Consider the following 50,552-nt stretch of genomic DNA (forward strand, 5'->3'; position numbering starts at 1 on the left):
AAACTTTACTATAGAATAATGATTCTCCATGATATTCAATTAGAGTCAAATGAAAAAAGACTTCTAGCTGAGAAGGTTGAAAACAGAGATATATTTGAATGGGCGAATGGCATATTCATATTCCTCCACAGCCCATTCTATTGATACTAGTCATAGAACTGAAAATACGCTTTATTTGATGCCGATATCGCTTCGATATTGTTTATTCTCAAATTCTATTTCAGCTACCGCTCCATAGGCAGTTTTTCTAGCCTCTTCCATAGATTCCCCAAATGCTGTCACACCAAGTACACGACCGCCATTTGTAACAACTCGGTCACCCTCTTTTTTTGTTCCGGCATGAAAGACGACAACATCGTCTTTCTTTTTTTGTTCTTCTAAACCGGTAATGGTGTAACCCTTCTCATAGGCTATAGGGTAGCCTCCAGACGCCATAACAACACATACAGTAGCTCTACTATCCCACTTTAGCTCAATCTCATCTAATCGGCCATCAATGGCCGCTTGGAAAACATCAAATAAATCCGTTTTTAGCTTTGGTAATACAACCTGTGCTTCCGGATCTCCAAATCTTGCGTTGTATTCCAATACCTTAATACCCTGTGGTGTTAACATCAAGCCAAAGAATATAATACCCATAAAAGGCCTTCCTTCTGCCTTCATAGCTCTTAAACTGGGCTCAAATATGGTTTTTACCGCTATTTCATGCATTTCCTTTGTGTAATACTGACTAGGAGAAAATGTACCCATACCACCTGTGTTTGGTCCTTGATCCTTGTCAAAAGCACGCTTGTGATCTTGTGCACTCACCATCGGTAGAACATGTTCCCCATCACAAAATGATAACACAGAAACCTCCGGTCCGGTCATGAACTCTTCTACCACCATAACTTTTCCGGCATCACCAAACTTTTGGGCCACCATAATCTCATCCACACCAGCTAAAGCTTCCTCTTGGGTCTCACATATCAAAACACCTTTACCAAGGGCCAGTCCATCTGCTTTTAGAACTGTTGGGTATGCACATGTTTTCAGATAGGCTTTTGCCTGATTTGGGTCATCAAAAACTTCATAACCGGCTGTTGGAATATTGTATTTTTTCATTAAGTCTTTAGCAAAAACTTTACTGCCTTCAAGTATGGCAGCATTTTTTCTTGGACCAAAAATACGTAAGCCATTAGACTCAAAGCGATCTACAACACCCAGCATCAATGGGTCATCCATCCCCACGACAGTCAAATCGATGGCTTCTTTAAGTGCAAAGTCAAGAAGCCCTTCTACATCTGTCGCTGCTATATTCACACAGTCTGCCATTTCCATGATGCCTGCATTGCCTGGGGCACAATAGATTTTAGTCACTTTCTTACTCTGTGCAAGTTTCCATATAATGGCATGTTCACGGCCGCCACCACCGATAACAAGTACTTTCATCTTAACTCCAATCCTTCATACAATATTAGATACCTTTACTAAACACTTTTCTTTTGAAACACTTTACCATGAATAACTTCCAACTGGCCCCTAGCGATTTGGTTAATGACTTCCGGTAACAACTGCCACTCCGCTTCTTCCATAATTCGCTTTTGTAGTGTTTCCGGTGTATCTGTTTCTAAGACCTCAACTGTTTTTTGAGCAACAATGGGACCAGTATCTGTACCCTCATCCACGAAGTGTATGGTAGCACCTGATACTTTAACCCCTCTGTCAAGAGCCGCTTCGTGGACCCTGAGACCATAGAAGCCGTCGCCAGAGAACGCCGGTAAAAGTGATGGATGCACATTAATGATTCTGTTCCTATAGGCGTTAATGAACCGACTGCCAAGTACAACTAAATAGCCTGCCAGTACCACCAAATCCACTTCTAATGCTTGAAAATGATTGATTAATGCTTGATCAAAATCTTCTCTCGTTTCATATGTTATTGGGCTTATCCAAGAGGTTGATAGACCATGCTTCTTAGCTCTTTCTAGAGCATAGGCTTTTTTCCTATTACTTACGACGGTTACAATTTTCGCGTTTTTTATTTCTTGATTCTCGATACGATCAATAATGGCTTGTAGATTGGTGCCGCCACCTGATACTAATATGCCGACTTTTAGCATAATTCCACTCCTGATTGACCTTGTTTGACTTCTCCTATTACATATGCTTTTTCACCTATAGACTCAAGGGCCTTAGTCGCCTGATCCACCTCACTTGGTGCTAGAGCCACAATCATACCAATCCCCATATTAAAGGTGTTGTACATGGCTTCCTGTTTGATATCTCCTAAGGCTTGCATAACATTAAAGATTGGATGCACCGGCCAAGTACCCAGTTGAATCTTTGCATAACAATCCTTGGGTAACATTCTTGGTATGTTTTCAATGAATCCACCACCGGTTATATGGCTGATGGCTTTTATTTTAACCGCTTCTTTTAGCGCTTTAATCATCTTGACATATATTTTTGTTGGTACAAGAAGGGCTTCTCCAAGATTGGTATCAAGACCGGCTACTTCAAGAGCCAGCTTTTCCCTCGTCGGATTAAAAAGTTTTCTGACCAAGGAATACCCATTACTATGAATACCCGATGAAGGTAGACCGAGTAATACATCCCCTTCTTTTATATCCTTACCATCAATCACATCTTTTTTATCCACGATACCAACAGAAAATCCGGCCAAATCGTATTCATTTTCCGGATAAAATCCCGGCATTTCCGCTGTCTCTCCTCCTATTAAAGCTGCACCTGATTGTCGACAACCCTCAGCAATCCCGCCCACGATGGTCGCTATTTTTTCAGGTATATTTTTGCCACAGGCAATATAATCTAAAAAGAATAAGGGTTCTGCTCCGGCACATATTATATCATTAACGCACATGGCGACAGCGTCGATACCGATGGTGTCATGTCGATCCAATTCAAAAGCGATCTTCAACTTTGTTCCGACACCGTCCGTACCAGAAACCAATATTGGCTCTTCCATCTTATGCTTGGCTAAGGAAAAAAGTCCGCCAAATCCACCTAAATCCGTTACCACTTCTTCACGCATGGTGGTTTTAACATGTGCTTTCATTAATTCAACTGCCTTGTAGCCTGCTTCCACATCTACACCTGCCGACTTATAATCTATTGACATCTTTTTGCCTCCTCATCTACAATCTCTACAGGATAATCGCCAGTAAAACAACCGGTACAGAATTCACATCCGGCACCCTCAAATGTTGATAATAAACCTTCTCTACTGATATAACCTACACTATCTGCACAAATAAGGTCTCTGATTTCATCCAAACTGTGGGTGCTAGCAATCAAATTCTCTCTTTCCGGTGTATCAATGCCAAAATAACAAGAATATTTTACCGGCGGAGAACTGACTCTAACATGAACCTCTTTTGCACCAGCTTCACGCAGTAAATTCACAATTCTTCTGCTGGTTGTACCCCTAACAATAGAATCATCAATCATAATGACCCTTTTCCCTTCGATCTGACTTCTTATGGGATTTAGTTTCAAATGTACGGCCAATTCCCTAAGCCCTTGACTTGGAGCGATAAAAGTTCTTCCCACATAGCGATTTTTCATAAAACCATCTACAAGAGGTATCCCGGATGCTGCCGCAAAGCCATGGGCTGCACCTAGTCCGGAGTCCGGTACCCCAACAACGACATCCGCTTCAACAGGATACTCTTCAAAGAGGACTTTCCCCGCTCTAAATCGTGCTTCATAGACCTCCAATGACTCAATCACCGAATCCGGTCTTGCAAAATAGATATATTCAAAACTACACATAGCCGATTGCTTTTTCTTATTGGTTTGAATGGACTCCAGTCCCTTTTCTTTACTGATGACAATAATCTCTCCTGGGTCCACATCTCTTACTAAGTCAACACCTAATGCGTCAAAAGCACAGGATTCAGAAGAGAATATAAAAGAGTCTTCTTTTTTCCCAAACACCAAAGGACGCATACCAAAAGGATCTCTTGCTGCAATGAGTTTATGAGGGGTCATAATGACAAGAGCATAGGCACCTTTGATGATGGACATGACTTCAACCAGTGCTTCTTCTATTGAGTTGTATTTAATTCTTGCTCTGGATAACAAGGCCGCTATGACTTCCGAGTCTGTTGTTGTTTGAAATATAGTACCTTTCACTTCCAGTTCCTTACGTAAAGTATCTGCATTCGTCAAGTTGCCGTTATGTGCTAAAGCCATATGACCTTTGGTATATTTGATGACGAGGGGTTGGGCGTTTTCCACCAAACTTGATCCGGTGGTAGAGTACCTGACATGGCCAATACCCGAATGACCATTTAGATAATCAAGTACATTGTCATCAAATATGTCCGCTACCATACCCATTTCTTTTCTATATACAATGGTGCCATTGTTATTAATGGCTATGCCTGCACTTTCTTGTCCTCTATGCTGTAACGCAAATAAGCCATAATAGACCATTCTTGAAGTGTCGAATTCATTGTTATTGTACACCCCAAATACACCACATTCTTCTTTTAATTTATCCTGCCACATAATTTCCTCCGAGTTGTCCTTTGATCAGTTGTCTAGTTGTCTTGAGCCAGTAAACGGTTCATGACTTCTTGATAAGCATCTTCTACATCCCCAAGGTTTCTTCTAAATCTATCTTTGTCTAGTTTTTTGTTGGTGGTGGCATCCCAGAAACGGCAAGTGTCCGGCGATATTTCGTCAGCCAGTATAATTTGACCTTTAGAGGTTTTTCCAAACTCAATCTTAAAATCAATGAGCTCAATATTTACATCTTTTAAATGGGCTGTTAGGGCTTCGTTGATTCTAAAAGCATAGGCCTCAATCAAATCTAATTCTTCTTTCGTTGCGATATCCAGTGCAAAAATATGGTAATTATTAATCATTGGGTCCCCAAGTTCATCGTTTTTATAGGAGTATTCCAGCACTGTCTTGTTCAACCTCATACCTTCTTCAAGGCCTAATCTTTTACTTAATGAACCGGCCGCAAAATTTCTTACAATCACCTCTAATGGGATGATGGTCACTTTTTTTACAACTGTTTCTCTGTCACTTAACTCTTCTATAAAGTGGGTAGGAATTCCTTTTGTCTCTAACATTTTCATAAAGAAATTGGACAAACGGTTATTGACAATCCCCTTCGCTTCGATGACACCTTTTTTGGCACCATTAAAGGCTGTTGCATCATCTTTATAGGATACAATTAACTTGTTTGCTTCATCGGTTATATAGACTTTTTTCGCCTTACCTTCGTATAAAAGTGCTTTTTTTTCCATTGATTTCCTCCGTGTTGTCAAAAGATGATTGTGGTCATGTTTCAATTTGGATCCTACATCTTTTCAAGATAGGCTTCGTATCCTATTGCTTCTATTTGACTTGCTTTTTCCTCTACCATTGTTTCTAGAGACTTCTTATAGGCCTCGACGCTTGTGTGAATTCCTTCATCAAAGCTACCTAATATTTGACCTGCTAAAAGTCCGGCATTTTTTGCACCATTAATGGCCACGGTTGCAACGGGTATGCCTGGTGGCATCTGGACAATTGAGTATAGAGAATCAATTCCACTTAGACTGCTGGTCTTAACCGGAACCCCAATAACCGGTACCGTGGTTAAGGCTGCTACCATGCCCGGTAGATGGGCTGCCCCACCTGCACCTGCAATAATAACTTTCAGACCTTTATTTTTTGCCTCTTTTCCATAGGTATACATGCGTTCCGGCGTCCTATGGGCTGAAACGATGGTAAGTTCATAAGGTATCTTCAAGGCATCTAGTACTTTTGCCGCTTCTGACATAACAGGAAGGTCTGAATCACTTCCCATAATAATTCCAATTAAAGCTTGCATACATATCTCCTATTCTTCCTTTATAATTTTGATTTTTGAAAAGGCCAATTCTGCTGCTGCTCTTGCTTCTTCAACCGTTGAACCAATTGCTGTTATATGTCCCATTTTTCGATGTAGCTTTACCTCTTTTTTGCCATAGAGATGCACTTTTGATTTTGATACCTGACAGGCTTTGCTTAAACCAAGGACTTTACTAGTCCCTGTGGCTTCTCCTAACAGGTTTTTCATGACCACCGGTGTTCTAAGTGTTACATCACCCAGAGGCAACCCTGCTATGGCTCTAATATGGTTTTCAAATTGAGAGGTTAAGCAGGCTTCTATAGTGTAGTGCCCTGAATTATGAGGTCTTGGTGCCACTTCATTCACATAGAGTTTTTCATCTTTGGTTACAAATAATTCAACGCAAAACATACCCACACCATGAAATATATTCATGACCTCGGTAGCCATTGCCATTGCTTTCTTTGTGGCCTTATCTGATAAGTTGGCCGGTACTGCCGTTTCATCTAAAATGCTGTTTATGTGTTTGTTTTCACCAACAGGATATACGGCCAGATCCCCGTCTATGCCCCTACAAGCCAATACAGAGATTTCTTTATCAAAATTAACGAATCTTTCAATCATAAGAGGGCGTTTTCCACTTCCCAGTTGTTCATAAGCTGTTTGAACTTCTTCTGCATTTTTTATTAAAAAATTACCTTTGCCATCATAGCCGCCTGTACAGCTTTTTAGCATCATAGGATAACCAAAGCTTTTACCAATGCGGTGTATATCGGATATCTCTTTAACCTGATGAAAATCCGGTACAGGCACCCCATTTTCAAGTAAAGTTTTTTTCTGGCTAAATTTATTTTGAATAATGGCCAAACTTTCAGGCGTAGGGTAAATGGCATGCCCTTCTTTTTCTAATTCTTTTAGAATCTCTACATGAATATGTTCAAATTCATAGGTGATGACATCCACCTTGTTTGCCAATTCACGAATGGCATCCACATCATCAAACGCCGCAATAATATGCTCATCTGATATGGCATGGGATGGACAATCCTTTGTTGGGTCTAAGGTCACGATATAATATCCGTATCTCTTCCCATCCAGAATCATCATCTTGCCAAGTTGTCCGCCGCCTATTATACCTATTCTCTTAAGCTCACTCATGTTATAACCTCTTTTTCTGTCATACCGTCATAAGGCTTTCAAACACATAAAGTTCAGATAAAATGACATTCAGCCCACTTCACACGTCCTTTTAATGCTATTCTACAGAGAAAACCATCATTCGTCAACTGTTTTACCGAACATTTATATACTAATCCTCTTAAATATTCGGATTTGTTTTGTGTAAAATTACGTCATGACATACATGTATGTATTATTTATTGTTCCAAACCGGTTAAAGCTCTTTTTTTACTACAAAAAAGTCGGTTATGATGATAGGACATCACAGCCGACTTTCATATAGTTTTGACACTTTAACCATGGTTAAAGCCTCTAAACTAAGTTTCTTTAATTTACATACAGTATTTTTCCATTGTCTTTAGAACAGCACCAGGTCCTTCAATAAGCTCATTAAACATTTTTTGTATCTTATCAGCCAACCCTGCTTCATAAAGATCTACACCAAAAATGTTTTTATTACTAAGAATACCTGTTATGACTATATCTTTACTTCCAAGAGCAACTTCTTTTAATTCATTTTTCAACATCTCCAAAAGAGGATCCGAACTGATTTCAAAGGGCATACCTTGGTCATCCACGCCCAATAGGTATCGACACCATAGTGCAAGTGCCAATGGAATTGCTACTAAATCCTTGGCATTTAAAGTTTCATTTTTCATGTAAGATTTGATGGTTTCTCCGAATCGAATACCCACTTTTTGAGATGTATCTGTTGCGATACGTTGTGGTGAATCCGGAATATAGGGATTCATGAAACGTTCATATACCACTTCATCTAAAAATTCTTTTGGATTGATAATACCCGGATCTACAACGACTTTCAGTCCTTCGTCATAGCCGATTTTTTCCACAAAACGTTTTAGTACCGGATTATTCATTTCATCCGCTATTAAGGTATAGCCTAAGAGACAACCGGACACAGCAAGTCCCGTGTGCAAAGGATTTAGACACGTTGTAACCTTCATCGTCTCAATTCGATTAACGGTCTCTCTGTCAGTAAAAATGACACCAGCACCTTCAAGTTCCGGTCTGCCATTTGTAAAAATATCCTCAATAACCAGATATTCACTGATTTCTGCGTTAACAAAAGGTGCCATATAGGAATTTTTCGAAGTTACAATCGGTTCCAAATTTTCTATACCAAATTCTTCCAGCTTCTCTTGAACAACTTTTGATGGCCTTGGCGTGATCTTATCAATCATTGTAAATGGATAGGCTACTTTATTTTGATCTTCTAAATAAGTGACAAACCCTTCTTCAACAAATCCTCTTTTATGCCATTCTTTGCCCATGGTGATGACAGCCTCTTTTAGGATATCGCCATTATGGGAGCAATTGTCCATACTCACAAGGGTTATAGGATAGGCACCTTCTTTATATCTTGTATACATCAAAGCTGCAATAATACTCATGGTATGATAGACTTCTTGTGGGCCTTTCTCAAAGTCCTGTAATACAATGTCAAGAAACCTACCTTGAGGATTTTTTAGAGCATAGCCCTTTTCTGTTATGGTGAAGCTGACCATTTGTAAGCTTTTTGCCTTAATAATTTCTCGTAAACGTTCCTGATCTGCTTTTCTTACTTGATCTGTTGTTAGGCTTTCTACTATACTACCAACAACGGTTTTCTCAAAGCTTCCATCCGCCTTCATCAATACTAAAAGGGAGAGATTATCATAGGGCGTATATACTTTATCCACGACCTCATAATCAAAAGATTCGACTGCAATTATACCTGTATCCGCCTTATTATTGTTTAGAACTTTCTGATAGGCATTGGCGATAAAACCCCTGAAAATATTTCCTGCGCCAAAATGTATCCATGTTGGATTTTTTTGCGTATTTTGAGTAATTTTGTCTCTGTCATATAAAGGCAGTTCGATATCTTTTTCTTTCCAAGCTTCTTTATTCATTAAACCTTCATTGCTTAATTGTAACATTTAGTTACCACCTTTTCTTTTGTCAAGACTGTCTATGATACCTAACATATACATCACGCCTAGTGCACGATCGTATAGGCCGTATCCGGGTCGACAGGTCTTTTCCTCTCCCCATAAATGACGACCATGATCCGGACGAATATAGCCTTCAAACCCATGATCATGATAGGCTTTAAGTACCTCATATATATCTACGTTACCATCTTTACCACGATGGGATACTTCTATAAAGTCTCCATTCTCAAATACTTTTACGTTACGAATATGGGCAAAGTGAATTCGATTACTAAATTCACGAATGATATCAGGAATCTTATTTAATAAGTTCGGTCCTAAAGATCCTGTACATAGTGTCAACCCATTATAAGGACTATCTACTAATTCTAAAAATGTTTTAATGTGGTCTCGATCTCTGATGATTCTAGGAAGACCAAAAATAGGCCATGGCGGATCATCCGGGTGAATGGCCATTTTTACATCATGGGCCTCACAAACAGGTATGATTTTTTCTAGAAAGTATTTTAGATTATCAAAGAGTTGTTCTTCTTTCATACCTTCATAAGCCTTAAACAGTTCATCCAGCTTCGCCATTCTTTCAGGTTCCCAACCTGGCATCGTAAAATTCCCTGTATTTCCAAGGATTCTATTCACCATGTCTTTGGGATCATCTGTAATGGCATTTTTCTCATAAAACAATGCATTTGATCCATCTGGCAAAGCCCTATATAGATCTGTTCGTGTCCAATCAAATACAGGCATGAAGTTATAACATATCACTTTAACACCTGCTTTTGCCAGCTTCTTAATTGTATCAATATAGATCTCAATATAGCGATCGCGACTTGGAAGCCCAAGCTTAATATCATCATGAACATTAACGCTTTCAACGATATCCGCATTAAAGCCTTTTGATTTGATGTAATCTGTTGTTTCTTGTATTTCTGCCATTTCCCATGTTTCACCGGCAGCTTTTTGGTGGAGGGACCACACGATACCTTCAACACCCGGTATCTGCTTTATTTGATCTAAGGTAATGGAGTCGTTGCCTTTTCCATACCAACGCCATGTCATTTGCATTTTCATTCTCCTAACTTTTTCGAATTACATTTCACTCAAAACTGACAACAACTTTTCTAATACTTGTATCACCACTATCTATTAAATCAAAGGCTTTCTGAATATCTGCAAATTTATATACATGTGAAACAGCGCCTGTTAAATCAAGTTGATCCGCTTCAATACGATCCAGTACTTCTTGAAATCTTTTGTTCTGTAATCTAGATCCTCTTACGTCCAATTCTTTAGCTGTGATTCTTAATTGAGTGACTTCTGTTTTCTCTTCAGAAAAACCCATGGTAATAACCCGTCCTGCATTACCGGTTACATTCAGCAAAAATGGAAGTGTATCTTTGGTACAAGCTGCATCCACTGAGACTGTTACACCATAACCATCTGTAATTTCTCGAATCCTTTTCTCGGCTTCATCATTCCCTACATTGACAACATAATCTGCGCCTGATGCCAGAGCCTCTTCCAATTTATCATCAAAAATGTCTGCTACGATAATCTTAGCGCCTGATAAACGTGCAACTTTCAAGATACTGCTTCCTAGTGCTCCGGCACCCATTATTAATAGGGTATCTTCTTTTGCTAGCTCTGCACGGTGCAGACATTGTACCGCTATCGTTGCAGGCTCAATCATGACGGCATCCGTATACGCTATTTTCTCAGGCAAAATATAGCAACTGCTTTGATCCACATTGATATATTCTCTGTACCCACCATGAACGTGTACACCTCGCACCTTTAATGTATGACATACATTGCCTCTACCCATTTTACAGGCATAACATTCACCACAATTCATGACTTGGTCAATTATAACTCGGTCACCTATTTTTAACTGATCCACTTGACTTCCAACTTCATCAACGACGCCTACAATTTCATGTCCTAGGACCCTAGGGTAGGTCGCTACCGGACTTGTTCCGTGATAGATATGAACATCAGACCCACATATGCCTGCAGCCATAATTTTTACTATTACTTCTGTATTTGACTCCAAAGTAGGTTGGTCCATTTCTACTATTTCCATGTTCAGTGGTTCATTAACCATCGCTGCTTTCATATTGATTCCTTTCTATTTCTTTCTATTGCCTTATAGTCATTTTCTCAAATAACCGGATTATGTTCTACTTAACTACTTCTTTGACTATCGATTGTTCATGTTTATTTTCTTTAAAATATTCAGGATAAAGCTCTCTCATCATCTGCTTATCAATTTCAAATCTATTCAAGTGCTTACAAATAGATGCTTTGGCCGCTTCTTCATTATGTTCAATAATAGCCTCTAGAATCGCTTTATGGTCACTGACAATTTTTAAGTCTTTTATTGTTACCAGACTTAGATTTCTAAATCTATCATAATGAATCATAAATCCTTTAATCATTGAATAAGAACGTTCTTTTTTACATATTGTAAACAACTTCTTATGAAAAGCATCATCTAACTCTAATAACCTATCAGGGTCCGGATGTTCCAAATAAAACTCTTGAAGCCTTACATTCTCCTTCAAATCAAAAATATCTTTTTCGGTGGCTAGATTACAAGCCAGCCTTACGATTTCCGGTTCAATAATCAGTCTTAAAAAACGTGCTTCTTCAACCAGTTCTGTATCAATTAATGAAATTACACTTCCTTTTTGCGGATATATCTCAACAATTTGTGCTTTACTAAGTTCAATTAAAGCTTCTCTCACCGGCGTTCTACTTAGACCCATGTTCAAAGCTATTTCATTTTCGCTAACAATGCTTCCAGGCTTCAATTTCATCGATATAATATTGCTTCTTAATATTCTCAATGCATATTCTCGGGCTGATTCTCCTTGATACCTTTCAACAACTTCCATAGATTCATCTCCTCAAAATATTTTTATTATCGCCTTTTAGATTATCATTTTTTTATTGATTAATCTATAGATATGCTAAATTATAATAGGCAGTATTTCATACCATTACTTTCTTGCAACATTTATACTACTTAATGAAACTCGGAAGCCATAATGTAATCGGTTCATAAAAAGCTACAAGAAAGAGTACTATAAGATTTGCAAATAGAAAAGGTAAAATAGCTTTTGATATCCTTATCAAAGAAATATCCCCGATTTTTGCAGCTACAAATAAACATACACCCACAGGTGGCGTAACAAGTCCAATAATCAAGTTTAATACGGCCATCACTGCAAATTGAATATCAGGCATACCGATTGATCTTGATACAACCAATAGTACTGGAAACAAAATAACAATTGCAGATATCGTTTCCATAAACATACCAACGAAAATCAACAGAAGATTTATCAACAAAATTACAAGAATTTTATTTGTAGTCAATGATAGCATGCCATCTGCAATCATTTGAGGTATCTTTTCACTAGCTAGAATCCAAGCGAATACATTTGCAAATCCAACAAGTACCAATATACTTGCAGATGATCTTGCAGATTCTGCTAGAAGTTTTGGAATCATGCTGATTTTTAATTCTTTATACACAAATATACCAACACAGAGTGCGTAGAGTACAGCAATGATTGCTGCTTCTGTAGGTGTAAAAATACCACCTAAAATACCGAACAAAATAATTACAGTCATCAATAGCGCCCAAAATGCGGATCTAAATGATTTGAACATTTCGCCAAGTGAAGCTATATTACCTTTAGGATAATTACGTTTTTTAGCCATATACCCATTAATTACCATTTGAAATACTCCAATCAATATCCCCGGAATCATACCTGCAATAAACAACTTACCTACAGAAATTCCTGTAAGTGTTCCTGCAATAATCATTGGTATACTCGGTGGAATAATTGGTCCAATGGTAGAGCTTGCTGCTGTTATAGCGCAAGCATAGTCTGAATCATATCCTGATTTTTTCATTGCAGGAATCATAACGCCTCCAATAGAAGCAGTGTCAGCAACCGCTGTTCCTGATATTCCAGCAAAAATCATGGATGAGCCGATGTTAGCAAATCCCATTCCACCACGAATATGTCCAAATAGTTTATCTCCAAAATCTACAATTTTCTGTGTAATACCGCCTACATTCATAAGATTGCCTGCTAATACAAATCCCGGTATAGCCAATAATACAAAAGAATCCATGCCACCATAGATTTTTTGTGGTAATGCAAATAAATCTATTCCCGCCAGTAACAAGTAAATAAAAGAAGATAAACCTAATGAATAAGCAACTGGTATGCCTACCATTAGAGAAAAGATAAAAGAAACAAATAATACAATAACCAATACATTCATTAAGCAACATCCTCCTTGTATTTTTTAAATGCACTTATTTTCCTGATTGCTATATATACATTAGCAATACCCATACCAACGATACAAATAAAAACAAATGAGTGTATGTACATCATATTGACTCTCAACCCGGCTGATAATTGTCTACCTCCAAGTTGCGTAAATTTATTAGCAGCTGGTATTAAATAGAGAAGAAATCCACCTACTACAAAATGAACAGATGCTTCATATATAAGTTTTCTTCTTCCTTTAAACAATGATGGAACAACATCTACTGCAACAAATTCATTATGAAGCACAGCAGTAATTGATGAAATAGAAATCAGGAAGATAAAAATCATTCTCGTTAACTCTTCAGTCCAATGGTAAGGCTTATTCATCAGTGGTGTTCTTCCAATTATTTGTAGTGTGACTACTACTATAAGTGCAATAAATGCAACGATAGATATAATCTCCAAAATATGGTGGATTTTATTTAGTATGCTATTTCTTTTCATAGCTATTCCTCACATTCCTTAGAGTTTAGTATTAATATCCAAGAAGACTTGGATATTAATACTAAATAAACTACTTGGTATTCTTGATTAATGTATAGAGTTCAAACAGATCTGGTGATAAATTCTCTTCATAGTATTCTTCAGCAACACGTACCATTTCTGTAGTATCTGTTTCTATAAACTCTAAGCCTTTTTCTTCTAGGAGTATGTTTAAAGTCGCTTCTTCACCTTCCGTGAACAACTGGTACTCATAATCATGTGCAACCTGAGCCGCATCCATCATAACTGCTTGTAGATCCTCTGGTAGTTCGTTCCATTGATCTACACCAATCAACATATAAATCCAACCACGAACATGTTCTGTTTTATTGATATATTTCTGAACTTCATAGAATCCACCACTGTACATTAGTGCTAATGGGTTATCTTGTGCTTCAATAACATTTTGTTGTAAGGAAGTAAAAACTTCTGAGAATGCCATTGGTACAGGTCTTGCTCCCCATGCATTCCAAACTTCAATAAAAAGTGGTACATTCGGTAATCTTAAATTCAAGCCTTGTAAGTCGTTAATGTCATTTATAGGCTTATTTGATGTAAGCATTCTCGGGCCTCTTTCAAAATAAGTTAGTACTTTTAATCCAGCCTGATTTAAAATTGCCTCTTCTAGTATTTTTCCCGGCTCTCCATTTATTACAGCATTCATATGCTCTGAATCTTTAATAAGATATGGTGTTGACATAACCCCTACAAGATTTGCCCAGTTTTGAAGTGACTCACCAGACAATACCATATCTGCTGTGCCCGCTTGAATAGCCGTAACGTTATCAATTTCATTACCTAATTGTTCGTTAGCATATACTTCAATTTTTATTCTTCCGTTAGATTGCGCTTCAACTTCTTCAGCAAATTTCATAGCGCCTTTATGCCAAGTATTATTCTCGTCAGCCGCATGTCCAAATTTGAAGCTGTAAACTGTGTCATCCATAGCCTCATCGGTTTCAACTTCTGTCTCTGTACTTACTGATTCAGATGGTTCCGTAGTCGCCTTATCAGATGAACACCCAACAAACAATGATACTAATAATGATACCACAACTAGCATAACAATAAAATTTTTCATTTTCATTCCACTTCCTCCTAATGCCATTTTAAAAATCCTCCTTTTACATTGCATGTATAATCCGCATCATGTTACATACTAATTTATTAGTATACTAGTATACTATCACCATAGTTATACATTGTCAACAACTTTATTTCCAATTAATTCTTCTTGTTGTACAATAACCACTACACATTCAACGACAATAGCTATTTTTCTTATATTCATAGTCTTACATGTCAGTAAATATAATCTAAGCTATAACTATCTATGCATTTTCTACATGAGTACACTCCATATGAAAAAAAACAGCAACCTCAGATCTTCATCTTCAGTCACTGCTTTTATTAATTCATTACTCTTCTATTAAATAGTTTAATACTCTAATAATATCTTCTTTATGACTGCTTAGGGCATATACACCAACATAATACGTTTCATCTTCTTCTTGTATTAAAGGACGTAACCTGGGGAAATAATCCAATGACACTATGAATTTTCCATCTATACCCTTAGCACCTAATACCTCTAAACGCTCAACTAGGTCAGCACCCTCTGACACATCTCTCATCTCTTCTAAAGATATAAAAAACTTGTTTTCCACAAGATACTCTTTATTCTCTTCATCGACTACAAGAATGTCTAAAGCTTTGACCGATGATTTTCCCATGAATCTTGCTTCACTGGTCATGGTTGTCGTTGGATTAATCTCAGGGTTAATCTCTAGGAACTCTATCATTAAGGCTTCATTCTCTGCTGTGTTCATAATCTGATGGTTCAAAGTGTCTTCTAGCTGTCTGGCATAAACCACATCATGACTTTTTGTCCTTATGGTGATGTCCATGACGATGTCCGGTGCCGGATTTAACCAGTAGTTGTTCACAAGTGAACCTAGTATTAGAATCACCGCTATGCTCAATAAAATATGCACTTTATAATATGCCCAAACATGGTCAATTTTCTCCGATTTGCTCATTGTTTTCCAAGTCATAGTTCCTCCTACAAAAACCGCTCTTCTTGATGCATTCTTTCTTACACATGATCTTTATCATCGAAGGGTTGATTTAGGGCTTCTGTGCCTTTTAGCACAAAACGACCACCTTGGATGATGGGATAAGCGATACCGTCATTCGTATATCCAATGATGGTATCCAACTCATCATAGGGTATGGTAATATCCGTATGGCGATAAGTATAGGCCTCCTCTACTTTTGTATTTCTAAGCTTAGTTTTTTCATTTTCCCTGGCGATCATCTCTTTTCCATCCGGATTGTAGACTTGTTGGTCTTCCCCCCATACAAAACAGGTATCGCCTATAGCAAAGTGTGGTCCGGCTTTTTCACCGATAAGAATGGGCAATAAGGCGTGAATATTATATTTCTTAGCCATCATATAAGCCACCGTATTGGTCCCAATGGCAAATTCCCCAAGTGGTAATGTGGTATGGGGATATAGAAGGGTCTCTTCAATGTATTTCAGGTTTTCCTCTTTTGTTTCAAAATTCTTACAGGCATATTTGACCACCATGCCCTCTTTAAACCACAATTTTAGATCTTTGTACCTTAATCCCGTTAGATATATGTCTTTTACATGGAGCAAACCTTCTGTGCCTGACAGGACCGGTGTTGTATAGACTTCTCCTACGGGTACATTCACATCTGCTGTGCAATTATCAAATTTGGTCTGTGTTTTAGGGTCTGCTAAGGGCATTAACTGAACTTTCATATCGGTCCTGTTCTGACCTGCCCCTTTAACCACCACATACTCTGTCTGATCTAAAGCATCAATGATTGCCTGTTGGATATCTTCATACATTTTTGGATCTAAAGTATTGACTTTTATGGTCGCCTCAAAAATAGCCTTGTAATCCTTACCAATACTTGGTAAGGGATAATCATTAATGGTAAAACTATAGGAAGAACCCGGCAAATACTTACCCTGAAGGTTTTTTACCGCTACTGTGTGCTTACTTACGAGCTCCGTCATTTTTTTATCATAGGTCATGTTGGCTTCATGGTTCTTCGGTTCAAAAGGCAAATTGCCAAAAACTTCCATCAAAGCCAAGCCAGCATAAACCCGAGCTTTTTCTTTGTATTTTTCAAAGATGTCTTTTTTGATCTTATAAATAGCGTCTAAGTAAACCCCATCCATGTATATGGCATTACTGAATCGATGGTCGTATTCCATTTGTTCATTGGGTTTAGTATTACACAGTCTCGGTCTCTGTGCGCCCTTTAGCTCATACTGTACGATTGGTTTTAGCCCTAGCTTTTTAAAGTTATCGCTGGCTTTTTTTATTATTCTTTCAAACCCTAGATGATAAGTGAGAAGTATGCTTTTCTTGTGATCAAATATTTTTTTTTCCCTTTGATACCCACGCATAAAGGCTTCTGAAAAAGTATTTGCAATCAAGTCGATTTTTTCTTCCTCCATACTAAGGATCTGCTTAGCGCTCTCGATTTCATTGGTCCCTACATACATACCATATCTAAAGAGATACCTTAAGTCTTCATGGTTGTAATCCCTTATGATGTGAGCGTAAGTGTCAAACTCCGGTGATACAAGTCTTATCCAATAATGCTCTTCTAGAACACTTGCATGGTTAAGCAAATGATCTCTCATCATCAAACTCAATGTTTTAACTTCTTCCTCCTTTTTTAGCAAAATGCGCTCATATAGCCTTAAAAAGAGTTCATTGTAAACCATCATATCATAACGTCTGTCTTCATAAGCAAATCCTACAAATTGACGGATTATAAAGTTAAAACCTGACAAGAACCTTCCCATCTCTAAGCCGAAAACAGCACAGGCATAAGTAGGGTTAACAAAGCTGGTGGCATAATGAGCGCTGCTAATATCTGCATAAAGGTCATGATTGATTTGTAGCAGCGTATCAAAATCCTTATCTTCGTAATATGTAGGCATTTTGATGGCTTCGTTGTGAGCCATCATCGCCATCATAAAACTGCCCACCTTCTTAAAATATCGATGGTAGTTATTCTTGTTTTGTTGGCTTCCAATCTCTATGAGACAATCTGCTATAGCCTTTTTTGAAATCTCATACCGCTCTTTGACCTCTGTATTAGAGGCTGTATATAACTTATTAGTTGGTCTCATATTTACTCTCTTTCTATTGCCACAATACTAGTTCAAGGTCTTAAGTGTAACAAACATATCTTTTTCTTCTTCAACTGTATTTTCGTTTCCAATGACGCAGTAGTAATCTTGTCGGATGACTTTTTCAATCAATTGACCGAGTGCCCTTAGATCTTCTAGGGTTGTTGTCAGTATTTCATCCCGTTCTCTTTGCTCATCTTCTACAGTAACATTTGCCAAATACAATCCCAAAGCCCTTTCACCCTTCATTTGTGGTGTTAATGGTACATCCACATTGCTCATGGTGCCGATAATGTATTTTACAAGTTCTCTTTTATCTAAATTCAGATTTTTTATATAGTCTGGCAAGGCCCTATATATTGCGTAAGTCTTATTCAAGTTAGGATCTCTATAAGAACCTAGGAAAAATAGGCCATTTCTTCTAAAACCGGCAAATCCACCATAAGCCCCACCTTTTACTCTGACTTCTTTCCACATATAATCCAAGCTCATAATCGTTTGTAATACCTTCATATGACCATTGTAAAGATAACCTTCTTTTACATAATCACCGGCTAATGCACAGTATTGCACCTTGCTGGCTGTTTTGAAACCTTCATTCAAGACTTCAAAAGTGATTGGTAATGTGGCTTCGTATGTTATGGCTTTTTGGGGAAATACTGTGATTAGTTCTTGAAGCTTTTCTTTTACAGGTGCTACAAGTCTTTCTTCAGTATTCACTAAAATATGTAGATTTTCCCTATGGGTGATCTTATTTAGAATCACTTCTAGCTTTCTTGCCACTTCCTCATACTGATTTTCAGACACAAGCTTGTCAAGAAACTCATAATAAGTAATGCCATCTAGGGCTTCTTTGTAAAATGCACTGATGTTAAAGTAGCTTGAACAGCGATTAATGCTAACTGTATGCCCACCACTGGTTAAGGATGTACTCAGTCTGGACTTGTTTTCTAAAATCAAGTCCTTCAAACGATTCAAATCTGTAAAGACGGACTCAGTCAGTACCTCTTTGACCAAAGCTAGGGTTTCCTCCATTTTTTCGCTTAAGCATTTGAACTTCATTTCAAACTTAGTCTGACATGTATCCGGTTCATTGTTCATACCGTATACATTGGTGTCTGCGTTTATACCACCTGTATGAATGTTAATCTCATCTGATAAGTCTGAGTAGGTATGTTGCTGTGTATCCATACGCATCAAAAGCTTTGTAAGCAAGCTGACATAAGGCAACTCCTCAAAAGTCAGGGGTGAAAAGTCAAACAATAAGCGCATGTATACAATGTTATTGGTGAAAGTCTTATGAAGAACCCATTCTTGATTCTCTTCTTTTATAACTTCGTATTCTATAGGAGATGCTTCTTTTTTAATGTCCGATAAATCTAATAATGGTATTTTCTCTAAATCTTCTCTTGAATTCGGTTCTGCTTGATGTTTTTTAAGAGATTGGGTCTCTTCTATTAGGGCCAACTTATCTTCATGGGTTAAACTACTTCCAAAGGCATGAAGTTTATCCTTCAGTTGTTTTTCTTTATTTGCCAACATCTGGGCATCCGGAACGAGTCTGAGCAGTGCCGTATGTGGATTATTTAATAAATAGGTAGAAATAAGACCTGTAAAACAGCCGTTTTTCACACCTTGTCTAAGCTGTTCAAAGGCTTCGTCATAAGCAAAATTAACAAATGGATCTCCATCATATAACCACGTATCCAAGGCTTTTATTGAATAAATGACCCCTTTTGGGTATTGGCCGAAGTCTGCTTCTCTTACTTTAAACTCAAAATAATTAATAGCGGCTTCAACTTTTTTTCTTGAGAAACCTTCTCTTGCAATCTTTCCAAGTACACTTTCAATGGTCGCCACAAAAAGTGCCTCATGTTCTACATTGGTGTTTTTTGCAATGATACTAAAGGTTGGTTGTCTAAGGCCACTGTCATAACTTCCAAAGATATCTTCTGCAATATTCAACTTTAGTAATGCTTCCTTAAGAGGTGCTCCCGGTGCATCTATTAGAAGATGTTCCATTACTTCTAGCCCAAGGTTCTCACAATGGCTCTCCGGTTTGTCAAAAGCAACGTTGTAACTTAAATAAGACCTCTTGTCCGTATTGGCATCTTGTCCCACGGCATAGGATTTTGTTACGTGATTTCTTGTTTTAAAAGGCTCAACTTTGACCAACTCAGAGTCTACTTCAATTTTTTCGAAGTCATTTAGATAGGCTTCATTCAACCAGGACAACTGTTCTGTTACATCTAAGTCACCATAGAAAAATATATAGCTGTTACTGGGATGATAGTAAGTTCTATGAAAATCCAAAAACTGTTCTTGAGTTAAATCTGTAATGGCATCCGGTTCGCCACCTGAATCATAACCATAAGGATGGTTGGGGAAAAGCGCGGTTTGTATCTGTCTAAAAAGGACCTGTTCCGGGTTGGAGGAGGCACCTTTCATTTCATTATAAACCACACCGTTATAAGTCACGTCGCCTTCTATTGCTTCCAGTTCATAGTGCCAACCTTCTTGTTGCAAAATACGAGGATCCTTATAGATATTTGGATAAAGTACCGCATCCATATATACATCCACAAGATTTCTAAAATCCTGATTGTTGCAACTGGCAACGGGATACATGGTTTTATCGGGGTATGTCATGGCGTTTAGAAAAGTGTTAAGTGACCCTTTTGCCAACTCAACAAAAGGGTCTTTGACTGGGTATTTCCGTGAACCACACAGTACAGAGTGTTCTAGAATATGGGGTAAACCTGTATCATCCTTAGGGGGTGTTCTAAATATGATGTTAAAGGTTTTATTTTCATCATCATTTTTTACCACCATGATTCTGGCACCACTTTTTTCATGTTCTAATAATAATCCCAGGCCATTTAATGCCTCTATTTTTTCTTCTTTTATGATTTTATAATGTTTGTATTCCATATACTGCCTCCTTGTTATCTTTAGTCATTATCTTGATTTTGATCAAAGCTTCAAAACGAAGTCACTGGCCACAAGTAGTTTGTCTACAATGTTCTCCAGTGCTTTTTGGTCTTCTTCGCTGAAACGGCTTTTTGATGTGCTGTCTATGTCTAGAACACCAAGTAAAACACCCTTTTTTATCATGGGGATCACCAGTTCAGCCTTGGTGTCTCCATCACATGCAATATGACCTTCAAATTGATGTACATCAGGAATCCGAAGGGTTTCTCGCTTCATTGCGGCTGTTCCGCAAACACCTTTTCCTATGCTAATCCTCACACAGGCCGGCTTCCCTTGAAATGGGCCAAGGACCAGCTCACCTGACTTAAAAAGATAGTATCCAACCCAATTAACATCACCCAGTGTATGGTATAGTAAAGATGCTAGGTTGCTCATATTAGCTAAAGCATCTCTTTCATCATAAAAAAGACCATCCGCAAAATCCTTGATGTCAGCGTAAAAATTTGCATAATCTTTAGAACATATGGATGATAAATCGAACATAGCTGCCTCCTTAGGTTCAATTGATTCAATTTCAATTGATATTGGTTCTATTTTAACATTGGATGTCTTATAGATAAAGGGAAATCGCAATTTATAAAAATATTTTAACAAGATGGCTTAGATTACACAACTAAAAAGACCCTCTCTAAGATATAGGAAGGTCTTTCCAATTATGATGTTTCTCGTACCCATATCGTATGTCTGTATCTAAAATCCGGCGTCTTAAGCCATGGACCTTTTTCTGTACATCGCCATTCTTTAAGCCTACGTAAATCCGGCATGAATGTGTCTGCCTTAAGATCCGCCTCTATCATGGTCACATAGGCTTTCTGACAATAGGGTAGCAAAACCTCATAAATGTTACCACCACCGGATACAAAAACTTCTTCCGGATGAGTGTCTTTTACTGTTTTAAGAAGTTGTTCAACCGATGAGACACTTGTAATTCTTGGGTGCTCGTAGGTTTTTGTACGCGTCATGACAATGTGTTGTCTTTTTGGTAAAGGCGCACCATTCTTAAAAGATTCTAATGTTTTACGTCCGATGACAATGGTCTTATCCAATGTCATCGCCTTAAAATAGGCCAAATCCTCCGGTAAATAGGTTAGAAGATTGCCGTCTCGACCGATACCGAACTTTTCATCCACTGCAACAATCAATACCATGTCGTCCTCCTATATGGCAATTTCTATCCCTTTGATTTGTTTGCCTCGCTTATAGTCTAAGAGTTCAAAATCCTCCACCTTAAAATCATAAAAGTCTTTGACATTAGGGTTCATTCGAAAGATTGGCGGATCATAAGCTTGTCTTTCTATCAATGTTTCAACATGTTTTATATGACGATCATAGATATGAGCATCGGCGATCACATGTAGCAATTCTCCCACTTCAAGGTCCGATACCTGAGCCAGCATATGCATTAATACCGCATACTGTACCACATTCCAGTTGTTGGCTGCTAGGACATCATTGGATCTTTGATTTAAGATGCCATTCAACTTTTTGCCTGTCACATTAAAAGTCATGCTATAGGCACATGGGTAAAGGTTCATCTCACTTAAATCTGAATGGACATATATGTTGCTAATAATTCTTCGACTATAAGGATTGTTTTTTAGATCATAAAGCACCCTGTCCACTTGGTCAAACATACCTTCAGGATACGGATGTTTCACACCCATTTGATAGCCATAAGCTTTTCCAATAGATCCATCCTCATCTGCCCAGTTGTCCCATATTCGACTGCCTAAATCGTGAATGTTATTTGATTTCTTTTGCCAGATCCATAAGACTTCATCAATGGCCTTTTCAAAGTTGGTACGTCGTAAAGTCAGAATCGGAAACTCTTTGGCCAAATCATATCGATTGACCACCCCAAACTTCTTAATGGTATGGGCCATGCTCCCATCTTCCCATCTGGCTCTTACCGCCTGTCCTTCTGAGGAGGTTCCGGTTTCCAATATTTCTTTGCACATATTTATAAAAATCTGATCTGCTAAACTCATCATCTGCTCCTTAATTTAAGTCGTTACGTAACTGGTTGTGAACCTTCTAATACTGGCTAATCCTGAATAGGTATCATAATTATCTTCTGATAAGACAACCAAGGTTGGCGCTGTCATGACTTTGAACCGTTCTACTAAGCTAAGTTCTTCTTCTGCATCTACAATCCTGTAACTATGTTTTTTACCTAGATAGACTTTTGCCACCTGACAACTGGGGCAAGTTTTCGTCGTAAAAAGCAATACTTTTTGATCTTGAGCGTCACTGCCAGACTTTTCTTCTAGCTCTGCCCTTGCCTTCAAGGCCTTTTCTATTCCTACATCTTCAGCTGACGCCTTAGTACCACCTTCTACAATGTACTCTCTACGTTCTTTATACTCCTGGCTTTTGCCATCATTCCAATGTTGTAGTGGACGATAGTAACCGGTTATACGAGAATACACTTCTGTTCTATGACTACATTCAGGACATTGATGCACTTCACCACTTAAGTAACCATGGTTTTCGCATATGGAGTAAGTGGGGGACAAGGTGTAATAAGGCAATTTATAATTCTCAGCTATGGCTTTGACCAATTTGGCTGCTTCTTGCCAACCGGAGAGCTTCTCACCTAAGAACCCGTGAAAAACGGTACCTGATGTGTATTTGTCTTGGAAGGCATCTTGAAGATCTAAGGCATCAAATATATCCACTGTATGATCTACCGGTAGATGGGTGCTGTTGGTATAATAGGGTATCCCCATATTCTTCCCTGCTGAAATAATATCTATGTATTTTACTTTATCCATCTTAGCCAGACGATAAGTGGTTGATTCTGCAGGTGTTGCCTCAAGATTATACAAATCACCATAGGCTTCTTGATAATCAGACAAACGATCACGCATATGATCCAATACCTTAAGGGCAAATGCTCTGGCTTTTTCATTGATTAGATTCTTGCCAATCCATTTGGCATTAAGGGTAGCCTCATTCATACCAATAATGCCAATGGTGGAAAAATGGCTTGAAAAATGCCCTAAATATCTTTTCGTATAAGGGTATAGGCCTTCATTGAGGAGGCGCGTGATGACTTCTTTTTTAATCTTCAAGGACCTAGCTGCAAGATCCATAATGTTGTTCAGACGTTCAAAGAAATCTTGCTCATCTTCAGCCAAGTAGCCTATTCTTGGTAGGTTAATGGTAACCACGCCGATTGAACCGGTGCTTTCACCGGAACCAAAGTATCCACCTTGTTTTTTCCTAAGCTCTCGTAAATCCAGTCTTAACCGACAGCACATGCTCCTAATGTCACTGGGCTCCATATCACTATTAAGGTAATTGGAAAAATAAGGTGTTCCATATTTTGCTGTCATTTCAAACAAAAGTTTGTTATTCTCATGATCTCCAAAATCAAATGCTTTGGTTATGGAATAAGTAGGTATAGGGTATTGAAAACCGCGTCCGTTGGCATCCCCTTCAAGCATAACCTCTATAAAAGCCTTGTTAATCATATCCATCTCTGCTTGACAGTCTCCGTAAGTAAAATCCATAGCTTTGCCACCAACAATGGCCGGTAGACTTGCCAAATCATCCGGTACTTTCCAGTCTATGGTAATATTAGAAAAGGGAGATTGGGTACCCCAACGACTGGGTATATTAACCCCAAAAACAAAGGACTGTATGGCTTGTTTAACTTCCTTATAACTTAGATTATCGACTTTTACAAAAGGCGCTAGGTAGGTGTCAAAGGAAGAAAAAGCTTGTGCACCGGCCCATTCATTTTGCATAATACCCAGAAAATTAACCATCTGATTGCAAAGTGTAATCAGATGTCTGGCCGGTGCTGAAGATATCTTACCGGGGATACCACCTAGGCCTTCTTCAATCAATTGCTTCAAGGACCAACCGGCACAATAGCCCGTCAACATAGAGAGATCATGAATATGCATGTCCCCATTCCTATGGGCATTGGCTATGGCTTCATCATATGCCTCTGATAACCAATAATTTGCCGTTATGGCTCCTGAATTATGTAGAATTAATCCGCCAACGGAATAGGTAACCGTCGAGTTCTCTTTTACACGCCAGTCTTCTTCTTTTACATAGCTATTTACAATTTCTTTGTAATCCAATATGGTGGATTTGATATTTCTGATTTTCTCTCTTTGCTTACGATATAGTATATAAGCTTTGGCCACTTCTGTATAGCCGGATTCTTCTAAGATTTTTTCCACACTGTCTTGTATGGCTTCCACACCGATTTGCCCATTTACTATTTTTGACTCAAAATCTGATGTCACTCTAAGCACCAACATATTCAATATGTCATCATTAAAAACCTTCTTCGTGGCGACAAAGGCCTTGGTAATCGCATCCTTAATCTTATGTAAATCAAAACCTCTTATTTCCCCATCTCGTTTGACCACTTCATACATTTGACATACCTCCCAAACTTCAACACAAAACAGCTACCTCAACATATAAAATCATACCACAGTGCAAGAACTTGGTCAACGGAAAAAATACTATATACAGTAGGCAATTAGTTGTATACCTACTATATATAGTATTTACTTATTTAACAATGGTTAAAGGGTCAAAACTAGGTTTCACTAAATTCACCCACCATATGTAGGTGAAGGTTCAACTATATAGTTTTGACACCTTAACCAATAACCATACTACCCAATTCATATTTATTAATATAGGCCTCTTCAATATACACTTCAACATAGGTCCCTTCATTGACATAAGACTCTTCAAGGATCTGACCATATGTCCTAAGCTTTTGAAGAATCTGACCTTGATGATAGGGTACAATAATTTTCATGAGTCGCTGTCCCTGTAGCAGATGTTGTTCCAAAGCTTCCAGTACTTTACGGATGCCATCACCTGTTAAGGCTGAAACGCGAATATTAGCAAGTGCCTTTTCATCCCATAGGTCTTCATCTACATTGTCTCTATCACATTTGTTGAGCAAGGTCAACATGGGTGTTTTCTCTGCTCCAAGCTCCTGTAAGGTTTCATGGACAACCTGTATATGCTTATTGGCGTCCGGATTGCTTGCGTCCACCATATGAATTAAAAGATCTGCATAAACCACTTCTTCTAAGGTCGACTTAAAAGCTTCTACAATATGATGGGGCAATTTTCTGATAAAACCAACCGTATCCACCAATAGGACTTCTTTCCCTTCCGGTAGGACCATATTTCTGGTGGTGGGGTCAAGTGTTGCAAATAGCATATCCTCTTGCAAGACACCAGCATCGGTCAAATGGTTCAATAAGGTTGATTTTCCTGCATTGGTGTATCCGACAATAGCAATGATTGGTTTGCCTTGTTTAGCTCGTCCTTCTCTTAATAGGTGTCTACTGGAATGGATTTTTTCCAGTTCCTCTTTCAATATATCAATACGTCGTCTAATATGGCGTTTATCCGTCTCTAGTTTTTTCTCTCCAGGACCTCTTGTACCAATACCACCACCTAATCTTGATAGACTTTTACCCAGTCCGGACAACCTAGATAGACGGTATCGCATCTGAGCCATCTCAACCTGCAATATACCTTCTTTGGTATGAGCATGTCTTGCAAAGATATCCATAATCAATATAGGACGATCTACAATCTTAACATCTAGAGCCTCGCCAAGGTTTTTTAACTGTGCCGGTGACAACTCATCATCACAGATGACTGTGGTTATTTCATATTGGTCAATCATCTCTTTTAACTCTTCCACTTTGCCTTTTCCGAAGTAAGTAGCAGGATGAGGTTTATCTCTGTTTTGTATGACTTTGACCAAGGTGCTTGCACCCGCTGTTTTTGCAAGTTCTTCTAGTTCATCAATAGCGCTGTCCACTTCTTTTTCCTTATTTTGGGGACAAATAGCAATTAATATGGCTTTTTCTTCTATTTCATTCTTGATTTGTTCTTCCACTTGGTGCACCAACTTTCTAATAGACTTCTATATTATTTAGAGCTTCCTTAGCCGCTTTATGATCCGGACTTATGGATAAGACTTGATTCAGCATTTTTTCAGCTTCTATAAATGCTTGCATATCTATATAAGTCAAGGCCTTTTGATACATCGCTTCAATGTGATTTGCACTTAAACTTAAAACCTTATCATATTGGACCAGACTACTTTCATATTCCATTGTTTCTCTGTAAACTCTTCCAAGGGCAATGCGGGTTGAAATGTCTGTTGGATAATTTTGTAAATAGGCTTCTAATTGTAAGATAGCATCCGCATATTGACCAATGATTTGATACGTCACACCTTGTCCTTTATACCCTTCAATACTACCATACTCAATGCCAAGTCCATAGTTCATTAATGCTTCACCATAGGACTTTTCACTAAAATAAATATTACCACGGGTGATGTATAAATCGGCATAATTGCTCCATCTTGTTATGCCCACACCAAGTACCCTAATAGCTTCTTCTACTTCTCCTGTTTCTATCAGTATTTTTGCTTTTAAATCATACATTTGAGGAATATATGGATCCATTGAAAGTGCTGTATTCACATCGCTTAAGGCAATACGATATTCTTCCATTAGATAATAAACACTGCCTCTATTGCCATAAGCATAAGCGTAGTCTTGTTTTAATTCTATGGCACCATCAAAATAGGATAAAGCCAACTCATAGTCTCCTATGGATCTGTAAATCAAACCAAGGGCATTGTATAGTTGTTCATCATCTTTTTTAAGTTCAAATGCTTTTTCTAAAACAACCAATGCCTCTTTGGGTTGGTTGATTTCATTTAATAATGTACCTAGATTCAAATAAGTATAGTATAAACCGTTTGAATCTTTAAAATCGTCTTTTAACTGAATGGCTTTATAAAAATCTTTCTGTGCCTGATCATAGACACCTGAACTCAAATATACCGTCCCTCTATTTAAGTAGGCTTCCGGCATGTTCGGTTCCAAAAAAATGGCTTGATTTAGATCTTCTAATGCTGATGCAATATCACCTTTTTCATAATGAGCCATACCACGATTACTAAAAAAAGCACCATATTCAGGATAATCTATAAGGCTTTGGGTGAAATGTGATATTGCTTCATCATAAAGACCTTCTAAGTATAAGTTATAACCTTCATCATTTAGCTGTTCTTCTTCAGAGCCGCTACAGGCTGTAAAAACTGTACTGATCAATAGCAGTAAAAAGATTATTATGTATTTTTTTAGCATCATTATTCGCTCCTAATTCGCTTCCGGTACTATTACACTGGTTTAACTTGACGTATCCATTTCATGTCTATATTATAGAACAAAGAGATCCATTTACATTCGAATCTATAGCTAAGGTGGTAGAACATGAAAAAGAAAAACCTACAACAGATTATGGCCCTCATTGGCGTCGCTCTAATATTACTACTTTTCATTCTGACCCTTGTTTTCATCCTCATTGGCCATTCAACATTAGCCATCACCTTTGTTGCTATCAATGGCTTTGTCGTTGTTATTCTATACTTTGCCTTAAGGTTTCACCAAAATGCGAAAGATTCCAACAAAGATTGGATGGATGACCAAGACGATTCTACAAGAGAAAACTAAATCACAATCATTTAGGTTGCTGATGATCCGGCAGCCTTTTTTTCATGTTTTTCTTAATATGGGCTTCATAACCTTCATCTGAAGGTTCATAATAAATCTTGTCTACCAGTTCGTCCGGTAAATACTGTTGTTTAACGAAATGGCCTGGAAAATCATGGGCATATTGATAGCCAATACCATGACCCAGTGACTTTGCACTTTTATAATGTGCATCTTTTAGATGGGGTGGGAGTGTTTTGATCTGAATATGCCCAACGTCTTCCATTGCAGAAAAAATGCCAAGGGCTGCGTTACTTTTTGGTGCTGTAGCTATGTAGCTTACCACTTGTGCTAGGATAATCTGCGCTTCAGGCATACCGACAAAATGAACTGCTTGAGCCGCTGCACTGGCCAGTATCAATGCCCTGGGGTCTGCGTTACCGACATCCTCTGAAGCGCATATAACCACACGCCTGGCTATGAACTTGGGGTCTTCTCCTGCATAGAGCATTCTCGCCAGATAATAGATGGCTGCGTCCGGGTCAGACCCTCTCATGCTCTTAATAAATGCGGATATGACATCATAATGGTTATCTCCATCTTTATCATAATTTAACGACCTTTTTTGTATGCATTCTTGGGCTACTTTTAAATCTATTATAATCTTACCCTTTACTGAATCCGTGGTTAGTGCGCCAAGCTCTATAGCATTTAGAGCCACTCTGGCATCACCGTTTGCCACATCTGCAAGAAATATCATAGCATCTTCTTCAATGTTTATGTTATAGGCCTTCAATCCTCTTTCTAATTGAATCGCTCTTTGCATAAGCACAATAATATCTTCTTTGCTTAAGTGGTACAATTGGAAAATTCTAGATCTCGATACCAAAGCCTTATTGACTTCAAAGTATGGATTCTCAGTTGTCGCACCAATTAAAGTAACGGTACCATCTTCTACATAAGGCAACAAGGCATCTTGTTGGGCTTTATTGAACCTATGGATCTCATCTATAAAGAGTATGGTTTTCTTCATAGACATACCTAGGCTGTCTTTTGCTTCAGCCACAACATCCTGTATGTCCTTCTTACCTGCTATCGTTGCATTCAACTGTCTGAAATTAGACTTGGTTGTATTGGCAATAACTTTAGCTAAGGTTGTTTTTCCTGTTCCCGGAGGTCCGTAAAAAATGAGGGACCCCAGTTTGTCTGCCTTAATGGCTCTATATAGGAGTTTACCTTCACCGATAATATGCTTTTGCCCAACCACTTCATCTATCGTTTCAGGACGCATTCTTGCAGCAAGGGGTGCATCCTTTACTAATGTTCTTTCTCTTGCCATATCAAATAAATCCATAGTTTCTCCTTTGGCAATACTATTTATTCGTAACCTTCATTATAGCATAATCTTGTAAAGGAAGAAAATTACATTTATGTGCGTTTGGTTTATTGTAGTTTAGCAAAGGTATTACTATTAAGTAGTTTTTTTTGATGTTGCTGGGCTGTAATACTAGACTATAATGTTAGGCTATAATGTTAGGCTATAATGCTTGGCTATAATGCTTGGCTATAATGCTTGGCTATAATGCTTGGCTATAATGCTTGGCTATAATGCTTGGCTATAATGCTTGGCTATAATCGTAGATGTAACACACAGCTTTTCCTTGCCTTACACTTCGTACGGTCAGCGGAAAAGCTGTATATCACATCTACTCGGTAATAAGTCGTCATTTCGTCAATAAAAAGCACTGCTCAACCATCCTTCTTTTTTACATCCATGTAAAAATGAAGGACGTTCTACATCCATGTAGAACTGTGATTGATCAGTACTTTTTCTTTCCTCATTCGGTTCCGCATCACTATAAAAGTGGTGTAATTTGTATATAATTGCCAAAAAGAAGTAGTTGGTGTGTCAAATTAGATTGGTCCATGAGCTAAAGCAATCAGTGTACTAAAATAAACCAACATCGACCATGAAGTTCCTGGAAGCAGTGTGTGTGATGGAGTTCGTCAGCATGGATGCTGACCGTCGACTTTTGGTGCATGGATGCACCAACCGGAGACCGTAATCATACACACTGTGGAAGGGTTTTCATGGGACCCACCATCAATCATCTTAATTGTAACCTGCATTTGTTATGGTTGGTTGTCAAAACTAAAATATGGCTGACTCAATATTCTGAGACAGCCACTTTGAGCTTTTCTTACTATTAACCCTTTTATTCTACATCAAAATTTCTCATTAAATCCTCAAAAGTATCTCGGCGACGAATAAGCTTAACATCCCCTGTTCCAGTAATCAGTACTTCCGCCGGTCTTAAACGGTTGTTGTAATTAGAAGCCATACAATACCCATAAGCACCCGCATCTAAAACACCCAGTATATCACCTTCAAGAATCTCCGGTAAAAGACGTTCTTTTGCAATAATATCTCCGCTTTCACAAATGTTACCCACAATATTAACGGTTTCGTTTTTCTCTGACTTCACATCCGATTTTCTATAGATCTCAATATCATGATGACTATCATACATAACCGGACGTTTTAAAATGTTAAAACCAAGATCTGTACCAATGTATTTTGTATCATAATTGTATTTTACAGCATATACTTCACCGAGTATAAGGCCACATTCTGCAGATATATATCTACCCGGTTCAATCTTAAACATAACTTTTTTACCGTATTCAGTGGCAAATTCTTCAAATACTTTATCCAGCTTCTTACCAAGATCGATTAAATTCAAACGTTCTTGCCCCGCCAATTTGTTATAAGGGATACCAAAACCACCACCAATATCAATAAATTCTAGATTCTCAAACTGCTTAGCGATTGTAAATAGAGATTTGACACCTTCTATATACTTGTCCCCTTCCATGAATAAAGAACCGATGTGTTGATTAATGCCCACTAACTTTAGGTCATATTGACTGAGTACACTTTTAACTTCATCTACTTTGTTTGGATCCACTCCGAATTTGGTTTTTTTACCACCGGTGACGACTTTTTCATGATGGCCGGCTCCAACTCCAGGGTTAAATCTGATACAAATCGAACCACCTTTGTTGATTTTCCCATATAGCTCCAGCTGAGAGATGGAGTCAACACTTATGAGTATATCTCGGTCTATGGCATACTGCATTTCCTCTGCAGATACATTGTTGCTGATATATAGAATCTGTGATGGCAAGAAACCGGCCGCCAATTCTAAATGAATCTCACCAGGTGACATGGCATCGACATTCAATCCTTCTTCACGAGCTATTTTCAGTAATGATAAATTACCATTGGCCTTAACAGAATAGTTTACAGAGAAATTTGGGTACTGCACAAGGTTTTTTAATTCTCTACATCTGGTTCTAAAGACTTCTTCATTATAGACATAGAGAGGACTTCCGTAGGTCTCTATAAGTTCAATAGGATTTGTACTTTTAAAAAAATCAGTTTCTGTGGTGATCTTGTTGTGATAGGCTAACATGTAATTCCTCCTGTTTGATCATTGTTTTTTTTGGCTATCAAGGACTGCGATTTCATTTATAAAGGCTTCTCTTATCAAATGAACCAAAGTAGTGTTTTTTGAATAAAGACTTTGCTTTAAAGTGCCTGCAAGAACTTCTTTTGTATCTGTAATGATTTTAATGGATGTACTTGGTGCATTGAAATAATGGATGTGTTCTATGCCATTCAAATCTTTGGGTGATAAAATCACCACTTTTAAGCCTCGTACAACCGCTTGATGAATATCTTCTTTTACCATTTCAAGCACATCATTATCGCATGAAAGATAAATTCTAAGTTCTGCCATTTGTATTATGTTTTTCAACTTATTAATAATGTGTTTTTCATCCGCTATGGTAATATAAGGCTCTTGTCTGAGTTGAGAAAAATCCAGTTTTTCTTCAATGACTTTGATTTGTTCCTCAAAACTTCTTTTAACATTTTTTATAAGTTCCACTTTCGGGACAGGTGTATACTTTATGGATGCCGCCTCAATCACATAAGCGTAGCCCTTATCCACCAAACTGGATAAAGCAGCATAGGCATTGGATCTGGATATTCCAGATAGTTTTGCTGCTTCGTAACCGGTTATCTCATGATGACGACACAATTCAATATAAATAATAGCTTCCTGTTGCGTAAAGCCAATTTTTTTTAGGGCATTCACCAATTCCATAAACATTCTCCTTAGTGGTTCTTCATGGTACTACTATAAATTAAATGAGAATAAATGTCAAGGAAAAAGATGTTTAAAGTCAATTCCACTCTAAACATCTTCCTATATCTAGTGTTTCATATAATATTCATACAAAGTATTATAGCGTTCTCTGTTTAACCCCATATCAGAGTAACCAATTCTTGATGCCGATCTAAAATGCACTACTTTTTCTTGATCATCAAAGTAAAATTCTACATCATCTTTATACCGCATCAAGCCTGTCGTAAAAACCATTCTTATATAATTGGATTCTTCTTCGACAATCTTTGCATCTCCATAGGCTTTTACCGCCAATTTTATCTCTTCTTTTGTTGTCTGAAGGTCTTCTTTGTAGGGAAAAGGTGCTACTTTTTTATCCTCATCTCTTGTTTGACTGGAAACAGCATTTGGTGTTTCTGGCATTTCTGCAAGCAGGCCTTCCCTAACGCCCAACTTGGATACCTTCATATTTCCTACTACCATTGATATAAATACACCTGACACCATAACAACGACTATGATTGCAATCCACATTTTTATTTTATCCTTTCTGTTTCTTACTGGCTTCATTCATCACATCTCCTAGTTCATCTAACCATTTGACATACTTTAAATAGCTATCGTAATCAATACCCGTTGCCTTTGAAAGTGCTTCCGGTATTTTTTGTGCTTCTTTCTCTATCTCTTTCCCTTTTTCAGTAATCACCAGATTAATCTTTCTTTGATCGCTTTTTTGTTTTTCTTTAGTGATGTAGCCTAATTTCTCAAGTTTTTGAATGATGGGTGTCAATGTTCCGGTTTTTAGCTCCAATCTGTGACTTAGCATTTTAAAATCTATCTTTTTTTCTTCCCACATGACCAACATCACTAGGTACTGGGGGTATGTTAAACCGATTCTCTCTAATATAGGTTGGTAAATTCGAATGATGGCTCTTGATGTTTTATATAGTCTAAAACACAATTGACGGTCTAAGAGTAATGGATTATTTTCCATTTGACACCTACTTTCTAAACAGCTTCACTAAAGGCATGGCTAGCAGTTGATCTACCTTAGCTTTTTTACCCAATTTTACAAATACTTCACTGTAAGTAGGGTAAGGATGAATAATGTCGGCCATTTTTGTTATAGGCTTTCCGAGGGTTTTTAGAACTTGTATTTCACCAATCATTTCACCACCTCGGTCGCCCAGTATTGAAGCACCTAACACCTTGAATTTATTGTCCAAAATCACTTTTATACCTTCTATAGATTCACCCTTTGTCTTCGTTCGGTCCAGATTGTTAAAATCATACTCATAGACCTTTACACGATCTTTGTATTTGTCTCGTGCTTCTTTTTCTGTCATGCCGGCTCTGGCCAACTCCGGTTCTGTGAATGTTACCCAAGCGACGTGCTCATAAGTGATTTTGTGTTTAATCGGTAAAAAAGCATTTTTTACTGCAAGTATCGCCTGTACATTGGCCATATGTGAAAACTGATATGGTCCTACAACATCACCTGCTGCATATATATGTTTTTGGGATGTTCTTAAGTAACCATCTACAGATATGCCTTTTTTGTCATAAGCAATCTCTGCGGCTTCTAGATTAAGGTTTGTGGTATTTGGTTTCCTACCGATGGCGACAAGTAAGGCTTCAGCCTTTACCATCTGCTCTTTGCCGGATTTTTCATAAGTAAGTGCTATGCCTTTATCTCTTTTTTCTACCTTAACTGCTTTTGATGCTGTATGAAGCCAAACACCTTCTTGAGTTAGTCGGTCTTCTAAACGCTTTATCAAATCAGCTTCTTCTCTAAAAAGAATACTCGGCATCATTTCAATTAAATGAATTCTTACACCCAGTCGATTTAAAGCTTGTGACAACTCAACACCTATGGCGCCCCCACCTAGTACCGCAATAGATTTTGGCAGATTCTCAAGTTCAAAAATGCTTTCATTGGTTAAATATGGTGTTTCAGATAAACCTTGAATTTCCGGAATAAATGGGGAAGATCCTGTCGCTATAAGAAATTTTTTAGCTTTTATACCGATTCCATCAACAACAATGGTTTTGCTGTCTTTGAAACGCGCATGACCTTTCAAAAAATCAATTCCATCTTTTTTAAGGCTAGTGGGGTCTTCATGCTGATAAATATCTTCTCGAACCGATCTTACATGCTGCATAACTTTTCTTGTATCGATTTGATCACGGGCAATAAAGGCTTTCATTTGATTAAATTTCTTTGCTTCATTGATCAATGCTTTGCTTGGAACACAACCTGACCAGGTGCATTCACCACCCGGTTTATTATCTTCAATCAGCAATACTTTTTTTCCAAATCCTATAGCTGTATAAGCAGCGCTTAAACCGCCAGCTCCAGCTCCTATAATGGCTAAGTCATACACTTTCATACTTAACACCCTTTCGTTAGTGTGCGATTAATCTTATGCTAATGATTTTATCAGTCTTTTTACTTAATGTCAATACAACTAGGTTCATTATGATTTGGATTGTCTTAGAACCTAAAAAACCACCTCATCTTTACCGATGAAATGGCCTTTTAATAGTGGTTTGTTTTAGATGAAAATATATACGATGCCCATAACGAAGCCTAACAAGGCCCCAAACCAAGTGATGGCATTTAATTCTTTATCAACAATTGCAAAGATTAACCGTTCAATATCCATAACTGAAAAATCATTCACTTCATTTTCAACTATTTTGGCCACTTCGAAATTCTCTAAAAATGTACCGATGTTATTCTCTACAAAAGCAATATATAGCATTTCTATCTTAGATTCTATTTGATCCCGTTCATGGGTGGTTAAAAGAATCTTCTTTTCCAATAAAGGATACATCATAGAGGTAATCAAGTCTTTTAAGCTGATTTTGTTCATTAGCCCATAAGTACTTTTTACAATTTGGGCTGTTGCACTTTCAAGCATTTCTTCATATTGTCTAAGGGCTAGTATATCTGAGATTGGGTTAACCATAACCTCATTAGCACTTTTTATGACAGCATGAATCAATGTCTTTTGCACTTCCTCCTCATGGAGGGTCTTTTCTATATAATCCAGTATTGAAGTGGTCACCTCTTTACTATTTAGAAACATTGCACCAAGGGCTCCAACCTTCTCATGAATCAACTCACCTACAATTAGATTGACCTTGTCTTCAACTTGCGGCTGTCGTATTTGGCCAATGATATAATCACATATTTGTTCCTTATGATTTTCCAAAATAAATTCCAGATCAATCCAAACCGTAGAAGGCAAGACAGTATCTAGTGCCGTGTTGTATGATAATCTTCCTGCCAAATATTCTTTTATGGTTCTGTAGAGCGTCTCATTCATATCCTTAGAAGCAATTTTATCTTCTAGTTCTCTTGCTATGCCTTTACCAATTTTGTTGACAACAATAGGATATTCATCACCTAATACTGTCTCCATGATTTCTTTTAGAGATCTTGGTTTGCCAAGCAAATCTTTGGTAATATAAGCTTTGATTTGAGCGATGACGCCCTCATTAAGTAGTTCTTTGCTGATGACCTCCTTGGTTAAAAGTCTATCTCCCACCGCACCACCTAAACTCTTGGCAATCCTATTTCTTTCTCTTGGAATAACACCTGGTGTGAATGGTACTTTTATTTTACCAATACGCACTTCCGTATGGGGCTTAAAAAGCATTTTAATGGCCAACCAGTTGGTTGAATAACCAATAAGAGCACCAATTAAAGGTTTTAATAACATACTATAATCCATAAGACACCTCAAATTTCTTTTGTGATTTTTATGAATGACTTACTTCATTCATTTCCAACTCTGCTAACAGATCAATGACACGTTTTTTCAACAATGGGTGAACTTTAAAGGGTGCCAACTCACTGAGTGGCTTTAAAACAAATCTACGCTGAGCCATTCTCGGATGAGGCAAAACAACCTTTTCATCTTCAGTTACCAAATTATCATAGAAAATTAGATCTAAGTCGAGTGTTCTTGGTCCCCAGTGAATTTCTCTTTCTCTTTTGAACGTTTTTTCAATATCCAGTAGGTATTCCATGAGTTTTCTTGGTGATAACAAGGTTTTTACACGAATGACACCATTAATAAAGTCTTCTTGATCTATATAACCCCATGGTTTGGTTTCTCTAAGTTCGGACACTTTTTCAACTAGGCTATGACCACTGACATTAATGGCTTCAATGGCTTGTAGAAGAATTTCTTCTCGCTTCCCCATATTAGAACCTATGGCAATATAGGCTTCATGCCAATATCTTTCTACTGTTACACTTGCGCATTTAAATGGTCGACCAATAGGTGCGTGTGGCTTTTTCACTGTAACCTTTATACCTCTAATCAGATCATAAGTAGTTAATAGACTTTTGGCTACACCTTCTGCCAGTGTTTCGATTAAATTATACTTCTCTGACTTGAAATAGTCTTCTATTGTATAGCACATGCTGGCATAACTGACAGAAAGACCTAGATCATCTTCTGCACCTGCCGTTTCTAAGTCCAGATAGGCATCAAAGCTTATTAAAAATGTTTGACCTTGTTTTTTTTCTTCTTCTAAAACGCCATGAAAGGCATATACCTCTAGGTCCACTACCGAAATGTAATCCAAATTATTCACCTGCTTTCATAATGGCCATGGTCATGTCAATCGCTCTCTTATTCTCTAATACATCATGGACTCTGAATATGGATACCCCTGACTGAAGTCCAATCACCGTCGTTACCAATGTACCTTCAACTCTCTCGTGAACCGGTAAATCTAAGGTGCCACCTATAAGTGATTTTCTAGATGTTCCAAGGAGTACCGGGTAGCCTAAGTGATTAAACACTTTAAGCTCTCCCATTATTTTAAGATTCTCTTCTCTGGTTTTGGCAAATCCTATGCCTGGGTCAATGATGATATTTTCTCTTTTGATACCGGCTTTTCCTGCCAACTCAATACTAGCTGCCAAGTCTTTGACCATGTCAATAATTAAATCTTCATACCCGCCCTTTGGACGGTTGTGCATGATACAACAGGGTACATTATAGGCTGCAATCACATCAGCCATCTCAGGGTCTTTCTTAAGTCCCCATATATCATTTACCATGTCTGCTCCGGCATCAAGTGCGGCTTTTGCCACCCTTGCTTTAGAAGTATCTATGGATACAACCGTATCAAAATTCGCCTTAATCATTGTGATGACCGGTACCACCCGACGTATTTCTTCTTCTTCATCCACAAAGACATGTCCCGGACGCGTGGACTCTCCACCGACATCTATGATATCTGCCCCTTCAATAATCATTTTTTCAACTTGTGATTTTGCGTCTTCTTCACCGATAAATTTTCCGCCATCAGAAAATGAATCCGGTGTCACATTTAAAATACCCATAATATAGACGTGATGATGAAAATCAAATTTCTTTCTTCCAATAATCATCCTTTATACCTCGATTTTTAGATTTTTCTTGTTCATACTCCAATTACATAATTCTATTGATTCACAAGTATAGCAAGCTCTTGAAGCTTTGTCGGCTCTGTATAATATGCCATCCAAATTCTGTTGATTGGCTATGGCTTTGTTTTTATGATTGGCTATGGCTTTTAAAATGAATTCTATCTCATTACCTTCAAACCCGGATGCTTCTAAGATACCTTTGGCCAGTCTCGCACCAGCAACTTCATGTGGCTCACCTGTTGCATATTGACACCCTCTTCCGATGTCATGAAGAAGCCCACATGCATAGACCCATGTCTTATTATATTTTATCTCATTTTCCAAACACATAATCCAAGCAATTCGAGCCACATCCAGAAAATGAGCCATATCATGTTTGCAATACACACGGTTGACTTCCATTTTTTCTATTTCTCTTAAGTAATACTGGTAATCTTTATTCTCATATATTCTCTGAATCTTCTTCATAAACCTCTACCCATACTATCTAGAACTTTTTCGTATCTATTGGAAATTTGCTGTATAATCTTATGTTGATTCAAAGCCACTTCATCTATGATTAGGACTTTCATAATACCCATGACGCTATTGGTTACAAATACACCATCACTCGTTAATAGCCGATTCAAAGTTATACGTTCCTCCGTGACAGGGTAAGCATCCATTATCCATTGTCTAACAATACCCTTTAGTAAGCCTAAGGAAGCATCCGGTGTAATAATCTTATTGTTTTCGATTATAAATATATTGGCAATCGCTGTTTCACATACATCATCATGTATATTCAAAAAAAGAGCATCATTAAAACCTTGTTTCTTTGCTCTTTCCAGTTCAAAAATATTGTCCAAATAATTCATGGATTTGATACCAACGGTATGGCTTGTCGGGTTTCTTTTAACCCTTGATAAGATCAATTTATAACCTTCTTCATATTGTTTCTGGCTATAGGTCAATGGTCGCGTCGTAAAAACCGTGTTTTCTTCTGAAACATTGATTTTTAACACACCGTTGTTACAAGATAGAGCATCTATTGCCACCAGAACTTCATTTACATTTAGGACTTTTGAAATACCTAAATACTTTAATCCACTATTTAATCTCGATATATGATTGTCTAAGAACATACCCCTACCATGAATCACCCGTATGGTTTCAAATACACCATAGCCATAGAAATAGCCTCGATCCGGATGAATGGTTTCAACATTTAGGATTTCATTATTTATTAACACTTTCATATATCTATCTCCTTAAGTCGAACCGCTTTAAATAGAGCTTTTGCTTTATCTAAGGTTTCTTCATATTCGGCTTTTGGGTCTGATTCCCATGTAATACCGCCACCTACACCAATGGCCATCCATTCTTTCTGTTTGATAATTGTTCGTATGACAATGTTAAAATCTGCACTTCCGTCAAATCCAAAATAGCCAATGCAACCCGTATATAAGTGCCGTCTCGTTGGTTCTAACTCCTCAATTATTTCCATGGCCCGAATCTTAGGTGTTCCGGTAATGGAACCTCCGGGAAAACAAGCTTTTATACAATCCACTGCGGTCATGTCTTGCTTCAGTTTCCCAACAATGGTTGCTACCAAATGGTGCACTGTGGCATAAGATTCAATACCAAATAACTCCGTCACTTTTACTGTATAAGGTCTACAAACTTTGCTTAAATCATTACGTTCCAAATCAACCACCATTAGCAACTCCGATTTGTCTTTTTCACTTTTCTCAAGTTCTAAGCGATACGCTTCATCTTCGTCTTCTGTCATGCCTCTAGGTCGTGTCCCCTTTATCGGTCTGGTTTCCACCTTATTATCTCTAATCTGCATGAATCGCTCCGGCGATGAACATAAGATCTCTGTTTCATCTAGGCTCATAAAGGCACTAAAGGGGGCTTGATTCACTTTTCGTAAAGACTTGTATATATCGTAAGCATTGTGGTTAGTCATAGCTGTATAAGTATGGGTCATATTGGCAATATAAATATCACCGTTTAATATATATTCTTTCATTTTCTCTACTGCCTTTATGTATGTTGCCTCATCAAAGCAAGACGTGAACGTCACTTCTTCCTCAACCGTGTCTCTGTATATAACAGGATGACCTGACTTTATAATTTCCATAATTCGTGTTGTTTTTTTTTCCAGTTCCAAGGTCGTTTTTTGATCAGATTTTTGATTGGGATTAAAAACGGACAAATATGTTTTATGACAATGATGATCAAAGATCAATAAATGATGATAAAACACAAAAACCATTGCGGGCATCTCCATGATAGGTTTTGCAATGTTGGGTAGTTTTTCAATATCCCTAACCAAGTCATAAGCAAAATAGCCCATACATCCTGCAACAAATGGCAAATCAAATGTATTTTGAATCTGATTAGCGCCAAGAAGTTCCTTTAATACTTCAAAAGGATCACCATCTACCTTCTGATTGTCTAGGGTTATTATTTTTTGATCATAGGTTATTTTTTTATATGGGTTCAACCCAATAAATGAGTATTTTCCTAATTTTTCTGAATCTTTTGAGCTATCTAGAAAAATGATATCTTCTTCATCCTTAAACAGACTGAATATATCAAAAGATGAAAGCTCTGTCGTAATCTCATTCACTTGTACTCTCATATCAACCTCATCTGTGGCAACTTCTTATAAAATTATGCAATAACTCATGACCATATTCTGTCAGCTCTGCTTCAGGGTGAAACTGTACGCCCTCAACTCTATAGTTTTTATGGCGCAAACCCATAATCGTCCCATCTTCCAAACGACTCGTAACTTCAAGACAAGCCGGCAAATTCCTTTCTTCTACCACTAATGAATGATACCGCGTTGCATAAAACGGCATACTCAATCCTTCATATAAATCTGTCTGATCATGGTAGACCGCTGAAACCTTACCATGTATCGGGGTTTTACCTTTGGTTACATGACCACCATAGACATGCCCAATGACTTGATGGCCAAGACATATCCCCAATATGGGTATAATACCACCAAAGGCTCTAACAATTTCCAAACAAATGCCCGCATCTTCCGGCCTCTTGGGACCGGGTGATAAAATGATGCCTTTGGGTTTCAACTGCCTAATATCATCAATGCATATGTCATCATTCCTCTTTACCAGTATGTGTTCACCCAGTTCTTCTACATACCTAACCAGGTTATAAACAAAAGAGTCATAATTATCAATCATTAAATACATGTTTCACCTCATACCTTATAAAGCGCCATTAGTTTTTGATAGATCTCGATATTATCTTCAAATCTGCCACTTAAGGTTGTGGTGATTGTTTTAGTATTTGGTTTTTTGATGCCTCTTGTGGTCATACAGCTATGCTCACCTTCAATAATGATTGCCACATCTTCTGTATCTGTTACTTTTCTCATAATATAGGCAATGTCTGCACCTATACGTTCCTGTAACTGAAGACGTTTACCAACCATATCCGCTATACGTGCAATTTTGCTCAGACCAATCACCCTCTTACTCGGTATATAGGCGACGGCCACTTTCATATTATACATTAATGCCAAATGGTGTTCACAGTAACTAAACAATTGTATGTCTTTCATGAGCACCATGTCTTGTTTACTGTTTTCATATATTTCCTCTTCATCGAAGGTCACACCTAGCTTCTCGATAAGTTCATCATTTGTATAGGTCATGCCTTCAAAAACTTCTTCGTACATATTTGCTACTCGAGCCGGTGTGTCTCTAAGACCTTCTCTGTTTGGATCATCACCCAGTGCTACGAGTATGCCTCTTATATGGTCCTCTATCGCTTTTTTATCTATCATGTCATATTCTCCTTAAGAACACATACTGTTTGGTATTCTTACTCATAGGTATCCAAAAAACTATGTCTTTCACCATTTGACTGCCATCCTACAATACAATCCATGTTGACATTATGAGCCGACTGCAAAATGCATTTATCAATATCTGGATTGTTCTTTTTTAACTTGGCGATTAGTTCCTTCATTTCACGACGTTTGCTCGATGTTTTCTTGGCCGCCACAACACAACCACAATTCATAGGCACAAGGCCTGCATGATTGGTAAATCTCTTAATATCTTCTTCATGAATGTAGTACATAGGTCTTATTAACTCAAGACCTTCAAAGTTCAATGATTTAAGTCTTGGCATCATTGTCTTTGTTGTACCTGCATAAAAAATGTTCATAAGTTGGGTCTCGATCACGTCATCAAAATGATGACCAAGAGCCAATTTATTACAGCCAAGCTCTTGTGCCTTAGCGTATAGGGCACCTCTTCGCATTTTGGCACATAGGTAACAAGGGTAATCACTGGAAATGGCATCTACAATGCCAAAAATACCTGAATCAAAAAAAGTAATGGGAATATTCAAATGCTTACAGTTTTCTTTTAGTCTTTCTTCATTGGTAATGTGATAACCTGGGTTCATGGCTAGGTACTCGATATCAAAATTAACGTCACCATGGATTTTCAGTTCCTGAAGCAACTTACATAACAACAAACTATCCTTACCACCGGATACACCAACGCCAATTCGATCGCCTTCTTCAACTAAGTTAAATGCTTTTACGGCTTTAATAAATCTTGACCATATCTCTTTTCTATATGTTTTAATGATACTACGTTCTATGTCTTTTACTGATTTTAACGGAACTGTGGGGATGCTTAACGTACACCCACTACCTTGTAATGATTCTGCCATGATTTTCTCCTATTATATGTCACAATTAGACTAATTTCTATTGCTATACTACATGGTGAAACTATGAATGTCAAGTTCGCTGATTCACAGGTATACATGAATCATCTACCATCAATCTAAAAAGCTATTTGTAATTCTGGAGCAGTTCTACTGCGTCCCCTTCAATAAGTGGCTTACTGAACAAATAGCCTTGGATTGTATTACAGTTACCCGCTCTTAAGTAATCCAGTTGAAATTGTTCTTCAACGCCTTCGGCTACAACTCTAAAGTTCAATCTGTGAGCAATGTCAATAATCGCTCTAGTAAAAAAATGATTCTCACCTTCATTTAGTATGTCATCAATAAAGGTTTTATCAATTTTAAGGGTCGATATAGGCAGTTTTCTCAGGTATGTCAAGGATGAGTAACCTGTACCAAAATCATCTAAAGCTATATCAATACCCATTTCGGATATGACTTTTAACTGTTTATTAACTAAATCAAATGATTTAATTAATACGGATTCTGTTACTTCAAATTCAAACCACTTTGGGTTAACCTTCTCAGTTTCGATAATTGTTTTTACAATATCAACAAAATCAGAGTGCAATAACTGAACAACGGAAATATTAACGGCAACCTTAATGATATCCCCATCTGAATTATTGATTCTTTTTGCAAATCTAGCCGCTTCTTCTATGACCTTCTTCCCAATCTCTACAATATCACCTGTTGATTCAGCTATGGGAATAAAGCGAATGGGTGATACCTGTCCTAAGGTATGACTGTTCCATCTAATTAGGGCTTCATAACCGACTATTTTTTGGCTTTTACTATTGTACTGTGGTTGATAGACTAAATGGAATTCATCTTTTAACAACGCATACTTTAATGCATTGGTAAGATTGATTTTATCCGTCATTTCCTGGTTCATCTCTATATCAAAACGGCTTGCCTTAGCTTTACCCATTGACTTCATTTTATACATAGCCATATCCGCTCTAATAAGCAGTTCATCATAGGTCAAACCATCATCAGGATAGATTGCATAACCGATGCTTGCTGTAACAAACAATTGTTTTCCACTGATTTCAAGACTTCTATTAATCTTATCCATTAAACCATCTATATAATCCTTGCAATCAAATCTTTCTTCAATACCAACGAGGCAGATAAACTCATCGCCTCCAATACGGCCAATGGTGCCTTTGTCTTGAACATATGACTTAAACAGATCACTGATCTCTTGTAGCAAGCGATCTCCGATTTGATGACCATGGGCTGTATTAATATAATTGAAATTATCAATATCTATAAAAGCCATCATCACTTTCGAATGAAGTCTATTGGTGTTTTTAACCAGTTTGGCAAAATATTTCTCCATATGTAAACGATTGGGGAGTTTTGTCAAAAAGTCGTTATAAGCTAAATAATTGATTTTCTCCTGTTGTTCTATAAGTTCCTCATTCTGAGCTTTCAACTCCTCTTCTGACGCAGTTAATGCTTCATAGGTTGATACTAAAGCATTATGTTCCTCTTCCAAATCCTTTTGTGCTTTTTTCCGCATCTTAACGTTATAGCTTAGAATGATTACAAATACTAGAAGGATTAGTGTAACACCCGAATAAATAAGTATGACTTCCCTATGCATTTCATAGTAAGATATAGGACGATTAATAACGACGCTTCCTGCAGGTATATCCTCTAAATCAATATTATTTTTTTCTAAATATATATAATCAAAGCCATAGTAGACCGGTTTTATATTAACTGTTTCCAAAGATTCCATCGGTGTACCCTCTATAAGCCCAATTGCCAAACCGGCACCATAGGTTCCTTGCATCGTGCCACTGAGCAAACTGCCACCAATGACACCATAATCCAATAGATACTCATAGACAGTATACATGGGGAGGGTTGTTATCTCCGCCAGCTCCTTTGAGAATGTTTCATTTGATTTCTTTTTGCCTTGGCTATCCATGGTATAAGTACCCATAATGACAGCATTACCTTCTTGTGCTCCCTCAAGTAATGTCATGATTTGCTCATAACTTAAATCATCAAGAATTCTATAGCTTAGGTTAGTATCAGAGCTTTCAATAGCCTCAACAATAGCATGGCTGACATCTTTACCACTTTCTGTAGCGTCACAGACCACATATATATTATGAATCTCTGGTTGTAGCTCTAACATTAGATCCACTGTGCCTGCACTATCTAACACCTCATATACACCAATTATATTCTCAACGTCTTGAGTACGTCTTATAGCCGATTCCTCTAATACACCGGTATAGACAATTGGTTTTCCTGCAAAAATGCCATCTCTATGTTGGATGGCAAATTCCATAGCAATGTCATCTGTTGTAATGATAAGGTCCGTATTAACGTACTTGTATTTATGCGAAATGACGCCATATTGTAAGTCCAAATTTTCTTCATTTGGATATCTTTTCCAATCCAGGTATTCAACAGATACAATAATATTTTCATTATAGGTTCTAAAGGCTTCGATAATGGCATCTGTTTGAGTATCTGTCCATCCAAAGCCTTTGTGGTAAGAATTAATCAACAAGACATGGGGATAGTCATAGCTATGTTGAGAACCATCTTGCATAGCAAATGTTTTCATATTAAAAAATAGACTTATAAACACGATTGAACAGATTATTGCATTACGCCTTTTGAATAAATACTTTTTATTCATATTATTGTCCATCCTATCCCGATTATTTCTTTCCTTGGCACATGAATATTCTATCATTATATTTAATATTGGGCAACATAGATTGACATATAATTTCATATCGTGATATACTCTATTTAATATATAGGATATACAAGGAGGTTATCACATTATGTTTGCAGATACATCTATTGATATGAAGTATGAAGAAACTTTTCAACTGGTTTATGGACAACTTAATCATTCTAAGCAAAACGATCCAAAATATACCCGATTAGACTTAAAACGTTTTCTCGAAAGTCTTTATGACAATCAAGGAAATAACTGGTTAGGAAGAAGTGAGGTACAAGAAGCTGTGCAAGCTGCCACAATAGCAGCGGCTGAGTTGTTGCTAAGCCAATGGGAATAATTTGTGTTAAAACCATTAAAAAAAGCCCTCGCATATGCGAAGGCTTTTTGATTTCTGTGATTATCTGTTATTTAATACTGCTTGTGCTGCTGCAAGTCTTGCAATCGGAACACGGAATGGTGAACAAGAAACATAATCAAGTCCAACATTGTGACAGAATTCTATGGATGATGGATCGCCACCATGCTCACCACAGATACCAAGCTTGATATCAGGTCTTGCTGCTCTACCTTTTACAACTGCCATTTCGACTAACTGGCCAACACCTGTTTGGTCAAGTCTAGCAAATGGGTCTGATTCAAGTATGGATTTTTTGTAGTAATCATCAAGGAAAGCACCAGCATCGTCTCTTGAGTAACCAAATGTCATTTGTGTTAAGTCATTGGTACCAAATGAGAAGAACTCAGCTTCTGCAGCAATCAAGTCTGCAGTTAATGCTGCACGAGGAATCTCAATCATAGTTCCAACAAGATACTTAAGCTTAACGCCTTTTTCTGCAATTACTTTCTCAGCTGTCTCTACTACAACATTCTTAACATATGCAAGCTCTTTAACTTCACCAGCAAGAGGAATCATAATTTCTGGGATAACGTCTATGCCTTCTTCTGCTATAACTTCCACAGCGGCTTCTATGATGGCACGGGTTTGCATAACTGCGATTTCAGGATAGGTTACTGCAAGTCTACAACCTCTATGACCAAGCATTGGGTTAAACTCATGTAGGCTTTCTACAGTTTCTTTTAACGCTTCAAAAGTTAAGCCCATTTCTTTAGCTAATACTCTAATATCGCCTTCTTCTTGAGGTAAGAACTCATGAAGTGGTGGATCAAGAAGACGAACTGTCATTGGCTTACCTGCAAGTGCTTTGTACATACCTTTAAAGTCAGCCTTTTGGAAAGGAATTAACTCGGCAAGAGCTGCTTCTCTTTCTTCAACTGTATTGGATACGATCATCTGACGGATTTTTGGCAGTCTGTCTTCTTCAAAGAACATGTGCTCTGTACGACAAAGTCCAACACCTTCAGCACCAAACTCTACAGCGTTGATTACGTCTTTAGGACTGTCTGCATTGGCTCTGACCTTAAGTGTTCTTACGTCATCTGCCCAACCCATAAATTTACTGAAGTCGCCACTGATTTCAGGATCAACTGTTTTGATTTCTTCAAGGTAGATTTTACCCGTTGAACCATCTAGTGATATAAAATCACCTTCTGCAACAGTTTTTCCGCCTAAAGTAAAGGTTTTTGCTGCTTCATTTATTTTGATTTCTCCACAACCGGATATACAACAAGTACCCATGCCACGCGCAACAACAGCTGCATGAGAAGTCATACCACCACGTGCTGTTAAGATACCTTGTGCTGCGTCCATACCTTCGATGTCTTCTGGTGAAGTCTCAAGTCTTACTAAGATAACACGCTCACCACGTTTTTTTGCTGCAACTGCATCATCCGCATTAAAGTATACTTGTCCTGTTGCTGCACCTGGTGATGCAGGAAGTGCTGAACCATAAACTTTTGCCGCTGCTAATGCTTCTACATCAAAGTTAGGGTGAAGCAATTGGTCCAATTGTTTTGGATCCACTTTTAGTAAAGCTTCTTCTTTTGTACATAGACCTTCTTCTACCAAGTCAACCGCTATTTTAAGGGCTGCTTGAGCTGTTCTCTTACCGTTACGTGTTTGTAAGAAATAAAGCACTTTATCTTCAATGGTGAATTCCATGTCTTGCATATCTTTGTAATGATTCTCAAGTTTGGTAGCAAGTCTCATGAATTCTGCATATGCTTCCGGCATATCGTTTTCAAGTCTTGTTATAGGTTCTGGTGTTCTAATACCAGCAACAACGTCTTCACCTTGAGCGTTTAATAAATACTCACCGTAAATACCGCGCTCACCTGTAGATGGGTTTCTTGTAAAGGCAACACCTGTACCGGATGTATCACCCATATTACCAAATACCATAGATTGTACGTTTACTGCAGTACCCCAACTACCTGGAATATCATGCATTCTTCTATAGATCACTGCTCTTTCATTGTTCCATGAATCAAATACCGCATTGATTGCAGCCATAAGTTGTTCTACAGGTTCTTGAGGGAATTCTGAACCTTCATGCTTAACATATAAAGCTTTGAAAGCTTCTACAACTTCTTTAAGGTCGTCTGCTGACAACTCTAAGTCATTTTCAAAACCTTTTGATTCTTTGATTTCATCAAGTACACGCTCAAATTGTGATTTTGGAAGACCTTTAACCACATCTGAGAACATTTGAATAAATCTTCTGTATGAATCGTATGCAAATCTTGGGTTACCTGTTGCTGCTGCAAAGCCTTCAACAGACACGTCGTTAAGACCTAAGTTTAGAACAGTATCCATCATTCCTGGCATAGATGCTCTTGAACCTGAACGTACAGAAACCAGTAATGGTTTGTCGTTATCACCAAATGTCTTTCCAGTGATTTTTTCAAGATTAGCTAATGATGCTTTTATTTCAGCTGTAATCTCATCTGTAATTTTCTTCCCATCTTCATAGTACTTGGTACAAGCTTCTGTTGAAACTGTAAATCCTTGAGGGATTGGAAGTCCTAATTTAGTCATTTCAGCAAGATTCGCACCTTTACCACCTAATAGGTTTTTCATGGACCCATCTGCTTCACTGAACATATAAACAAACTTTTTGCTCATTTTTTGTCCTCCTAAATAAATTTAATTGTCAACTTTTCAGGTTGCTTTCTTTAATACTAATATCAAAAACCACCCTAATTGGTTGCGTTTATTGTAAACAGGGTTAAACCTGTTTTCACACACACCTATATAAGGGCAAAATCACATCATTTGCCCTTATATATTATAACACAACAAGACAAAATGTGTACCCCAAATTGCCTTTTTTTATGGTTCCTTGAAGCTATTTAAGGGTTTTGACGAAAAACAAGACATTTTCGTTAAATTTTTGTCTATTTTATATAGTTTGTATATGTCTTGATTTTATTTCACACTGTATACCTACTAAAAATCAAATTTATCATGAAAATATTGCAAGAGCTCACTGATTTTTACGCGTTCCTGTTCCATTGAGTCTCTGTGACGGATGGTTACAGATTGATCTTCATTCGAGTCAAAATCATAAGTTATACAAAATGGTGTTCCAATCTCATCTTGACGTCTGTAACGTTTGCCAATACTTTGTCGGTCATCAAATTCCACATTATAATATTTGCTAAGCAAGTCCATAACCTTTTGTGCATCATCGTTGAGTTTTTTAGACAGTGGTAAGATGGCCATCTGCATCGGCGCAAGTGCTGGATGGAATCTTAATACTGTTCTGATTTCACCGTTTTCTAAGGTTTCTTCGTCATAGGCTTCACATAGAAAAGCCAACGTCACACGGTCAGCCCCAAGTGAAGGCTCTACACAATAAGGTACATATTTTTCATTGGTTTCTTGATCAAAGTAAGTCAAATCCTGACCGGAATGTTCTTGATGACGTGTTAAGTCAAAGTCCGTTCTTGAGGCAATACCCCACAATTCACCCCAGCCAAAGGGAAATAAGAATTCAATGTCACTGGTAGCATTAGAATAATGAGATAATTCTTCAGGACTATGGTCTCTAACGCGCATATGGTCTTTGGTCATACCAAGTTCCTCTAACCAGTTGACACAAAAAGCTTTCCAATAAGAGAACCATTCGATGTCCGTTCCCGGCTTACAGAAGAACTCTAATTCCATCTGCTCAAATTCTCTCGTTCTAAATGTAAAGTTACCTGGTGTTATTTCATTTCTAAATGATTTTCCAACTTGTGCAATACCAAACGGCACTTTCTTTCTGGACGTTCTTTGTACATTTTTAAAGTTAACAAAAATACCTTGAGCCGTCTCAGGACGTAAATATACTGTGTTTCTGGCATCTTCTGTTACACCTTGAAAGGTCTTGAACATCAAATTAAACTGTCTAATATCTGTAAAATCATGTTTGCCACAGGAAGGACAATCTATATTATTGTCCTCTATGTAAGCTTTCATTGCTTCATTGGACCATGAATCTACAGGGTCTTCAATGGTGATACCTTGAGCTTCCATATAATCTTCAATCATTTTATCTGCTCGAAAACGTTCTTTGCACGCTTTACAATCCATCAATGGGTCATTAAACCCACCTACATGTCCTGAAGCAACCCAAGCTTGTGGGTTCATCAATATGGCACAATCAACACCCACATTGTAAGGACTTTCTTTGACAAACTTTTGCCACCAAGCCTTCTTTACATTGTTCTTTAGTTCAACACCAAGAGGTCCATAGTCCCATGTATTGGCTAACCCACCGTATATTTCTGATCCAGGATAGACAAATCCTCTTGCTTTTGCCAATGCTACAATTTTTTCCATTGTTTTTTCCATGATTATCACCCTTTCAGTATGCATTTTTGGATGTTAAGATATTAAAAAAACATCCTGCCATCCCTAGTCATAAGGGACGAAAGCATGTCACTTCCGCGGTTCCACCCTAATTGGTAAAATACCCACTCATCATCAAAGCACTCCTAAGCGCCATTCCTCTTATGGTTCCTATCCGGCTTTCACTATCCCGAACTCGCTTAAAAAACCAATTTAAGAGTACTCCTCTTATTCATCATGCTACCGTATACTCGATTGTTAT

43 protein-coding genes are annotated in these 50,552 nt (G+C 37.8%); 2 read left to right on the forward strand and 41 right to left on the reverse strand.

The window, feature by feature from the left end:
* Nucleotides 1-171: 171 nt before the first annotated feature.
* The 23 genes from purD to P0N36_RS06260 all read right to left on the reverse strand — a co-directional run bounded on the left by purD (nucleotide 172) and on the right by P0N36_RS06260 (nucleotide 28,145).
* Nucleotides 172-1,431 (reverse strand): phosphoribosylamine--glycine ligase, encoded by a 1,260-nt coding sequence (purD, locus tag P0N36_RS06150; protein ID WP_275841966.1) that lies wholly within the window; start codon nucleotides 1,429-1,431, stop codon nucleotides 172-174.
* Nucleotides 1,432-1,469: 38 nt separating this feature from the next.
* Nucleotides 1,470-2,102, reverse strand: coding sequence for a phosphoribosylglycinamide formyltransferase (gene purN / locus P0N36_RS06155; protein ID WP_275841967.1), 633 nt, complete (start codon nucleotides 2,100-2,102; stop codon nucleotides 1,470-1,472).
* A complete protein-coding gene (gene purM, locus P0N36_RS06160) occupies nucleotides 2,096-3,115 on the reverse strand; it encodes a phosphoribosylformylglycinamidine cyclo-ligase (protein WP_275842008.1) in 1,020 nt (339 codons plus the stop codon). The genes purN and purM overlap by 7 nt, the downstream gene beginning before the upstream one ends.
* Nucleotides 3,112-4,515 (reverse strand): amidophosphoribosyltransferase, encoded by a 1,404-nt coding sequence (purF, locus tag P0N36_RS06165; protein WP_275841968.1) that lies wholly within the window; start codon nucleotides 4,513-4,515, stop codon nucleotides 3,112-3,114. The genes purM and purF overlap by 4 nt, the downstream gene beginning before the upstream one ends.
* 32 nt (nucleotides 4,516-4,547) lie before the next feature.
* Nucleotides 4,548-5,264, reverse strand: coding sequence for a phosphoribosylaminoimidazolesuccinocarboxamide synthase (gene purC, locus P0N36_RS06170; RefSeq protein ID WP_275841969.1), 717 nt, complete (start codon nucleotides 5,262-5,264; stop codon nucleotides 4,548-4,550).
* 53 nt (nucleotides 5,265-5,317) lie between these two features.
* Entirely contained in the window at nucleotides 5,318-5,833 is a 516-nt protein-coding gene (purE, locus tag P0N36_RS06175) for a 5-(carboxyamino)imidazole ribonucleotide mutase (RefSeq protein ID WP_275841970.1), read from the reverse strand.
* A gap of 9 nt (nucleotides 5,834-5,842) precedes the next feature.
* On the reverse strand, nucleotides 5,843-6,991 hold the full coding sequence (locus tag P0N36_RS06180; protein ID WP_275841971.1) for a 5-(carboxyamino)imidazole ribonucleotide synthase: 1,149 nt from the start codon (nucleotides 6,989-6,991) through the stop codon (nucleotides 5,843-5,845).
* Nucleotides 6,992-7,344: 353 nt separating this feature from the next.
* Nucleotides 7,345-8,952: a mannitol dehydrogenase family protein gene (locus P0N36_RS06185; RefSeq protein ID WP_275841972.1), complete on the reverse strand. Its 1,608-nt coding sequence runs from the start codon at nucleotides 8,950-8,952 to the stop codon at nucleotides 7,345-7,347.
* Nucleotides 8,953-10,029, reverse strand: coding sequence for a mannonate dehydratase (uxuA, locus tag P0N36_RS06190; protein WP_275841973.1), 1,077 nt, complete (start codon nucleotides 10,027-10,029; stop codon nucleotides 8,953-8,955).
* 31 nt (nucleotides 10,030-10,060) lie between these two features.
* Entirely contained in the window at nucleotides 10,061-11,080 is a 1,020-nt protein-coding gene (locus P0N36_RS06195) for an alcohol dehydrogenase catalytic domain-containing protein (protein WP_275841974.1), read from the reverse strand.
* A gap of 64 nt (nucleotides 11,081-11,144) precedes the next feature.
* Nucleotides 11,145-11,861, reverse strand: coding sequence for a GntR family transcriptional regulator (locus P0N36_RS06200; protein ID WP_275841975.1), 717 nt, complete (start codon nucleotides 11,859-11,861; stop codon nucleotides 11,145-11,147).
* A gap of 127 nt (nucleotides 11,862-11,988) precedes the next feature.
* Nucleotides 11,989-13,269 carry a TRAP transporter large permease gene (locus tag P0N36_RS06205; protein WP_275841976.1) on the reverse strand — a complete coding sequence of 427 codons (1,281 nt, stop codon included), beginning with the start codon at nucleotides 13,267-13,269 and terminating at the stop codon, nucleotides 11,989-11,991.
* On the reverse strand, nucleotides 13,269-13,766 hold the full coding sequence (locus P0N36_RS06210) for a TRAP transporter small permease (RefSeq protein WP_275841977.1): 498 nt from the start codon (nucleotides 13,764-13,766) through the stop codon (nucleotides 13,269-13,271). The genes P0N36_RS06205 and P0N36_RS06210 overlap by 1 nt, the downstream gene beginning before the upstream one ends.
* A 70-nt stretch (nucleotides 13,767-13,836) precedes the next feature.
* The gene (locus P0N36_RS06215) at nucleotides 13,837-14,892 is read right to left on the reverse strand and encodes a TRAP transporter substrate-binding protein (protein ID WP_275841978.1); all 1,056 of its coding nucleotides are present in this window, start codon (nucleotides 14,890-14,892) and stop codon (nucleotides 13,837-13,839) included.
* Between the two features lie 331 nt (nucleotides 14,893-15,223).
* A complete protein-coding gene (locus P0N36_RS06220; RefSeq protein WP_275841979.1) occupies nucleotides 15,224-15,859 on the reverse strand; it encodes a hypothetical protein in 636 nt (211 codons plus the stop codon).
* Nucleotides 15,860-15,900: 41 nt separating this feature from the next.
* Nucleotides 15,901-17,985: an aminopeptidase gene (locus tag P0N36_RS06225; RefSeq protein WP_275841980.1), complete on the reverse strand. Its 2,085-nt coding sequence runs from the start codon at nucleotides 17,983-17,985 to the stop codon at nucleotides 15,901-15,903.
* A 27-nt stretch (nucleotides 17,986-18,012) separates the two neighbouring features.
* Nucleotides 18,013-20,916, reverse strand: a complete 2,904-nt coding sequence (locus tag P0N36_RS06230; RefSeq protein WP_275841981.1) for an insulinase family protein — start codon at nucleotides 20,914-20,916, stop codon at nucleotides 18,013-18,015.
* 42 nt (nucleotides 20,917-20,958) lie between these two features.
* The gene (locus tag P0N36_RS06235) at nucleotides 20,959-21,459 is read right to left on the reverse strand and encodes a GAF domain-containing protein (RefSeq protein WP_275841982.1); all 501 of its coding nucleotides are present in this window, start codon (nucleotides 21,457-21,459) and stop codon (nucleotides 20,959-20,961) included.
* 170 nt (nucleotides 21,460-21,629) lie between these two features.
* Entirely contained in the window at nucleotides 21,630-22,124 is a 495-nt protein-coding gene (locus P0N36_RS06240) for a dihydrofolate reductase (protein ID WP_275841983.1), read from the reverse strand.
* A 9-nt stretch (nucleotides 22,125-22,133) separates the two neighbouring features.
* Complete coding sequence (gene thyA, locus P0N36_RS06245) at nucleotides 22,134-22,964, reverse strand: thymidylate synthase (protein ID WP_275841984.1); 831 nt, start codon at nucleotides 22,962-22,964, stop codon at nucleotides 22,134-22,136.
* 15 nt (nucleotides 22,965-22,979) lie between these two features.
* On the reverse strand, nucleotides 22,980-25,376 hold the full coding sequence (locus P0N36_RS06250; RefSeq protein WP_275841985.1) for a ribonucleoside triphosphate reductase: 2,397 nt from the start codon (nucleotides 25,374-25,376) through the stop codon (nucleotides 22,980-22,982).
* A gap of 230 nt (nucleotides 25,377-25,606) precedes the next feature.
* A complete protein-coding gene (gene hflX, locus P0N36_RS06255) occupies nucleotides 25,607-26,875 on the reverse strand; it encodes a GTPase HflX (RefSeq protein WP_275841986.1) in 1,269 nt (422 codons plus the stop codon).
* Nucleotides 26,876-26,891: 16 nt separating this feature from the next.
* The gene (locus tag P0N36_RS06260) at nucleotides 26,892-28,145 is read right to left on the reverse strand and encodes a tetratricopeptide repeat protein (protein WP_275841987.1); all 1,254 of its coding nucleotides are present in this window, start codon (nucleotides 28,143-28,145) and stop codon (nucleotides 26,892-26,894) included.
* A gap of 123 nt (nucleotides 28,146-28,268) precedes the next feature.
* Between P0N36_RS06260 and P0N36_RS06265 the strand changes: the two genes are divergently transcribed.
* Nucleotides 28,269-28,508: a hypothetical protein gene (locus P0N36_RS06265; RefSeq protein ID WP_275841988.1), complete on the forward strand. Its 240-nt coding sequence runs from the start codon at nucleotides 28,269-28,271 to the stop codon at nucleotides 28,506-28,508.
* 7 nt (nucleotides 28,509-28,515) lie between these two features.
* Here the strand turns inward: P0N36_RS06265 and P0N36_RS06270 are convergent, their stop codons facing one another.
* From P0N36_RS06270 to P0N36_RS06345, 16 genes are all read right to left on the reverse strand, one after another.
* Nucleotides 28,516-29,841 (reverse strand): replication-associated recombination protein A, encoded by a 1,326-nt coding sequence (locus P0N36_RS06270; RefSeq protein WP_275841989.1) that lies wholly within the window; start codon nucleotides 29,839-29,841, stop codon nucleotides 28,516-28,518.
* A gap of 862 nt (nucleotides 29,842-30,703) precedes the next feature.
* Nucleotides 30,704-31,963 carry a diaminopimelate decarboxylase gene (gene lysA, locus P0N36_RS06275; protein WP_275841990.1) on the reverse strand — a complete coding sequence of 420 codons (1,260 nt, stop codon included), beginning with the start codon at nucleotides 31,961-31,963 and terminating at the stop codon, nucleotides 30,704-30,706.
* A gap of 18 nt (nucleotides 31,964-31,981) precedes the next feature.
* Nucleotides 31,982-32,659: a TrmB family transcriptional regulator gene (locus P0N36_RS06280; RefSeq protein ID WP_275841991.1), complete on the reverse strand. Its 678-nt coding sequence runs from the start codon at nucleotides 32,657-32,659 to the stop codon at nucleotides 31,982-31,984.
* 108 nt (nucleotides 32,660-32,767) lie between these two features.
* On the reverse strand, nucleotides 32,768-33,250 hold the full coding sequence (locus P0N36_RS06285) for a DUF1499 domain-containing protein (protein ID WP_275841992.1): 483 nt from the start codon (nucleotides 33,248-33,250) through the stop codon (nucleotides 32,768-32,770).
* Nucleotides 33,222-33,674: a MarR family winged helix-turn-helix transcriptional regulator gene (locus P0N36_RS06290; protein WP_275841993.1), complete on the reverse strand. Its 453-nt coding sequence runs from the start codon at nucleotides 33,672-33,674 to the stop codon at nucleotides 33,222-33,224. Before P0N36_RS06290 ends, P0N36_RS06285 begins: the two co-directional genes overlap by 29 nt.
* A gap of 7 nt (nucleotides 33,675-33,681) precedes the next feature.
* Nucleotides 33,682-35,070, reverse strand: a complete 1,389-nt coding sequence (locus tag P0N36_RS06295; RefSeq protein ID WP_275841994.1) for a dihydrolipoyl dehydrogenase family protein — start codon at nucleotides 35,068-35,070, stop codon at nucleotides 33,682-33,684.
* A gap of 165 nt (nucleotides 35,071-35,235) precedes the next feature.
* A complete protein-coding gene (locus tag P0N36_RS06300; protein ID WP_275841995.1) occupies nucleotides 35,236-36,420 on the reverse strand; it encodes a DUF445 family protein in 1,185 nt (394 codons plus the stop codon).
* A gap of 28 nt (nucleotides 36,421-36,448) precedes the next feature.
* Nucleotides 36,449-37,282, reverse strand: a complete 834-nt coding sequence (folK, locus tag P0N36_RS06305; RefSeq protein ID WP_275841996.1) for a 2-amino-4-hydroxy-6-hydroxymethyldihydropteridine diphosphokinase — start codon at nucleotides 37,280-37,282, stop codon at nucleotides 36,449-36,451.
* Between the two features lies 1 nt (nucleotide 37,283).
* Nucleotides 37,284-38,096, reverse strand: a complete 813-nt coding sequence (folP, locus tag P0N36_RS06310; protein WP_275841997.1) for a dihydropteroate synthase — start codon at nucleotides 38,094-38,096, stop codon at nucleotides 37,284-37,286.
* Between the two features lie 3 nt (nucleotides 38,097-38,099).
* The gene (locus P0N36_RS06315) at nucleotides 38,100-38,582 is read right to left on the reverse strand and encodes an HD domain-containing protein (RefSeq protein ID WP_275841998.1); all 483 of its coding nucleotides are present in this window, start codon (nucleotides 38,580-38,582) and stop codon (nucleotides 38,100-38,102) included.
* On the reverse strand, nucleotides 38,579-39,352 hold the full coding sequence (locus P0N36_RS06320) for an aminotransferase class IV (protein ID WP_275841999.1): 774 nt from the start codon (nucleotides 39,350-39,352) through the stop codon (nucleotides 38,579-38,581). Before P0N36_RS06320 ends, P0N36_RS06315 begins: the two co-directional genes overlap by 4 nt.
* Nucleotides 39,349-40,743 (reverse strand): aminodeoxychorismate synthase component I, encoded by a 1,395-nt coding sequence (gene pabB / locus P0N36_RS06325; protein ID WP_275842000.1) that lies wholly within the window; start codon nucleotides 40,741-40,743, stop codon nucleotides 39,349-39,351. The genes P0N36_RS06320 and pabB overlap by 4 nt, the downstream gene beginning before the upstream one ends.
* Nucleotides 40,744-40,750: 7 nt before the next feature.
* Nucleotides 40,751-41,323 (reverse strand): anthranilate synthase component II, encoded by a 573-nt coding sequence (locus tag P0N36_RS06330; protein ID WP_275842001.1) that lies wholly within the window; start codon nucleotides 41,321-41,323, stop codon nucleotides 40,751-40,753.
* A gap of 8 nt (nucleotides 41,324-41,331) precedes the next feature.
* Nucleotides 41,332-41,919, reverse strand: coding sequence for a GTP cyclohydrolase I FolE (gene folE / locus P0N36_RS06335; RefSeq protein ID WP_275842002.1), 588 nt, complete (start codon nucleotides 41,917-41,919; stop codon nucleotides 41,332-41,334).
* A gap of 38 nt (nucleotides 41,920-41,957) precedes the next feature.
* On the reverse strand, nucleotides 41,958-42,821 hold the full coding sequence (locus P0N36_RS06340; RefSeq protein ID WP_275842003.1) for a tRNA 2-thiocytidine biosynthesis TtcA family protein: 864 nt from the start codon (nucleotides 42,819-42,821) through the stop codon (nucleotides 41,958-41,960).
* A gap of 124 nt (nucleotides 42,822-42,945) precedes the next feature.
* Nucleotides 42,946-45,507 (reverse strand): GGDEF domain-containing phosphodiesterase, encoded by a 2,562-nt coding sequence (locus P0N36_RS06345; RefSeq protein WP_275842004.1) that lies wholly within the window; start codon nucleotides 45,505-45,507, stop codon nucleotides 42,946-42,948.
* 151 nt (nucleotides 45,508-45,658) lie between these two features.
* On the opposite strand from P0N36_RS06345, the gene P0N36_RS06350 reads away from it, so the two are divergent.
* Nucleotides 45,659-45,895 (forward strand): hypothetical protein, encoded by a 237-nt coding sequence (locus tag P0N36_RS06350; protein ID WP_275842005.1) that lies wholly within the window; start codon nucleotides 45,659-45,661, stop codon nucleotides 45,893-45,895.
* A gap of 60 nt (nucleotides 45,896-45,955) precedes the next feature.
* Here the strand turns inward: P0N36_RS06350 and ppdK are convergent, their stop codons facing one another.
* Nucleotides 45,956-48,580: a pyruvate, phosphate dikinase gene (gene ppdK / locus P0N36_RS06355; RefSeq protein WP_275842006.1), complete on the reverse strand. Its 2,625-nt coding sequence runs from the start codon at nucleotides 48,578-48,580 to the stop codon at nucleotides 45,956-45,958.
* Between the two features lie 324 nt (nucleotides 48,581-48,904).
* Nucleotides 48,905-50,293 carry a glycine--tRNA ligase gene (locus tag P0N36_RS06360; RefSeq protein WP_275842007.1) on the reverse strand — a complete coding sequence of 463 codons (1,389 nt, stop codon included), beginning with the start codon at nucleotides 50,291-50,293 and terminating at the stop codon, nucleotides 48,905-48,907.
* Between the last annotated feature and the right edge of the window lie 259 nt (nucleotides 50,294-50,552).

It is taken from the genome of Petrocella sp. FN5 (assembly GCF_029210395.1).
GTDB lineage: Bacteria > Bacillota > Clostridia > Lachnospirales > Vallitaleaceae > Petrocella.

Excerpts from the sequence above, each read along its gene's own strand:
- P0N36_RS06295 (WP_275841994.1), bottom strand. The coding sequence starts at position 35,070 with ATGAAAGTGTATGACTTAGCCATTATAGGAGCTGGAGCTGGCGGTTTA.
- P0N36_RS06205 (WP_275841976.1), bottom strand. The coding sequence starts at position 13,269 with ATGAATGTATTGGTTATTGTATTATTTGTTTCTTTTATCTTTTCTCTA.
- P0N36_RS06340 (WP_275842003.1), bottom strand. The coding sequence starts at position 42,821 with ATGGCAGAATCATTACAAGGTAGTGGGTGTACGTTAAGCATCCCCACA.
- P0N36_RS06350 (WP_275842005.1), top strand. The coding sequence starts at position 45,659 with ATGTTTGCAGATACATCTATTGATATGAAGTATGAAGAAACTTTTCAA.
- P0N36_RS06240 (WP_275841983.1), bottom strand. The coding sequence starts at position 22,124 with ATGGTATTGATTGTTGCAGTGGATGAAAAGTTCGGTATCGGTCGAGAC.
- P0N36_RS06270 (WP_275841989.1), bottom strand. The coding sequence starts at position 29,841 with ATGGATTTATTTGATATGGCAAGAGAAAGAACATTAGTAAAGGATGCA.
- ppdK (WP_275842006.1), bottom strand. The coding sequence starts at position 48,580 with ATGAGCAAAAAGTTTGTTTATATGTTCAGTGAAGCAGATGGGTCCATG.
- uxuA (WP_275841973.1), bottom strand. The coding sequence starts at position 10,029 with ATGCAAATGACATGGCGTTGGTATGGAAAAGGCAACGACTCCATTACC.
- P0N36_RS06220 (WP_275841979.1), bottom strand. The coding sequence starts at position 15,859 with ATGACTTGGAAAACAATGAGCAAATCGGAGAAAATTGACCATGTTTGG.
- P0N36_RS06235 (WP_275841982.1), bottom strand. The coding sequence starts at position 21,459 with ATGTTCGATTTATCATCCATATGTTCTAAAGATTATGCAAATTTTTAC.
- purF (WP_275841968.1), bottom strand. The coding sequence starts at position 4,515 with ATGTGGCAGGATAAATTAAAAGAAGAATGTGGTGTATTTGGGGTGTAC.
- thyA (WP_275841984.1), bottom strand. The coding sequence starts at position 22,964 with ATGAGTTTAGCAGATCAGATTTTTATAAATATGTGCAAAGAAATATTG.
- P0N36_RS06285 (WP_275841992.1), bottom strand. The coding sequence starts at position 33,250 with ATGAAGCCAGTAAGAAACAGAAAGGATAAAATAAAAATGTGGATTGCA.
- P0N36_RS06200 (WP_275841975.1), bottom strand. The coding sequence starts at position 11,861 with ATGGAAGTTGTTGAAAGGTATCAAGGAGAATCAGCCCGAGAATATGCA.
- P0N36_RS06320 (WP_275841999.1), bottom strand. The coding sequence starts at position 39,352 with ATGAAAGTGTTAATAAATAATGAAATCCTAAATGTTGAAACCATTCAT.
- P0N36_RS06280 (WP_275841991.1), bottom strand. The coding sequence starts at position 32,659 with ATGGAATTGGTGAATGCCCTAAAAAAAATTGGCTTTACGCAACAGGAA.
- P0N36_RS06330 (WP_275842001.1), bottom strand. The coding sequence starts at position 41,323 with ATGTATTTAATGATTGATAATTATGACTCTTTTGTTTATAACCTGGTT.
- P0N36_RS06180 (WP_275841971.1), bottom strand. The coding sequence starts at position 6,991 with ATGAGTGAGCTTAAGAGAATAGGTATAATAGGCGGCGGACAACTTGGC.
- lysA (WP_275841990.1), bottom strand. The coding sequence starts at position 31,963 with ATGTTAGCCTATCACAACAAGATCACCACAGAAACTGATTTTTTTAAA.
- P0N36_RS06300 (WP_275841995.1), bottom strand. The coding sequence starts at position 36,420 with ATGGATTATAGTATGTTATTAAAACCTTTAATTGGTGCTCTTATTGGT.
- pabB (WP_275842000.1), bottom strand. The coding sequence starts at position 40,743 with ATGAGAGTACAAGTGAATGAGATTACGACAGAGCTTTCATCTTTTGAT.
- P0N36_RS06360 (WP_275842007.1), bottom strand. The coding sequence starts at position 50,293 with ATGGAAAAAACAATGGAAAAAATTGTAGCATTGGCAAAAGCAAGAGGA.
- purD (WP_275841966.1), bottom strand. The coding sequence starts at position 1,431 with ATGAAAGTACTTGTTATCGGTGGTGGCGGCCGTGAACATGCCATTATA.
- P0N36_RS06345 (WP_275842004.1), bottom strand. The coding sequence starts at position 45,507 with ATGAATAAAAAGTATTTATTCAAAAGGCGTAATGCAATAATCTGTTCA.
- P0N36_RS06225 (WP_275841980.1), bottom strand. The coding sequence starts at position 17,985 with ATGAGACCAACTAATAAGTTATATACAGCCTCTAATACAGAGGTCAAA.
- P0N36_RS06260 (WP_275841987.1), bottom strand. The coding sequence starts at position 28,145 with ATGATGCTAAAAAAATACATAATAATCTTTTTACTGCTATTGATCAGT.
- P0N36_RS06195 (WP_275841974.1), bottom strand. The coding sequence starts at position 11,080 with ATGAAAGCAGCGATGGTTAATGAACCACTGAACATGGAAATAGTAGAA.
- folE (WP_275842002.1), bottom strand. The coding sequence starts at position 41,919 with ATGATAGATAAAAAAGCGATAGAGGACCATATAAGAGGCATACTCGTA.
- purN (WP_275841967.1), bottom strand. The coding sequence starts at position 2,102 with ATGCTAAAAGTCGGCATATTAGTATCAGGTGGCGGCACCAATCTACAA.
- P0N36_RS06250 (WP_275841985.1), bottom strand. The coding sequence starts at position 25,376 with ATGTATGAAGTGGTCAAACGAGATGGGGAAATAAGAGGTTTTGATTTA.
- purC (WP_275841969.1), bottom strand. The coding sequence starts at position 5,264 with ATGGAAAAAAAAGCACTTTTATACGAAGGTAAGGCGAAAAAAGTCTAT.
- P0N36_RS06290 (WP_275841993.1), bottom strand. The coding sequence starts at position 33,674 with ATGGAAAATAATCCATTACTCTTAGACCGTCAATTGTGTTTTAGACTA.
- P0N36_RS06185 (WP_275841972.1), bottom strand. The coding sequence starts at position 8,952 with ATGTTACAATTAAGCAATGAAGGTTTAATGAATAAAGAAGCTTGGAAA.
- P0N36_RS06315 (WP_275841998.1), bottom strand. The coding sequence starts at position 38,582 with ATGAAGAAGATTCAGAGAATATATGAGAATAAAGATTACCAGTATTAC.
- P0N36_RS06265 (WP_275841988.1), top strand. The coding sequence starts at position 28,269 with ATGAAAAAGAAAAACCTACAACAGATTATGGCCCTCATTGGCGTCGCT.
- P0N36_RS06210 (WP_275841977.1), bottom strand. The coding sequence starts at position 13,766 with ATGAAAAGAAATAGCATACTAAATAAAATCCACCATATTTTGGAGATT.
- folP (WP_275841997.1), bottom strand. The coding sequence starts at position 38,096 with ATGATTATTGGAAGAAAGAAATTTGATTTTCATCATCACGTCTATATT.
- purE (WP_275841970.1), bottom strand. The coding sequence starts at position 5,833 with ATGCAAGCTTTAATTGGAATTATTATGGGAAGTGATTCAGACCTTCCT.
- P0N36_RS06230 (WP_275841981.1), bottom strand. The coding sequence starts at position 20,916 with ATGGAATACAAACATTATAAAATCATAAAAGAAGAAAAAATAGAGGCA.
- P0N36_RS06215 (WP_275841978.1), bottom strand. The coding sequence starts at position 14,892 with ATGAAAATGAAAAATTTTATTGTTATGCTAGTTGTGGTATCATTATTA.